The organism is Desulfogranum marinum, assembly GCF_016918565.1.
Classification (GTDB): Bacteria; Desulfobacterota; Desulfobulbia; order Desulfobulbales; family Desulfobulbaceae; genus Desulfogranum; species Desulfogranum marinum.
Map to the genome: position 1 here is coordinate 1 of NZ_JAFFQD010000015.1, position 57,671 is coordinate 57,671.

At 45.8% G+C, this 57,671-nt stretch carries 46 protein-coding genes (1 of these 46 running past the window's edge); 25 read left to right on the forward strand and 21 right to left on the reverse strand.

Going from position 1 to position 57,671, the window contains the following annotated elements; translation table 11 throughout:
* Positions 1–1,382: 1,382 nt before the first annotated feature.
* Positions 1,383–2,645, reverse strand: coding sequence for a mechanosensitive ion channel family protein (locus JWH17_RS09910; protein ID WP_205222455.1), 1,263 nt, complete (start codon positions 2,643–2,645; stop codon positions 1,383–1,385).
* 629 nt (positions 2,646–3,274) lie between these two features.
* On the opposite strand from JWH17_RS09910, the gene JWH17_RS09915 reads away from it, so the two are divergent.
* Positions 3,275–4,204, forward strand: coding sequence for a DMT family transporter (locus tag JWH17_RS09915; RefSeq protein ID WP_205222456.1), 930 nt, complete (start codon positions 3,275–3,277; stop codon positions 4,202–4,204).
* A gap of 56 nt (positions 4,205–4,260) precedes the next feature.
* On the opposite strand, the gene JWH17_RS09920 is transcribed toward JWH17_RS09915, so the two are convergent.
* A complete protein-coding gene (locus tag JWH17_RS09920) occupies positions 4,261–5,487 on the reverse strand; it encodes a lytic murein transglycosylase (protein WP_205222457.1) in 1,227 nt (408 codons plus the stop codon).
* A 251-nt stretch (positions 5,488–5,738) separates the two neighbouring features.
* Between JWH17_RS09920 and JWH17_RS09925 the strand changes: the two genes are divergently transcribed.
* The 3 genes from JWH17_RS09925 (at position 5,739) to JWH17_RS09935 (ending at position 8,296) form a co-directional block, all read left to right on the forward strand.
* On the forward strand, positions 5,739–6,932 hold the full coding sequence (locus JWH17_RS09925; protein WP_205222458.1) for a homocysteine biosynthesis protein: 1,194 nt from the start codon (positions 5,739–5,741) through the stop codon (positions 6,930–6,932).
* On the forward strand, positions 6,929–7,333 hold the full coding sequence (locus JWH17_RS09930) for an NIL domain-containing protein (RefSeq protein ID WP_205222459.1): 405 nt from the start codon (positions 6,929–6,931) through the stop codon (positions 7,331–7,333). The genes JWH17_RS09925 and JWH17_RS09930 overlap by 4 nt, the downstream gene beginning before the upstream one ends.
* Before the next feature lie 222 nt (positions 7,334–7,555).
* Positions 7,556–8,296 carry a UPF0280 family protein gene (locus tag JWH17_RS09935; protein WP_205222460.1) on the forward strand — a complete coding sequence of 247 codons (741 nt, stop codon included), beginning with the start codon at positions 7,556–7,558 and terminating at the stop codon, positions 8,294–8,296.
* A gap of 46 nt (positions 8,297–8,342) precedes the next feature.
* On the opposite strand, the gene ilvA is transcribed toward JWH17_RS09935, so the two are convergent.
* Positions 8,343–9,851: a threonine ammonia-lyase, biosynthetic gene (gene ilvA, locus JWH17_RS09940; protein ID WP_332468400.1), complete on the reverse strand. Its 1,509-nt coding sequence runs from the start codon at positions 9,849–9,851 to the stop codon at positions 8,343–8,345.
* 192 nt (positions 9,852–10,043) lie between these two features.
* Between ilvA and JWH17_RS09945 the strand changes: the two genes are divergently transcribed.
* Positions 10,044–10,865, forward strand: a complete 822-nt coding sequence (locus JWH17_RS09945; RefSeq protein WP_205222462.1) for an SIR2 family NAD-dependent protein deacylase — start codon at positions 10,044–10,046, stop codon at positions 10,863–10,865.
* A 51-nt stretch (positions 10,866–10,916) separates the two neighbouring features.
* On the opposite strand, the gene JWH17_RS09950 is transcribed toward JWH17_RS09945, so the two are convergent.
* Positions 10,917–12,116 (reverse strand): MFS transporter, encoded by a 1,200-nt coding sequence (locus tag JWH17_RS09950; protein WP_205222463.1) that lies wholly within the window; start codon positions 12,114–12,116, stop codon positions 10,917–10,919.
* A 77-nt stretch (positions 12,117–12,193) separates the two neighbouring features.
* On the opposite strand from JWH17_RS09950, the gene JWH17_RS09955 reads away from it, so the two are divergent.
* The 3 genes from JWH17_RS09955 to JWH17_RS09965 all read left to right on the forward strand — a co-directional run bounded on the left by JWH17_RS09955 (position 12,194) and on the right by JWH17_RS09965 (position 14,765).
* Positions 12,194–12,937 carry a sulfite exporter TauE/SafE family protein gene (locus tag JWH17_RS09955; protein WP_205222464.1) on the forward strand — a complete coding sequence of 248 codons (744 nt, stop codon included), beginning with the start codon at positions 12,194–12,196 and terminating at the stop codon, positions 12,935–12,937.
* A gap of 154 nt (positions 12,938–13,091) precedes the next feature.
* A complete protein-coding gene (locus JWH17_RS09960) occupies positions 13,092–13,682 on the forward strand; it encodes a TetR/AcrR family transcriptional regulator (RefSeq protein ID WP_205222465.1) in 591 nt (196 codons plus the stop codon).
* Between the two features lie 78 nt (positions 13,683–13,760).
* Positions 13,761–14,765 (forward strand): YhdH/YhfP family quinone oxidoreductase, encoded by a 1,005-nt coding sequence (locus JWH17_RS09965; protein WP_205222466.1) that lies wholly within the window; start codon positions 13,761–13,763, stop codon positions 14,763–14,765.
* Positions 14,766–14,821: 56 nt separating this feature from the next.
* Here JWH17_RS09965 and JWH17_RS09970 read toward each other — a convergent pair whose 3' ends face one another.
* On the reverse strand, positions 14,822–16,402 hold the full coding sequence (locus JWH17_RS09970) for a phospholipase D family protein (RefSeq protein ID WP_205222467.1): 1,581 nt from the start codon (positions 16,400–16,402) through the stop codon (positions 14,822–14,824).
* 187 nt (positions 16,403–16,589) lie between these two features.
* Here JWH17_RS09970 and JWH17_RS09975 point away from each other — a divergent pair, with 187 nt between their 5' ends.
* Positions 16,590–17,384, forward strand: a complete 795-nt coding sequence (locus tag JWH17_RS09975) for a DUF547 domain-containing protein (RefSeq protein WP_205222468.1) — start codon at positions 16,590–16,592, stop codon at positions 17,382–17,384.
* A 179-nt stretch (positions 17,385–17,563) separates the two neighbouring features.
* Positions 17,564–18,058 carry a hypothetical protein gene (locus JWH17_RS09980; protein WP_205222469.1) on the forward strand — a complete coding sequence of 165 codons (495 nt, stop codon included), beginning with the start codon at positions 17,564–17,566 and terminating at the stop codon, positions 18,056–18,058.
* 7 nt (positions 18,059–18,065) lie between these two features.
* On the opposite strand, the gene JWH17_RS09985 is transcribed toward JWH17_RS09980, so the two are convergent.
* Together JWH17_RS09985 and ppnN are read right to left on the reverse strand one after the other, a co-directional pair.
* A complete protein-coding gene (locus JWH17_RS09985) occupies positions 18,066–18,311 on the reverse strand; it encodes a hypothetical protein (protein WP_205222470.1) in 246 nt (81 codons plus the stop codon).
* Positions 18,312–18,524: 213 nt separating this feature from the next.
* Positions 18,525–19,895 carry a nucleotide 5'-monophosphate nucleosidase PpnN gene (gene ppnN, locus JWH17_RS09990; protein WP_269755841.1) on the reverse strand — a complete coding sequence of 457 codons (1,371 nt, stop codon included), beginning with the start codon at positions 19,893–19,895 and terminating at the stop codon, positions 18,525–18,527.
* Positions 19,896–20,714: 819 nt separating this feature from the next.
* Between ppnN and JWH17_RS09995 the strand changes: the two genes are divergently transcribed.
* From JWH17_RS09995 to JWH17_RS10005, 3 genes are all read left to right on the forward strand, one after another.
* Positions 20,715–22,967, forward strand: a complete 2,253-nt coding sequence (locus JWH17_RS09995) for an RHS repeat protein (RefSeq protein WP_205222471.1) — start codon at positions 20,715–20,717, stop codon at positions 22,965–22,967.
* 65 nt (positions 22,968–23,032) lie between these two features.
* Positions 23,033–23,755 carry a hypothetical protein gene (locus JWH17_RS10000; protein WP_205222472.1) on the forward strand — a complete coding sequence of 241 codons (723 nt, stop codon included), beginning with the start codon at positions 23,033–23,035 and terminating at the stop codon, positions 23,753–23,755.
* Between the two features lie 40 nt (positions 23,756–23,795).
* A complete protein-coding gene (locus JWH17_RS10005; protein ID WP_205222473.1) occupies positions 23,796–27,464 on the forward strand; it encodes an RHS repeat-associated core domain-containing protein in 3,669 nt (1,222 codons plus the stop codon).
* A 197-nt stretch (positions 27,465–27,661) separates the two neighbouring features.
* Here the strand turns inward: JWH17_RS10005 and JWH17_RS24860 are convergent, their stop codons facing one another.
* Positions 27,662–27,901: a hypothetical protein gene (locus tag JWH17_RS24860; RefSeq protein WP_205222474.1), complete on the reverse strand. Its 240-nt coding sequence runs from the start codon at positions 27,899–27,901 to the stop codon at positions 27,662–27,664.
* Between the two features lie 260 nt (positions 27,902–28,161).
* Between JWH17_RS24860 and JWH17_RS24615 the strand changes: the two genes are divergently transcribed.
* Positions 28,162–30,384, forward strand: a complete 2,223-nt coding sequence (locus JWH17_RS24615) for an RHS repeat-associated core domain-containing protein (protein WP_205222475.1) — start codon at positions 28,162–28,164, stop codon at positions 30,382–30,384.
* 500 nt (positions 30,385–30,884) lie between these two features.
* Here JWH17_RS24615 and JWH17_RS10020 read toward each other — a convergent pair whose 3' ends face one another.
* Positions 30,885–31,235, reverse strand: a complete 351-nt coding sequence (locus JWH17_RS10020; protein ID WP_205222476.1) for a hypothetical protein — start codon at positions 31,233–31,235, stop codon at positions 30,885–30,887.
* A gap of 725 nt (positions 31,236–31,960) precedes the next feature.
* Between JWH17_RS10020 and JWH17_RS10025 the strand changes: the two genes are divergently transcribed.
* Both JWH17_RS10025 and brnA read left to right on the forward strand, forming a co-directional pair.
* The gene (locus JWH17_RS10025) at positions 31,961–32,224 is read left to right on the forward strand and encodes a BrnT family toxin (RefSeq protein WP_205222537.1); all 264 of its coding nucleotides are present in this window, start codon (positions 31,961–31,963) and stop codon (positions 32,222–32,224) included.
* Positions 32,214–32,438 (forward strand): type II toxin-antitoxin system BrnA family antitoxin, encoded by a 225-nt coding sequence (gene brnA / locus JWH17_RS10030; RefSeq protein ID WP_205222477.1) that lies wholly within the window; start codon positions 32,214–32,216, stop codon positions 32,436–32,438. Before JWH17_RS10025 ends, brnA begins: the two co-directional genes overlap by 11 nt.
* 47 nt (positions 32,439–32,485) lie before the next feature.
* On the opposite strand, the gene JWH17_RS10035 is transcribed toward brnA, so the two are convergent.
* Positions 32,486–33,175 (reverse strand): transposase, encoded by a 690-nt coding sequence (locus JWH17_RS10035; protein ID WP_205222478.1) that lies wholly within the window; start codon positions 33,173–33,175, stop codon positions 32,486–32,488.
* Between the two features lie 150 nt (positions 33,176–33,325).
* Between JWH17_RS10035 and JWH17_RS10040 the strand changes: the two genes are divergently transcribed.
* Positions 33,326–33,571, forward strand: coding sequence for an AbrB/MazE/SpoVT family DNA-binding domain-containing protein (locus JWH17_RS10040; RefSeq protein ID WP_205222479.1), 246 nt, complete (start codon positions 33,326–33,328; stop codon positions 33,569–33,571).
* Positions 33,565–33,888, forward strand: coding sequence for a type II toxin-antitoxin system PemK/MazF family toxin (locus JWH17_RS10045; RefSeq protein WP_205222480.1), 324 nt, complete (start codon positions 33,565–33,567; stop codon positions 33,886–33,888). The genes JWH17_RS10040 and JWH17_RS10045 overlap by 7 nt, the downstream gene beginning before the upstream one ends.
* 554 nt (positions 33,889–34,442) lie before the next feature.
* Here the strand turns inward: JWH17_RS10045 and JWH17_RS10050 are convergent.
* From JWH17_RS10050 to mutY, 3 genes are all read right to left on the reverse strand, one after another.
* Positions 34,443–35,207 (reverse strand): DUF4114 domain-containing protein, encoded by a 765-nt coding sequence (locus tag JWH17_RS10050; RefSeq protein WP_205222481.1) that lies wholly within the window; start codon positions 35,205–35,207, stop codon positions 34,443–34,445.
* 1,604 nt (positions 35,208–36,811) lie between these two features.
* Positions 36,812–38,317 carry a sigma-54 interaction domain-containing protein gene (locus JWH17_RS10055; RefSeq protein ID WP_205222482.1) on the reverse strand — a complete coding sequence of 502 codons (1,506 nt, stop codon included), beginning with the start codon at positions 38,315–38,317 and terminating at the stop codon, positions 36,812–36,814.
* Between the two features lie 180 nt (positions 38,318–38,497).
* Entirely contained in the window at positions 38,498–39,622 is a 1,125-nt protein-coding gene (gene mutY / locus JWH17_RS10060) for an A/G-specific adenine glycosylase (protein ID WP_332468401.1), read from the reverse strand.
* A gap of 308 nt (positions 39,623–39,930) precedes the next feature.
* On the opposite strand from mutY, the gene JWH17_RS10065 reads away from it, so the two are divergent.
* Positions 39,931–41,235: a TIGR03790 family protein gene (locus JWH17_RS10065; protein WP_205222483.1), complete on the forward strand. Its 1,305-nt coding sequence runs from the start codon at positions 39,931–39,933 to the stop codon at positions 41,233–41,235.
* 113 nt (positions 41,236–41,348) lie between these two features.
* On the opposite strand, the gene JWH17_RS10070 is transcribed toward JWH17_RS10065, so the two are convergent.
* Entirely contained in the window at positions 41,349–41,744 is a 396-nt protein-coding gene (locus JWH17_RS10070) for a PGPGW domain-containing protein (protein ID WP_205222484.1), read from the reverse strand.
* Positions 41,745–41,750: 6 nt separating this feature from the next.
* Positions 41,751–42,350: a nitroreductase family protein gene (locus tag JWH17_RS10075; protein WP_205222485.1), complete on the reverse strand. Its 600-nt coding sequence runs from the start codon at positions 42,348–42,350 to the stop codon at positions 41,751–41,753.
* A gap of 468 nt (positions 42,351–42,818) precedes the next feature.
* Here JWH17_RS10075 and cdaA point away from each other — a divergent pair, with 468 nt between their 5' ends.
* The 3 genes from cdaA (at position 42,819) to glmM (ending at position 46,017) form a co-directional block, all read left to right on the forward strand.
* On the forward strand, positions 42,819–43,631 hold the full coding sequence (gene cdaA / locus JWH17_RS10080; protein ID WP_205222486.1) for a diadenylate cyclase CdaA: 813 nt from the start codon (positions 42,819–42,821) through the stop codon (positions 43,629–43,631).
* Positions 43,628–44,605: a CdaR family protein gene (locus JWH17_RS10085; RefSeq protein WP_205222487.1), complete on the forward strand. Its 978-nt coding sequence runs from the start codon at positions 43,628–43,630 to the stop codon at positions 44,603–44,605. Before cdaA ends, JWH17_RS10085 begins: the two co-directional genes overlap by 4 nt.
* Positions 44,606–44,667: 62 nt before the next feature.
* Positions 44,668–46,017, forward strand: a complete 1,350-nt coding sequence (glmM, locus tag JWH17_RS10090; RefSeq protein ID WP_205222488.1) for a phosphoglucosamine mutase — start codon at positions 44,668–44,670, stop codon at positions 46,015–46,017.
* Between the two features lie 230 nt (positions 46,018–46,247).
* Here glmM and JWH17_RS10095 read toward each other — a convergent pair whose 3' ends face one another.
* From JWH17_RS10095 to JWH17_RS10115, 5 genes are all read right to left on the reverse strand, one after another.
* Positions 46,248–47,429: a pyridoxal phosphate-dependent aminotransferase gene (locus JWH17_RS10095; protein WP_205222489.1), complete on the reverse strand. Its 1,182-nt coding sequence runs from the start codon at positions 47,427–47,429 to the stop codon at positions 46,248–46,250.
* A 73-nt stretch (positions 47,430–47,502) separates the two neighbouring features.
* A complete protein-coding gene (locus JWH17_RS10100; protein ID WP_205222490.1) occupies positions 47,503–48,336 on the reverse strand; it encodes a DnaJ domain-containing protein in 834 nt (277 codons plus the stop codon).
* 54 nt (positions 48,337–48,390) lie between these two features.
* Positions 48,391–50,118: a signal recognition particle-docking protein FtsY gene (gene ftsY / locus JWH17_RS10105; RefSeq protein WP_205222491.1), complete on the reverse strand. Its 1,728-nt coding sequence runs from the start codon at positions 50,116–50,118 to the stop codon at positions 48,391–48,393.
* Entirely contained in the window at positions 50,118–52,493 is a 2,376-nt protein-coding gene (gene lon / locus JWH17_RS10110) for an endopeptidase La (protein WP_205222492.1), read from the reverse strand. Before lon ends, ftsY begins: the two co-directional genes overlap by 1 nt.
* A gap of 1 nt (position 52,494) precedes the next feature.
* The gene (locus tag JWH17_RS10115) at positions 52,495–52,938 is read right to left on the reverse strand and encodes an Hsp20/alpha crystallin family protein (protein WP_205222493.1); all 444 of its coding nucleotides are present in this window, start codon (positions 52,936–52,938) and stop codon (positions 52,495–52,497) included.
* Positions 52,939–53,624: 686 nt separating this feature from the next.
* Here JWH17_RS10115 and JWH17_RS10120 point away from each other — a divergent pair.
* The 3 genes from JWH17_RS10120 to selB all read left to right on the forward strand — a co-directional run bounded on the left by JWH17_RS10120 (position 53,625) and on the right by selB (position 57,460).
* Complete coding sequence (locus JWH17_RS10120; RefSeq protein ID WP_205222494.1) at positions 53,625–54,566, forward strand: Mrp/NBP35 family ATP-binding protein; 942 nt, start codon at positions 53,625–53,627, stop codon at positions 54,564–54,566.
* A gap of 66 nt (positions 54,567–54,632) precedes the next feature.
* A complete protein-coding gene (locus JWH17_RS10125; protein ID WP_205222495.1) occupies positions 54,633–55,259 on the forward strand; it encodes an MBL fold metallo-hydrolase in 627 nt (208 codons plus the stop codon).
* A gap of 275 nt (positions 55,260–55,534) precedes the next feature.
* Positions 55,535–57,460, forward strand: a complete 1,926-nt coding sequence (selB, locus tag JWH17_RS10130) for a selenocysteine-specific translation elongation factor (protein WP_205222496.1) — start codon at positions 55,535–55,537, stop codon at positions 57,458–57,460.
* Between the two features lie 102 nt (positions 57,461–57,562).
* Here selB and JWH17_RS10135 read toward each other — a convergent pair whose 3' ends face one another.
* Positions 57,563–57,671 carry the end of an acetate--CoA ligase family protein gene (locus tag JWH17_RS10135; RefSeq protein ID WP_205222497.1) on the reverse strand. Its footprint extends 2,294 nt past the window's final position, so the window shows 109 of its 2,403 coding nt (coding positions 2,295–2,403); its start codon lies beyond the right edge, outside the window; it ends in the stop codon at positions 57,563–57,565.

The window sequence follows — 57,671 nt, forward strand, 5'->3', positions numbered from 1 at the left end:
CATTACAATGCACCGGGCATATGGCTGTGCCTTTAAATGAGTGCGAATGGAAGCCTGACGTTACGGGATAATTTAAAATTTGGTTCGCCAAGTCGAACAGGTGTTGACAAGCCTTCTCATGGAAGCGTAGACTCCGATAGCAAACTACCGCAAGTGGCTTGTAACGCAGATCCTGCGAAAAAATCTATTGACCCAAAGGGTGAACTTTTTGATTTAAAACGAAAAACACACTGTTAACAGCACAGTTAACCTTTAAGTTACAATATCAATTAGTTGAGTTTAAAATCAAAAAGTTCATGAGAAATTCGGGCTAACCGGACACTACCCCAAAGGCAGGATCGCTGAGTTTTAAGCCCACTGTAGCGCAGGTTTCGCGAGGTACCTTTTGCAGAATTTACGTAAAAAGCACATGGAACTGAGTTAAAACCGCCACCGCGCTTGCCACCAAACCTTCATCGCTTATCGGGGTGCCCCCAATAGATTACTGCCTTAAGCTTAGCCTATTATTCTATATTTCCGGAAAAAAAATCCGTCTTCACGGAATCCAACAACTGCAACTTTATTAATCACATTAGGTAATTACACAAGTTCAGCTACATATACACCTCCCATTTCACCGACCAACTCGGTATGCTTTTTGCGACATAAGCCGACAGGCATTTTCGACAAACTCAAAAAGCAGAGATAATTATGACCGATATTTGGATACCCAGTGCACTTTACAAATTCCTACCTTCATTTTGTTTGCTTATAGCAATTGCTTTTATTGTGCTCAACAGGGATAGCTTTGGCTCTATACTGGCTACATACCTAATTGGGTACTCCACTTGGGTACTATGGCAACGGGTACAATGGAAAAATGCACTCTCAAAGTAATGAAACTAGCCGAAGTGACATTTAAAGGTGACCCTGTAATTGTAGACAAAAGTTTATGTGGATAACTTGGCACCTAGGAGTCTAGCGGTATGAATCTCAAAGTTGTTCTAGGTGACAGCTAGTAGCATGTTTCTCCAATAATTATTACTCTTGGGCCCTCTGGTATTATTTTACAGAGGGCGTTGTTGTTTATAGCTATGGAGCGAGGAGATGATTCCAGTTTAGAAATTCTCGGCTGCTGTGGATTGATCGTGGATTAACAGATTTAACAAAAAAGTGCTTTGTCCGTTTTATTTGAAGAAAAAATTGCTCAATCCGACAGGCTCCTAGAAAGCCGGAAGCCAGGATTTCTCATCAATACAGTTTTTCGCAGGGCAAAGCACAAGTCTATTCCCGATATATTCTCCATTTTGGATTCTGCAATACATTGAGACTTCGGCCATGAAGTTAGATCCACTTATTTCTAAGCGTAAAAGGCACATTTACCAATGTGTGCTTACTCTTTATCAATCAGGGGTCTCCACGCTGCTTAGACAGCGTAAATCATAACCGCTGGGGCTTTGGAAAATTCGCAAATCAAACTCAGAAACTGCAGCCAACAGGTGATCGAAGATATCAGCTTGGATAGCTTCGTAGTTCGCCCAGGCTTGATCTTTTGAAAAAACATAAATTTCAAGAGGTAAGCCACGATCGGTCGGGGCAAGTTGTCGGACCAGAAACGTCATGTCTTGATGGAGTTTGGAATTGTTTCTCAGATAGGCAATAATATAAGCACGGAAAACGCCGATATTGGTCTGACGCCGGCCACTGATGTTGAGATTTTGGTCATAGTTCTGCTTCTGGTTATATTCTTTAATTTCCAGTTCTTTATTCCTTATGTAATCAGCTATCAATGAAATGTTGGAGAATCGGTCCAACATCTGTTCATCACAAAACCGAATAGAGTGAATGTCTATATTCAAGGCTCGTTTTATTCGTCTACCACCTGATTCGGACATTCCTCGCCAATTTTTAAAAGAGTTTGAGACAACAGCATAGGTAGGGATGGTTGAAATGGTTTTGTCCCAGTTCTGTACTCGAATAGAATGGATGGACATATCAATAACATCACCGTCGACACCATATTGGGGTATCTCTACCCAGTCACCAAGACCTACCATTCCGGTGGAATTGATCTGAACGGATGCGACAAAGCCAAGAATCGAGTCTTTGAAAACCAATAGAGTTACGGCGGTTAACCCGCCAAGGATCGATAGAATCCCCCATGGAGATTTTCCAGTGAAAATGGAAATTAGAAAAATTGCCCCAAAAACATAGATGATTATTTTCGCTGCATCTGTGTAACCACGAAGGCTCACCCCCTTATTCTTTCTGACAATTCGGTGAATATCATTGACAGAAGAGAGCAAAGCATTAAGACTGAGGACGGAAACAATGACAAAGCCGGCGGTTATTAGTCGTTTTGCCGGCAGATAGCTTGTTCCCCCTGAATCAAGAAACATATCTATTGCGAGAGATAAGATGGTCACCGGCACGAACCAGCTGATTTTGGTGAGCAATTTGTTTGCTGCCAGAGGATCATCCCACCTGTAGTCATTCGACTGGATCCAGGTGACGAGAAACGTTAAGAGGGCTTTGCGGACAATCAGGGTTGCCACAATTGCTGTCAGGATAACAGCAAAGACTGCCAGTATGTAGGCCAACAGTTCTACCGTTACCGGTGACAGATCGAACTTTTGTAAAACAGAGGTGAACCAATTATTTTTCATGGAGCAATATCCTTCCTCTTTGGGTCAAAGTGTTGTGTTTGCTTATTGAGTTTCCTTGGCCCCCTCCTGACAATATGTTTTTTTGTTCAGGATATTTTGTATTTTCAGCCAATTGTATCAATAACAGTGGTCCTTCGAAAAGGCAAAAAGGTATGCAGGCTTCCACTGACCAAAAACAACCTCTCTCAACGTGTTGGTGCAGCCTACCCGATTATGTGATTTTTCTGACTTTATGCCAGCCATAGAAGAACACACAAAACTGTCATTCTTCAAGCTTCACCACCATCTTAAACCCAGGAAATTTTATACCAAGTACGAAACACGTAAGCTGATCGAGAATAGTTTCGGCGGGCGATATTGCCGATGATCACTCTTGATATCTCCGTACTAGCGACTGTCACCATGACGCCAAAATCCGCCCGCAATTCGGCAGCTAATGGTTCATTTTTTGGGCATGGTGTCGGCCGTCCGACATGTCGACGGGTCTATACTGCTTTGAACAGGCCTCATTCATTCATGAACAACTGGAATTTGGAGAATACCAGTGGAGAACAAATTGCAAATAGGTTAGATGTTGGCGTCGTATTATAACACCCAACAATCATAATGGACAATCAAGCGAATATTGTATGAAAAATTTCTTTTTTTACTTTGCTACCGTTCTCATCTGGGGATCGACCTGGATAGGGATAAAAATGCAGCTTGGTACCGTTGATCCAATAGTCTCGGTTGCGTATCGTTTTGGCTTGGCAACACTCCTGCTTTTAGCCTGGTGTAAGCTTTTTCGCTTGGAAATGTCTTTTTCCAGGCGCCAGCATCTGTTTATGGCTGCTCAGGGAATCCTGCTTTTCGGATTTAACTACCTCCTTTTTTACATAGCCGAACTCTACATAAACAGTGGTCTGGCCGCAGTCCTTTTTTCAACCATTCTGCTGATGAATGTCATGAATGGAGCGATATTTCTCGGACAACCTATTGATAAAAAGGTGATTATTGCAGGGCTGTTCGGATTGACCGGGATCGTTTTGGTGTTTCGGCCGGAAATCACGGCTTTTTCTCTGGAAAATCATGGCCTGCGGGGAGTGCTGCTCTGTGTGGCTGCTACCTTGCTTGCCTCTTTTGGCAATATCACTTCGGCATATAATCAAAAAAGCAACAAACTCCCTATCATACAGACCAATGCTTATGGGATGGGGTACGGTGCTTTGGCAATGTTGGCTGTTGCTGTATTTTCAGGAAAAACGTTCTTATTTGAAGTGACGCCCCTCTATATCGGCTCGCTGGTGTATCTTTCCGTTTTTGGATCGATCATTGCCTTTGGCTGTTACCTGACTCTGGTGGGTAACATCGGAGCAGACAGGGCTGCTTATGCGACCCTGCTCTTTCCCATTGTTGCCCTGATCATTGCCACCATATGGGAAGGATATCACTGGACGCCATCTGCTGCGATGGGCATTGTTTTCATACTCACCGGCAATATCATCATGGTACACAAAGGGTGGAAGATGCCCTGGAGCCTTAAAAGGAAGGTACTGGTGCCAGCGAAAGCCGAGAAATAACGCCTCCGCCGTATGTTTGAATGGGAAGCAAAATCCCTTTCAATTCAAACAAAGCGTTATTTCCCGCGCAGTGCTTGCAGCAACTCTTGGGACGGCTTTCCCGTCTGTGCCATCCCGGAGTATTGTTGAAAGGCCCTGATTGCTCCTCTGGTTCCGGAACCGATACTGCCGTCAATAGTACCGGTATAATACCCTTTCGTTTTCAAACGGGTCTGCAATTCATACTTATCCGCCATGGACAATGAGCCGGCTGGACGCGGCCATTTTTGCACCATACCATTATATCCGGCAATCTGATCCGCCAGCAGGCCAACGGCAAGCGCATAAAAATCTGAGTTATTATAACGCTTTAACACAAAGAAATTCTTTAACACCAGAAAGGCCGGCCCCTTGACACCTGCAGGCATTTTCAACACCGCTCTGTCGTCTGGACGGGGAAAAGGTTTATTCAATGGCCTTGAGAATCCAAGCCGTTGCCACTCCACAAGTGTGCGCGTCTTGCCAATCTCTTGTTCACTGATAGTAGAGGGCGCCAGCACTTCGTAGCCCCAGGTCTTGCCTGTCTGCCAGTTATTCTTGTTCAATAAATTAGCCGCAGTTGCCAACGCATCCGGAATAGAGTTCCAAATATCACGCCGTCCATCGCCGTCCATATCAACCCCATACGCAAGATAACTGGTAGGGATAAACTGGGTATGCCCCATCGCTCCAGCCCAGGAGCCTGTGAGTTCCCGGCCGCTGACATCCCCGGCCTGTAAAATTTTCAGGGCTGCTATCAGTTGGGAACGTGCAAACTTGGCACGTTTCTTATCTCCGTATCCTAATGTGGCGAGGGCTCTGGGCACATAATGCAATCTACTGGTCCGCAACAGAGCAGCGCCATAGCTTGTCTCCATGGACCAGATGGCAAGCAGCACAGAACTTCTCACGCCATATTGTTTTTCGATTGCAGCGAGCATACGGCCACGTTGTTCCTGGTGGGACTGCCCCTTGGCAACAGCACCTGAAGTCACCCGAGCATCAAGATAGTCCCAGATCTCGGTGGTAAATTCCGGCTGGTACTGCGCTTTTTCCAACACCCGTTCATCAGGGTCGGTTATGCCTGAAAAGGCTTGTTCATACACAGCACGCGAAATGCCCTGCTGGGCTGCCTGGGGGTAGAAGTCGGTTATCCATTGCTGAAAACCGGTTACTGCCGGGGCCGGCGAAATACTTACAAAAGACAGAACAACAAAACCGAATGTGCCGATTATCAGGTTATTTACATACGTACGGTCAAACATGCTACAGAGCCTCTTTGTGCAATTGGAGATGAAATCAATACCATGGGAGCAACAGGGTATCCTATAAAGCTTTACCTGACAAGAAACTCTGCCAACATGGCTTGATAATCACAGAAGTTAATCCATATTTGCTTTCAGCATGGCACACCATTTTTCTCCAAATCTCTCTCAGGATTTGTTGCTGTTTTCACAGAGACCTCCTATAGTGAAAAGTTCTATATACCCAGGTACTTTTCCCAGACGAAGAAACTATGACAAAAACATACGCTGAAATTAACGAAAAGATTGCTTCCGGAAAAGCTGTCGTCCTCACCGCAGAGGAAATTATTGATTATGTGGACAAAAACGGACTGGAAAAAGCGGCAAAGGAAGTAGATGTGGTGACCACCGCAACCTTTGGCCCCATGTGCTCCTCCGGATGTTTTATTAACTTTGGCCACAGCAAACCTAAAATGCGAATTTCAGAGGGATGGATTTCCGATGTCCCTGTTTATTGCGGCATTGCTGCTGTTGATGTGTACCTGGGAGCTACCGAACTGCGCCAAAATGATTCGGCCAACATGTACTATCCCGGAGAATTCCGATACGGTGGCGGTCATGTAATTGAAGATCTGGTTGCAGGTAAAAAGCTCCAGTTTTTTGGCCTTTCCTACGGCACAGACGACTATCCCCGTCGGGAAATCAGGACCATGTTTGATATCAATGACCTGAACCAGGCAATCATGACCAATCCGCGTAACTGTTACCAGAACTACAATGTAGCGGTCAACACCTCTAACAAAACCGTCTACACTTACCTGGGAATTCTTAAACCGCGGATGCGAAATATGACCTACAGTTCCGCGGGGCAGCTTTCACCGCTGCTCAATGATCCTCTGTACGAAACCATTGGGGTGGGCACGTCTGTCTGGCTTGCCGGTTCTCGAGGGTTGGTGTATGCCCAGGGGACTCAGCACTGTTCTGATGTGGAACGTGATGAAAATGACGTTCCTGTTGAAGGCGCGGGAACCCTTGCCTTGACCGGTAACATGAAAGAAATGAATCCTGAATTTGTACGGGGCGTCAGCCTTAAAGGGTATGGCGTGTCTCTTGCGCTGGGGGTTGGTATCCCTATCCCGATTCTCAATGAAACCATCTTGAAACGGGTCACGGTCAGGGATCGCGACATACAGGCATGCGTTATTGACTACGCTGAAGATTATCCCCAGAAAACAGGTAAGGTGCTGGCAAAATTTACCTACGAACAACTTCGTTCCGGCCAGGTGGAACTTGACGGCAAAAAAGTAGCGGTTTCTTCCATGTCTTCCTACAACAAAGCCTTAAAAATATGTAATTTGCTCAAGGCTGAAATCGAAGATGGTAAGTTTCTCATTTCCGAGCCCAGCCAAAGGTTGCCGTTGAACCAGGGAATGCATTCGTTAGAGATAAAAGGACCGGCAAAATGATCACCAAAAAAATATACCTCTACTTTCCCAAAAGCGAGACGGAAAAGCCCATTGTCTGCCAGCTTATTCGAAATTTTGATCTGACCATCAATATCTTCCGCGCCAAAGTCACCCCAGAAGAAGAAGGCTATCTCTCTCTTGAAATCACCGGCACTCAAGAGCACATTGACCAAGCCTACGAATTTCTCAGTGAATTTGATGTTATCATTCAAAACAAAGGCATCCACTGGGATAGTGACAGATGCACCCATTGCGGGAACTGCATTGTTCACTGCCCAACCGGCGCTCTGCATTTTAGTGACCGTACAACCAGGACGGTGATGTTTAATGAAGAAAAGTGTATAGAATGCCTTTCCTGTATCACAAACTGTCCGTTCGGTGTCTGTTCCTCTGCGTTCTGATCCACTGCTTTGCCGGTAATTCGAGTTAGGCGGTGAAATCCGGACTCATAACTGAGCCTGTTGATTTACTGTCTTTTCGCCCAATCTCTTTGTTATAATGAAAAAATAATCCTCGGAATATCAGATATATGCCTGTGGTTATTTTTTCATTATGCCTCGACCTTGAACGAAAATCCCAGTAAATCAACAGGCTCATAACTGATCAGAATAAAAAAAAAGCACATGCGAGCGTTTCGAAAATTTTCCTGGAAAGACACCAACCTCCGGGTCGCAGGCGACCACTTTGCGCTGATTACGCAAACCATTATGGCGGAGAGAAAAAAACTGGAGCAGTATATTCGTCGGCATCCCGCTTTCCGTTCGTCCCTGACTCCCGTTGACCTGCAAGAAAATGCGCCCCCCATCGCCCGACGGATGGCAGCAGCAGCACGACTTACCGGACTTGGCCCCATGGCCTCGGTGGCTGGTACTCTGGCGCAGATGGGAGTGGAAGCGGCCATGGCCGAAAGCAGAACCGAGGCTATTGTCGAAAACGGGGGTGATATGTATATTTTCTCCCACAAGCCTGTTACCATAGGTATCTATGCCGGCAAAAACGATATCAGCGGCAACCTGGCTTTTCGACTACCGCCGGACGAATTGCCGCTGGCCATCTGCTCTTCCTCCAGCCACATGGGACACTCCATGAGTTTCGGCCAATGCGATCTGGCCACCGTCATTGCCAAGGATGCTGCCCTGGCAGACTCAGTCGCAACCCTCACCTGCAATCAAATATGCAAAGACAAGGACTTGGAAACCGTTCTTAATGCAGCAGGCGATATTCCGGGCGTCAGTGGAATTCTGGCTGTAAAAGAAGGGAAAATTGGTATATGGGGAAAAATTCCGGAACTGGTGCGCAACCTGGACCATGCAACAGATGATAAAATCACCAAAGATCGCCACTCAAATTTCCAACGCCACTGATTGTCCGTTCCAGTATTCTTTGCTCAACCTGAAGCATTGAAGCGCATCATAAAAACAGGGAATAAGCGGAATTATCTGTTTCTTCACGATATCTATACCCCAAGGCGTCCAACCTGCGCTCAAGTTTGCCGCTCTTTTTCTCAGGGCACTCAAGACCAATAAGAACCCTGCCGAAATCACCTCCCTGGGTGCGATAATGAAACAGGGAGATGTTATGGTTGCCACGGGTGGCGTCAAGAAAACGAACCAAAGCGCCAGGCGTTTCCGGAAACCAAAAGCGAAAAAGACGTTCATTGCGCACAACCGGCGATTTACCGCCGACCATATAGCGAATATGGGTTTTAGCGAGATCGTTTTCGGTCAAGTCAAGGTTGTCGTACCCTGCTGCAGTTAAACGTTCACTAAAGGTATAACGCTCTGCCTCATTGGTGATGGAAATGCCGACAAAGATATGAGCCTTTTGGCGTGAAGCAAGCCGGTAGTTAAATTCCGTTATATTACGATCGCCCACCATATCATGGCAAAACCGCTTTAAACTACCAGGTTTTTCGGTAATAGTGACAGCAAAAAGAGCCTCCTGCTGTTCACCCACCAAGGTCCGCTCGGCCACGTAGCGTAGCCGCTCAAAATTCATATTTGCCCCGGAGTTGATGGCTATCAGGGTTTTCTGTTTGCAGCCGGTTGTTTTTATATATTTTAATAATCCTGTTATTCCAAGAGCGCCGGCCGGCTCTACAATGGAGCGAGTGGCCTGATAAATTGCTTTTATGCCACTGCACAACTCATCGGTATTCACCCGTATAATATTATCCACATATTGCCGGCACAGCTTGAAGGTCTGTCGACCAACGGTTTTCACAGCAACACCATCTGCAAAAACGCCAACAGAAGGCAGTGTAATACGTTTGCCCGCTTCCAGGGAACGAGCCATGGCATCACTGTCAAAAGGCTCTACTCCAATAATTTTCACCTTTGGTCGCAAGTTCTTTATATAGGCTGCTACACCGGCAATCAGCCCTCCTCCCCCGACAGGCACAAACACACAGTCAAGTTGTCCCGGATTCTGCCGCAAGAGTTCGTCACCCACCGTCCCCTGACCGGCAATCACAAGCTCATCATCAAAAGGAGGGATGTAGGTTAACCCGCTGGAACGCTTCAAAACAGCGGCGTGTTCAGCTGCCTCGGAATAATTGTTACCATACAGCACAACCTCGCCCCCATACCCCTTGACCGCATCGACCTTTATCTGCGGTGTTGTAACCGGCATGACGATGACTGAACGAATACCAAGACGACGGGCTGAAAAAACAACGCCCTGGGCATGATTGCCGGCCGAGGCAGTTATGACACCCTTGGCACGCTCCTTATTGCTCAGCTGGGATATACGGTTATAAGCTCCACGTATTTTAAAGGAAAAAACAGGCTGTTGATCTTCGCGCTTGAGCAAAATTGTATTTTCCGTCTGCAGAGAAAGAGCGACCGCCTCGTCAAGCGATGTTTCGATGGCCGCCTCATATACGCGGGAGGTTAATATCTGCCTGATTATTTTTTTCACTACCTTCTCATCTCCAATTGTACATGATCGTAATCCGTGGTTGTATACAGGACACCTTATATAACTTGATGTTGCACTATATCCTGCAAACATAACGCCGGAGTGTCTGCCCAACCCTGCTATACAACCATATCAGACACCCAAAAAACAAACACTACCTGTAACTTATAGCGAAAAACCTGCGGAGGGACCATGGACCAGCAATTGATTGATGCTCTTGCACAATTTAAGCAACAGGGAAAAATTACCGTCATGACCGGTGCCGGTATTTCAGCAGAAAGCGGTATCCCCACCTTTCGTGGTCCCGAAGGATACTGGACCTTTGGCTCTAAAGAATACCATCCACAGGAAATGGCCACCTTTCACATGCTGTCCCAGTACCCTGAAGAGGTCTGGCGATGGTATCTCTACCGAATGGGAGTCTGCCGTAGTGCAGAACCCAATCCCGGTCATTTTGCCCTGGTTGATATGGAAGCGGAATTCGGTGATCGTTTCACCCTGATCACCCAAAATATCGATGGCCTCCATCTGCGTGCAGGAAACAGCCTTGAAAAAACCATGCAGATTCACGGCAACGTATCATACATGCGATGCCTGGAAGAATGTACGCCTGAAGTATATCCAATCCCGGAAGAAGTCCCTGGTAAAGCCAAAGAAGATCCCTTTACAGAATATGACAGGCACTATTTACGCTGCCCTCGATGCGGATCCATGAGCAGACCCCATATCCTCCTCTTTGACGAGAGCTATAATGAGCATCACTATCATTTCCACAGTGCCCTTGAAGCCGCACAAAAGACAGATCTATTGATCATTGTGGGTACTGCCGGGGCTACCAACCTTCCCAATCAGGTGGCAATGGCCGTATACCAGCAGGGCGGCACCATTATCGACATAAACATTGAAGAAAACACCTTTTCCGACATGGCGCTGCGCAGTCGGAGAGGTTTTTTTGTCCAAAAACCGAGCGGCCAGGCCCTCCCGGAAATTTTTGAGATTTTGGCAGGAGATTAGACAGGTGGAAGCTGCACAAGCCGGCAGCAGCTCTACTCTTTAGGGGGTGCGTTATGCCTGACTTTCGCCTGCAACCGGCTGTTTCCATTTCACCAAAGAGAGGATAACCAAAGCTGCCAACAAGATTAAGCCGATGGTACCCAAGCAATAGGCAGGGTATCCGCCGGTTGCAATAAGCCATGAACCGCCAAAAGGACCGGCAAAAGAGCCAAAATGCATGGCCAGCATCATCATATTGGCATTGTATCCACGAAACTGTGGTTCTGAGTTCAGATACATCAACGCATTGAGAGGAGGGATGCAAAGCCCCATCCCCATGCCGAACAGTACAGCAATGGCAAAAAATAGCGGGCCGCTCACACCAACGGCAAGGATGCCATAGCCAACGCCGGTAATAAGTAAGGCAGACAATATAAGATGCTCTTTGCTGTACAAGTCAAAGACTCTGCTGCCAAACAGGCGCATGGTAACCATAATGCCCATTTGGATGGTAAAAAAATAACCAGGATTAGCTATCCCCTGCTCTAAACCGTACCCTTTAAGAAAGTAAAACAAAGATGAAAAAAGAAAAAAATAACTCGCATTAATAAAAAGTATTCCTGCAACCTGCACGCGAAGCAGATTGTGACGATACCCACTTTTCACCAGTGGCTCAGCTGCCGGCTCTTTGTCTGCACTGCTATGGCGGCACATTTTGGCCTTATTGACTGTTGCAAAAACGGCTGTCGGCACCAGAAACAAAGCTGTGAGCATATACATAGTTGCCGGGCTACGGAACCATGATTGAGTTACCTCTGTGATGGCAGGCATGATGGAATACGGGAGCAGCATCGCCACCGAATACAGGCTAAATGCCAGCCCTGTTTTCAGGGGAGGGATAACCGCCACAAAAAGAGTCATGCACGATGCCATCGTAAAAAACAAACCAATACCACTGGCAATCCGAATGCAGATAAGGGGAAGCATGGAGACCGAAAACTGGTAGGCGATGCCGCAGCATGCTGTAATGAGCAAACCGATTACCATGATGACACAGGCATTTTTTGACGTTATAAACCTGCTCACCCCTCCATACATGCACATTGATGTCAAAGGATAGAGACCAATGAGCATGCCTGTTTCCTGAGTTGAAAATCCAAGACTCAGCAAATATGGAAAAAAATTAAAAAAAACGGCAGTATTGCAAAGAGTAAGAAAAGTAATGGCACAAAGTGCTAGAAACTCTCTGCCAAAAAGTGGTTTGCTCGTCATAGGCCCTCTTGCTGACGGAAAAGTGAAAACTATGAGCATACTACATACTCCACCAATTCATCTAAAAAAAGCACATCATGTTTGAATGGTTCGTCTTAATAGTCGCTGGTTTTTTTGCAGGTATTCTTAATGCTATTGCCGGAGGCGGCAGTTTTCTCACCTTCCCTGCACTTGTTTATGCAGGTATCCCGCCGGTGAGTGCCAACGCTACCAGTGCTGTGGCTGTCTTTCCTGGATATCTGGGCGCGGCTGCTGGTTTCAGAAAAGAAATCCTCGCCTTTGACCGAAAAGTACTACGCCATTACCTCTTTCTTTCCATTGTCGGCGGCCTTGTTGGTTCACTTTTGCTTTTAGTGACCTCCAATGCAGTTTTCTCTTCAATTGTTCCCTGGCTACTGCTTTTTGCTACACTGGTTTTTGCTTTTGGCAAGCGCTGTACAGAGTGGCTTGCAACTGCACATAAACCATTGCACCAGGCAGAAACACCATTCCTACTCGCTGTTTCCATATATGGAGGGTATTTTAACGGTGGGCTTGGAATAATCCTTCTCGCCGCATTTATCACTTTCGGCATGCAAGACCTGCATTTAATGAACGGGCTGAAAAATGGCATGTCACTGGTTTTATCTACTGTATCGGTGATCACCTTTGCCGTTGCAGGCATTGTCCAGTGGCCGCAGGCAGTTGTTATGATGGCGGCAACTACCATTGGTGGATATTTGGGAGCACTTCTCGCCAAGGCTATGCCTGCAAGGCTGTTGCGATTGAGCATTGTGAGTATAGGTTTTATTATGACCCTCATTTTCTTTGTGCGCTCTTGAGCCACCTCTTTCACTCGCTTGCGGTCGTCGGACATTTGACTTACCCAAAAAACAACACAAGTAACCCTCCGTAATTAAATAAATTTAGTTACAAACACTTACAACTCCATAAAAATAAGTTGCTTTTTAAGACGACCGGTCATATTGTAACGACATGAAAGAAAAGCAGGAAGAAAAAAAACGTCTCATTATCAGGAAAGGACTCAAGGCACTGTATAGAAAAGGATACAATGCCACGGGAGTTAAGGAAATTACAGATGCTGCCGGTATTCCGAAAGGGAGCTTTTACAATTATTTCCACTCCAAAGAGGACTTTGCGGTTGCAGCAATGCAGTACTTCACTGGTAAAGAACTGTCAGTGATGGAGGAGATCCTTACCGATTCCGAAACACCGCCTCTTCAACGCATTGAAAACCTCTACCGGATGAAGATTGACCACTTTATTAACCGAGGAAGATTTTCATTTGGCTGTTTTCTGTGCAACATCACCTTGGAAATGGCTGATGTGAGCGAACTTATTGCCACCGAGGCTTCAACCGCTTTTACCAAAGAATATCAACCGATTATTGAGTGCCTCAAGGAAGCGCAGGCCAAAGGCGACTTGCCGGCTGATCGGGATATTGAGCAATTGACTGATTTGCTGCGCAACAGTTGGCTGGGGGCACTGGTGATTATGAAGGCTAACAAAAACCAGCAACCACTGGAAAGTTTTCACCAGACCCTGCGGCACATTATTCTTTGTTAACCATAAATACTGAAGTTAAGCAGGATACACACGTTCCATCCACCACAACAAATGGCCACATTAAAAGAGGAGCAGAGCATGGAAAACATCACATTCAAGGCAATGATCGTTACGGAGTCCGACGATAAGAAATTCACCCGCAAAATAGGGGAAAAGCAAATCAGCGACCTCCCCGAAGGAGAGGTTATCATCAACGTCCAATACTCCTCCTTAAATTATAAGGATGCTCTCTCTGCAATCGGCAACAAAGGGGTGAGCCGCTATTATCCGCACACTCCTGGAATCGATGCAGCCGGGGTGGTTGTGGAGAGCACAAACAGTAAGTTTACCCCAGGTGAAGAGGTGCTGATTACCGGCTACGACCTGGGCATGAATACCACTGGTGGATATCAGGAATACATCAGGGTGCCGGCCGACTGGATAGTGAAGCTGCCGGAAAACCTTACCCTGCGCGAGAGCATGATCTACGGCACTGCCGGTTTTACAGCAGCTCTTTCTTGTTACAAGATGATTAATAATGGGGTCGTGCCGGGAAATGGACCAGTCCTGGTAACCGGTGCCACCGGCGGAGTGGGCAGCATAGCGCTTTCCATCCTGGTCAAATCAGGCTACGAGGTGGTGGCTGTCAACGGTATTGTTGATGAGACAGAATATCTTAAAAAACTTGGCGCTAAAGAAGTTATCTCCATCGAAGAGGCAGATGACAAGAGCGGTCGCCCCATGCTAAAGCCCCGTTGGGCAGGAGCCATTGATACGGTAGCCGGCAACATCCTTTCTACCGCTATCAAAACAACCAAATATGGTGGTTCCGTCACCTGTTGCGGCAATGTTGGGTCTGCGGAGCTATCTTCTTCCATTTACCCATTCATCCTTAATGGGGTAAGCCTGCTGGGTATTGATTCGGTAAACTGTCCGGTTGACACCAGGATGGCGGTTTGGAACAAAATCGCTTCTGACTGGAAGCTCGACTACCTGGAAGACATAACCACTGAATTGCCCAACATGGAAGCCCTGGATGAGCGGATCGATCTGATCCTGCAAGGTAAAAACAGAGGTCGGGCCATCGTGAAAATTAGCAAATAAACAAGCTCAACCGTACATTGTATTGCTAAGAGGGCAGGAATCTCCCTGCCCTCTTTCTATAATTGCGACTCTATAGGCAGCAAGGCCATTACACTGACCAGTAATCGTTTGAAAAAAGAGGTGTCCGGTTCCACTCTGCGCACCACCTCTCTGCCCCCCTCCTTTCGGACCCACTCCACATCCTCGCCACCGTAATTATCCGGGACCAGCCGCAGCTGATAGACGTTTGTACTTTTCCGCTCATCAAAACGCTTTCCTATTTTCCGGCCAAGCTCCGGTGAATCGAAAACAATCCCAAGTTCCGTGTTCTGATCTGCTGAACGTGGGTCAAAATTAAAGGAACCTATAAACAAGATCTGCCGGTCAAAAATATAGGATTTTGCATGCAGACTTGCCTTAGATGCCCCACCGAAAACTTGCTGTTTTTTCTTCCCTGCCGGCAAAGCATCAATTGCGACTTCATACAACTCCACCCCAGCCCGTAGTAATTCCTTTCGATATTTTGCATACCCGCAATGGACAACAGCGACATCGGTCGAGGCGAGTGAATTGGTTAAGATACGCACCTGAACACCCTGGCTCTGCAATTTTTTAAAAAAATCGACCCCTTCTTTCCCAGGAACAAAATAGGCACTGAGCATTAAAAATTCAGAGCTTAACTCGTTTACCAATGGATTGAGCTGGGTGGCGAGGTGCAAATCTTTTGCGTCCAAAGCAGCTGAAATTTTCTCCGGATCATCATAAACAGCCACCGCTTTACCCCACGAAAAAGGCAGCACATCGTTTTTCAACTCTCTCGCTAATTGTGAATTCTTGAGGGCTTGAACGTATTGCTGTGCTTCAGGCCTCTTTGTATATGCATCCAGCAATGGCCTGGCTCGTTCAAGGGCTTCTGGATCAGGCTTTTGAGAAGATATTAATTCCACAGGGTAGGAAAGTGGATTATTCCAATAGGAATCAAAAGAGTTTGAAATTTCGTTAACTACCGGCCCTATTGCCAAAACGTCCATATCGCCAAAAGCAAGTTCAGGGTCTGCAGCAAAATACTCGTTACCGATATTACGACCGCCTACGATGGTGGCCTGATTATCGATGGTCAACGATTTATTGTGCATCCGACGAGTTACGCTGCCAAATCGAGTGATGAACTGGGATACCCTGGAACTACCGCGAATAAATGGATTAAAAATTCGAACTGAAATATTCGGATGCTGGGCAATAGTGAATAAATTTATATCACGCCCTTCCAGGCCCATATCATCCAGAAGAAGGCGTACTCTGACTCCTCGATCGGCTGCCTGGAGAAGCAAATCAGCAAGGAGCCCGCCAACCAAATCGGGATGATACAGGTAATATTGCAGATCGATACTTTTCTCAGCCGCCAGGACAAGCACTGCTCTTGCTACAAAGGCGTCAAGTCCGTTATCAAGCAGATAAAAGCCGGACTGACCTGGGTGCTCCTTTTTGTCATCTGCAAATAAGGTGGCAAGGTGGGTTTGCTCTGTTGCAGAAATAACAGTTGTTGGTACTAACGCACTGTTGTCAGGTAACTTCGCACACCCGGAAGCTATGCACAAAAGAATAGTCCCTGCCGTCAGCCAACGTACGGTCCATCCAGCAAAATATCCATGTCTCATGACTCATATCCCTTTGTCACGGGTTACAGGTAAAGGCTGTTGTATTCTTTCCTTATACCTTACTTTCCGTACCTTTTTATAAAAATTCTTCTCAAAAAACACAATCTTTGCAAAGCTGTTTATATTCTGTACGTAAATGATCCCCCTAAATGGAGATAATAGGTAATTACTACACAGCGGACTCATCATGAAAGTAGCGATTTTGTTCTGTATCATATCACTTGTCGGTTGCTGGTCACCAAAAGCACAAGCAGTTGACCATCATCTCTGGGACGGACTTCTCAAAAAACATGTTCGCGTAATAAACAACGGCAACAGTACCCAGGTCGACTATGCAGGTATTGCCAAGGAAAATGATACACTCCAGCAATACCTGCAACACATGTCATTGATCACGGTGAAAGAATTTGATAGCTGGTCAAAAAACGAACAACTCGCCTTTCTCATTAACAGCTACAATGCGTGGACAGTTGCCTTGATTCTAACCAAATATCCAGATTTGTCGTCAATCAAGGATCTTGGCTCATTTTTTCAAACACCATGGAAAAAAAGGTTTATTCCGCTGCTGGGAAAAGAACGTAGCCTGGATGATATTGAGCATAACCTTATCAGAGGGTCTGGACGATACAATGAACCGCGGATTCACTTTGCTGTTAATTGCGCCAGCATTGGTTGTCCGGCATTGAGAGCTGAAGCATATAGAGCAGACAAACTTGAAGAGCAACTGGAAGAAGCAGCCACAACCTTTCTCCAGGACCATCAGCGCAATCGTTACAAAAATGATACGTTATACATTTCGTCTCTTTTCAAGTGGTACAAAAAAGATTTCGCGCAAGGCTGGCGAGGGGCGGAGACACTGCATCAATTCTTGGCCTTGTATCACGATTCCTTGCAGATACCCGCAGATCATCTTTCACGAATGAAAAATGGAGAAATTGACATACGCTACCTTGAGTACGATTGGCAGCTCAACGACACGTAACCGAGGCAAGCAACACCTTTTTACGCCAAATGGTTGTAGGAAACGACAAATTTTGCTATGAGCTTGACCTGGTAGTTACTACCTACTCACCGTCTTAAATGGAGCATAGCTTCTGGCCTTCTCAGACAGCAGTCACACCCTCCATACAAATATAAAAACAGAACACCACGGGAGCATCCATGCAAAATTATATCTATGTCATCGGTGAAGAGCAATCTGCCATTATTCCTGAAAATCCAGAAGTGATGGAATTTACCAGTACCAATATGGGTGAGATAAATACAGAGGAGCTTTTACTGGTGATTGGTAATGTCTTTGGTAAAGGTGAATTTTTTCCCGGCCCTCAAGAAGTGCTGACCTCAGTCATTCATGAGGTGGTGAGAAGGTGGGAAGAGTATCAGCAGCAAAAAGACAAGGATAAGTATTGTGTCGTATTGACAGCTCTACGCCTTCTCGATGGACAGGTAGAAGCCGCCCCCTTAAGTATCATCTCAATCGGGGATCAACATTTATCAGAGACTGATAATGATCAATTTTACACGCTGCTGCTTGACCAGTTGCCCGGCTTTCAGGAAAAATTCAAGCAGAAAGCTTACTCTCCTGATTCAAAGTTGATAACAATCATCCAAGATGCTGCAGAGCACCATGAGCTGAAACAAGCTCCTTCGGCGTAGTTTTTTATCAGGGTTTACGTACAAAGTCAGATAATTTGGGAGGGGTAACACAAAAGCCACTCATGCAGTCACCAATGGAATTGCTCTCAGCGTCTTCCAGATCTATCAACGCTTTTATGACATCTTCAAGGGTAGCCCCTGCAAATTCGCCGTCCAGGGAAAACCATCCTTGATTGTCTGTATACGCAAAGTTCTGCCGGACATGTGCCTGCTGCTCTTCTTGGGTTTTATCTATAAATTTACCGGAATACATGGTACTCCTCTCAAAGTAGGATACATTTGCTGAAAAGTAGTTGTTGCATGCAATGTTGTGTGATTTCCATCACGTTCTTTGCAACGATCCTTTCCAGGAGCAACCACAAACTCCCGGAAATCTCCTGTACAATCATGACCAGCAGTTTTTATGAATTTTTCTACATTTTTATCAAGACAAACCATTCAACGGCATGTCGCCCAAAATAGATCATCAGGAATGCAGTTGATAGCAGGGAGAATAAGAGGTTGTGGCTAACTTCATCCTTCCGGCATCAATAAAACCTGCAAGCAGTTGATCCAGCGGATCCATAATCTCACAATCCCCGCGTAGCTCAAACAATCCTTTTTCCTCTATTGCTCGTATTCCTGCATCTTTCACATTGCCTGCCACAATCCCGGAAAAGGCGCGTCTTAAATGTACGGCTAACTGATATTTTTCCTGATCCATGGAAAGATTCAGCTGGCTCATGCTCTCATGGGTTGGCACAAACGGATGCTGGAAGTTGTGATCAATATGCAGTAACCAGTTGTAATAGTAGGCATCATCATTGAGTTTGCGAAATTGGCGCACCCGCTCAATCCCTTCCTTAACAGTGAGGGCAACCTTTTCCGGCTCATCAATGATAATTGTATACCTTTGCTGGGCTTCCGGGCCTAGAGTAGCACCGATAAACGCATCAATCTGTTCAAAATAAGAAGCCGCACTTTCCGGTCCCGAAAAAACAACCGGAAAAGGCATGTGCATATTCTGCGGCGCCATCAGAATGCCGAGGAGATACAAAATCTCTTCTGCAGTACCGACGCCACCGGGAAAAACAACAACCGCATGCCCGGCGCGGACGAATGCCTCCAACCGTTTTTCGATATCCGGCATAATCACCAATGCATTCACAATGGGGTTGGGTGATTCCGCAGCAATAATTCCGGGTTCGCTGATGCCAAGATACTGGCCACTGTAATTACGTTGCTTTGCATGGCCGACTGCCGCACCCTTCATAGGCCCTTTCATTGCTCCTGGGCCACATCCCGTACAAATATCCATACCACGGAGGCCGAGTTGATACCCTACTTCCTTGGTATAATCATATTCATGTTCCGGGATGGAGTGCCCACCCCAGCAGACAACAAGACGGGGATTGGTGCGCGGCCGCATAATGTTGGCGTTTCTCAATATATGAAAAACGGCATTGGTTATATCACCTGAGTTGTTGAGATCAAATTTGGGATTGGTGTTGATCTCATCATCGACATAGATGATGTCACGAAGCACAGCAAACAGATGTTCCCGTATGCCTCTGATCATCTCGCCATCCACAAAAGCATTTTCGGGTGCGTTTATCAGATCGAGCTTTATACCCCGCTCCTCCTGGATAACACTGATGTCAAAACTACTGAATCGCTCAAGCAACTCTTTCCCATCATCCAGGTATTCACCGTAATTCAAAACAGCAAGAGAACAACTGCGAAAAAGAGGGTACAGATCTCCCCTACTGGTATCCAGCAGTTTGCTGATTTCCAACCGAGATAATACATCCAGATGCCCGTTTGGGGAAATACAGGCATCCAATACAGACTGACTCATAAAACTTCCTACTCAATAATTTTGTTTTATCTAAAAACCATATTGTTCTTCATGGTATCCGATTTCCATCAGTATTCAAAATCTTCAAGTTTATCGTCATAATTCAGCAAAGATCTAAAAACTGTCAATCTCCCTCGAACTGCAACTGTTCAGCAGTGCTTTAAATGTTCACCAACTGAACGACTTAGCGGACAAGCCCCGACTTCGATACACCGGTATACTGGACGGGCAGATCGTAAAGAGTTGGTGCTGCTGATCAGTCACTGTTCATCTTATCACAAAGTTTTGCAGGAAAAAGAGATTTTCAATCAAGCGCCTCATCCTGATCACAAGATTTCCAATCCCAATGTTTTGCCGCATAAGCATCCAACGCCCTGAGTTTTGTCACCGTACACACCCACTATTTTCATATAAAAAAATTCCAGTCAGGCTTTGGTTAGGGTCGGCACCTCCTACAAAAGGATGCACATGCCGCTCTTGATGGGAATAATTGCATCAAATTCCTGAGCATCCGAGCCAAAAGCGACTCCGATGAAAATTTTTAATTATTGAGGCACAACGGCTTTCAGCGAGTTGAAAAAAAGACCTTGATTATGCGAGTTTCAATGTTGTAATTGAATAACAGGACAACAGAAAAATTAATCAACCCATAAACAACAGAAAACAACCATAAAAAACCATAAATTACAACAAACTCGATTGATCAGGCACCATTGCAAACGGTTCTTAAAACGAAAGAAAATGCTGAACCTGCCATTTACATCCATTCGTGAAAGTGCCGTTTGCACAATTTGCATCCAGCACAAGGGGATTCACTGCATGAAAACACTCGTCACCTGTTCCATTACCACACTTTATCAATTGCCCTTCCTTGTCGCTTTCGCACTGGGCCTAAACACTCTCCCCGGACACGCAGCAACAGTGCAATATGAGTACGATGCTCAACATCAGTTAATCCGCGTTATCTATGCGGATGGTGCGACCATCAATTATGCGTATGATCCGAATGGCAACCGTGTACAAATGATCACCAGTGGTGCTGTTCAGATGACCTATGAAGATGGCGAGGATATGACCACCGCAGGTTGGGAAATTTATGACAACGATCCTGCCGGTGCTACCATAACCAATGTATTTGATGAGCAGCGAGACGACAGAGCAATCGAGTTTATCGGCACTACCACCAAAAATGGCTATAGGCTGAAAAATGCAGATGGTACCACCTGGAATAATCTAGACTTTAAGGTGCTTGAGTGGAGCACACGATATTCTGAAAATTTCATTGTATACGTTGCAGTACAGACTACTAAAGGCTTTCGTTATCTTTACTACACCCCTGCAAATGAGGACAAACTTGGAGATAACACCTATATCCATCATGGGCTTGGTCAATCCTTAAAAGACGGCAACTGGCACCTGGTTATCCGTGACCTGGAGTATGACCTGCAAGAAGCCCAACCAGATAATACCCTGCTTTCCGTTGATGCTTTTCTTATCCGTGGTAGCGGACGAATCGATGATATCAGGGCCCACGATGCTATTCCTGAATCCCACGACTCTGACCTGGATGGTATCTCAGACCAGGAAGAAATCAACGTCTACGCTACTCATCCCTACCACGAAGACTCAGATAATGACGGCCTCACAGACTTTGAAGAGCTCACCTACTGGGGCACCGATTGGAACAGCGATCCGGATGGTGACTCCCTCATCAATATTCTCGATGCTGATGCTGATAATGATGGTGTCCGAGATGGTTTTGAAGTGCTGGCTGCAACTGACCCGGCTGACGGGGAATCAACTCCCGAGTCTATTACGCTTGAGGATGGAGAAGACAGCGATACCCTGGGTTGGCAAATTTATGATAACGATCCTGAAGGTGCTGTCATCACCAATGTATTTGATGAACAAAAAGCAAGCCGTGTCATAGAATTTATCGGCAGCCAAACCAAAAATGGCTACCGGCTGAGAAATCAAGACGGTAGCAACTGGAATATTACACACTTCAAGGTGCTTGAGTGGAATATGCAATACCAGGAAAACTGTATTGTCTACATTGCAGCACAAACCGCCGATGGCTTTCGCTACCTCTACTACACTACTGCAGATTACGACAAACTTGGAGATGGCACGTATATCCATCATGGTCTTGGCGCCTCTCTCAAGGACGGTTCGTGGCAGACCGTTATCCGTGATCTGGAATATGACCTGAAAGAGGCGCAACCAGATAATACACTTCTCTCCATTGATGCCTTCCTCATTCGTGGAAGCGGCAGGGTCGATGATATCAAAGTATACCATTCTATTCCTGCGCAACAAGATTCCGACCATGACGGGATTTCCGACATCGATGAAATCAACACATACACAACTCACCCCTACTATGATGATTCAGACAATGACGGTCTTACAGATTTTGCAGAACTCACCTACTGGGGAAGTAACTGGAACGGTGATCCTGACGGAGACGCACGTATCAATATTCTCGATGAAGATGCAGATAACGATGGAGTGAGCGATGGTTTTGAAGTGCAAGCCGGAACCGACCCGGCTGACCCGGAAATAATCCCAGAGGTTATCACCTTTGAAGATGCGCAAGACACGGATCTAAAAGGTTGGCAGGTCTATGACAATGATCCGGCGGGTGCAGCCATCGCCAATGTCTTTGACGATCAACTAAATAGTCAGGTCATTGAGTTTAACGGGGTCGGCACCAAAAACGGTTTTCGTCTTAAAAATGAGGATGGCAGCTACTGGAACAACCGCAACTTCCCCATACTCCAATGGAAGATGCGCTATACTGAGAATTTCGTGATCTACTTTGCCACCCAAACCACGGATGGATTCAGGTATCTTTACTACACCCCAGCTACGGAAAATAAACTGGGAGACAGCACCTATATCCATCACGGCCTTGGTACTTCCATACTCGATGGTAACTGGAATACGGTGAGTCGCGATCTGAAAGATGACCTGAAAGAGGCCCAACCAGACAATGAAATCCTCTCCATTGACGCCTTTCTTATACGCGGTAACGGAAGGATCGATGACGTCAAGGCTTATCGCAAATGAAGACTCCAGATGCCCCATCTTTGCTTCAATTGCCTCATAAACGTCCCTATCATTCAGGAAAAGCCATGGTATCAATACGCAAATCAACCCACTCAAAAAGTATGAATAAACATCTTATGACGTCCATCAAACCTCTGATCCTCACTGGCGTGCTGTTCCTGAGCGCCCTCACCCTGAACGTTTACGCCGATTGCAGTTGCAAAATTGGCAGCAACTACATTTCCACCATCGGCATGGAATTCACCGCAGTATCATGCCCGCCGGAGGGATTATCCTATACCAATACAACTACAAGGGTTCTGTATCTGACTGATCCCATCAAATGTGGAGGTTCTTCTATCAGCAAAATAACATCATATGGTGACGCAGACCTGCCCCCTGCCCTAACAATCAGCTTTTACCAGGACCAAGGATACAAAATACTCACCAATCCAAGCGGGACACATATCATTGCTGTGCATAAAAATTTCAACGGACAGGTGGCAGGAAAGGCTGTATCGACAATTTCTCTCCCTACACCGTATGTCAGTGAGGATCTCAATCAATATTGTACCCATCCCACTCAGTTAGCAGATGCAGACAGCGATGGATTTCCAGACTGCCTTGACTGTTCCACTGATGACCCTGAGCTGTCTACTGACTGTCCGACCTGTGCCACAGAACACGCTGCATTGATAAATAGCTGCGCAGGCGAAAAAAATATAGCTGCCTTTGATAGCGAAGCCTGCAACGGCTATTGTAAAAGCAATGGCCCGCCTGTTTGCCAACCTGACGTTATTTCACGCTAACAATATATTGAAACAACCATAATCTCAGCCCTCTTTGACTATGAATACACTGGCTACTGCAAAAAACTATTGTTCGCTCCTTCTCCTGGCTGGTTTGCAATTTTTCGTTGCTCCTCCTGCAACCGGTTCTCCCCAACCCTATCTTTTCGCTCATCAGGTCAACTTTGGGACCGGGAACAAATATCACCAGGAGCGAGACATCGCTCTTAACGGACCAGGACTTTCCCTCTCATTTAAACGCACTTACAACAGCCAGAGTACAGACTCAGCACTTGTTGGGTACGGCTGGTCTGCAAATATCACCGAACAGCTCGTTATCACCCAGGAAACGCTGCACCTCCGTCAGGCTAACGGGCGGATGGTCTATTTTGCCGACCAGGGAGTCGATACATGGTCAACGGAAAACGGCCAAAAACGAATAGTCACCAGATCGACCGATGGATATGAGCTGCAAGAACCAAATGGTTATCTAAAAAAATATGACAACAGTGGCAAACTGACCAGCGTCACAGATACCAATAAGAACAGCTTAAGCTACTCCTATGCAGACGGAAGAATAGACTCAATCGCCACCAATTTCGGGCAAACGCTCTCCTTTACCTATACCGAAGAAAAACTTAGCGCTGTCCAGACCCCTGCAGGTAAGTTTTCTTATACTTACGATGCCAACGACAACCTTATAATAGTTTCCAAACCTGATGGTTCGTCCATCCAATATCTCTATGATGATCCCAATGATGCACATAATCTGACAGGCCGATTGGATGAAGAAGGCAGAAAAAATTTGACTGTTGCCTATGATGCAGAGGACAGAGTGGTAACCGCTGCCCTTGAGGGTGGACTTAAGGCTGTAAGTATTCACTACAGCACGCCTTGGGAAAGGACAGTAACCGACAGCCTTGGCAATATCACTACCTACGCCTTAAAAGCCCTCAACGGCGAGGTCGTGATTGATCATTTTGAGGGTCCGGGGTGTTCGTCATGCGGGTCAACGGCCGACACGGCGTATACCTTTAATGATCGGTTGCAGATCAGCACGGCAACTGACGCCAATGGCGTCAGTACAGGATACACATATGATGAACAAGGAAATCTGCTTACTAAAACAGTTGCCCAGGGCACCCTGGTAGAACACACAGCAACCCAAACCTATACAGCTGCTAACAAGATCAGCAGTATTTCCGAGCCTTCAGTTGCCAAGCCGGGCGAGCAAAAAACGACATCCTTTGTTTATGACGATCAGCATAACCTGACAAGCAAAACAGAAACCGGCTACTCCGGCTTAACCCTGATTTCAACAACCACTGCCTTTTCTTATAATAATAACGGGCAGCTTATCGCTGTTGATGGGCCAAGAAACGATGTCAATGATACCATCTCCTTGAGTTACCACCCTAATGAGCAAACACAGGGTAACAATCGAGGCCGGTTACACACTGTTACCAATAGCCTGGGGCATACCATAACCTATGACGACTACACCGTATTCGGTAGCCCCACAACGATTACCGATCCTAACGGGATCGTTACCACTCGCACGTATGACATAAACAATCGCCTTCTTGCAGTTAGCGCAAACGGCCTCACTACCAGCTATACCTATGACTCAGCAGGCAATATTACCGCCATCCAACTCCCAGGGAATAGATCCATTGCCTATTCCTACACCTCGTCAGGATTGTTGGAAAACATTATCGATCAATCCGGCAACAGCATCAGTTACGCCTATGATAGCGAAGGGCAAAGGATTGGAGAAGAGATACATGACCCAGATGGGGTGCTCACTAAATATTCGGAATTCGAATACAACGATGCCGGAAAACTCAGCAAAACACTTCTTCCCGGGCCTGCTGAACGATCAGCCGACTATGACATAGCTGGAAATCTCGTAGAAACCATAAACGCCACCGGGCTCCATACGACCATGGAATACGACCCGCTTGGCAGGTTAACAAGACTAGCGGAAGCCGGAAAAAGCACTGGCTATATATATGACCAGGATGACAATCTTACTCAATTCACCGACCCAAAAGGTCACATCACGACCTTTACCTATGATGATTTAGGCAGAAAAACTAGCCGCATAGCCCCCGACACCGGCATTATATATTATAGCTACGACGAAGCAGGCAATTTCATTAGCTCGATTGACGCTTTAGGAAGGAGCATCGAATACACCTATGATAGCTCCAGCAGGTTAACTCAAAGAACGTATGAAGGTATCTTTGAAACATTTATCTACGATACAGCAACTAACGGGATTGGCCGGCTGACAACGGTAACCGATGAACACGGTACCAGAACCCTGCAGTACAACAGCTCTGGCCGACTCACCACGGATTCGCGCTCAATCAACGGTACAGAATCAGCCATCTCTTACCAATGGAGCAATGAAACAGGTGAACTCAACGCCCTCATCTATCCCAGTGGTATGCAGGTTGAATACAATAGAAACAATAACGGCCAAATAGAATCTATTTCAATCGACGGCCAAACTATTATAGATGCCGTAACACACCTCCCATTCGGGCCACTGAAAAGCGCTACCCTGGGATCGACAAATCTTAACCGGAACTTTGACCAGCGCTACAACCTGACATCCATCGCAGCCGGGACCATGCAATACACTTATAGCCGCGATGCAGAAGGACACGTCACAGGCATAGACAATATATCGCCGCCAACAGTTGTTCCAGAGTCAGCAACCTACAACTATGGAGAAGGAACAAACCAAATTAACAGCAAAACAGGAAACGCACCCAAAGCGTACACCCACGATGCGGTCGGCAATATTATTGCAGACGGTACCCTCGACTTTACCTTTGACGCCCTCAACAGACTGACAGAGGTAAAACAAGGCGAAAACATCATCGCCGAGTATGGGTACGACACAGAAAACAGAAGAATTTATAAAATAGCGGATGGCGTAACCACCCATTTCCATTACGATATAAATGGTATGCTCATTGCCGAAACAGATGCTGCCGGCACTCCGTTGCGAGAATACATTTATCTGGACAACGAGCCCATTGCCCTCAATGAGTATGAAAATAATCCAGGTCTATACTATTATCTCAACGACCACCTTGGCACACCACAGCAATTGATTGCTGAGACGGGCTCTATTGTTTGGCGAGCAAAATACCTGCCTTTCGGTAAGGCTCAAGTCTATATCGAGCTAATTACCAACAATATTCATTTCCCCGGCCAGTATTTTGATCGTGAAACAGGGTTGCATTATAATTGGCACAGATTTTATGATCCGAAGACAAGTCGTTACCTTACGGCTGATCCAATTGGGCTTCTTGGTGGGATAGACCTCTATTCTTATGTCCAAAACAATCCAATTAATTACTTTGATCCTGAAGGGTTAGAAATAGGTTATCCAGATACCATTGCGGATATTGATCTTCGGGCTGGAGTGGATGGGTTAGGCGGAGAGTCAATGCTGGACAACTTATCAAAAGGTTCCTCACTTGCGGGATATGCTGCATTACGTTCTGGTTTTAAAAGAGAAGCTGGTTACTTTTTTATGGCAGCAACTGGAGCTGGCCTATTAAAATATGTACTATATAGTAATCGTAAATATAGGGATGCCGCTCAAGAAATTGCAAAGCAAGCTGCAAGTACAAATAACCCTATAGCGGATATGTTTTTTGATGAAATCGTCAAAAAGGCAAATCAATTTGAAGAGGAATGTAAAAAATGAAAACTACAAAAATGCATCTACTTGGCTTTATAATCTTACTGATCTCTTTTGCGATAATGGATTACGGCTACACTCTTCTTAGTATGTTTGCAATGATCATTGGCTTCGCTATTATGCTCAAAGGTTCTTAAACTCTAAAATGTAGAGTAGCAGAGTAAAAACGGGGTCAGACCACTTTAAAAATACAACATGAATAACTACCCTGAAATATACCCGCCGATCCATAAACAGAGTCGATCACTGTAAGGTTTGATATAAGCATGCTGCCTATCGGTTGCTATTTTGCCAAGTTCAATATACTGGGGATGAGGAGTTAACAATTCCATGGTTTCCCCATCAGCATTAGCACGATAACTCGACCATCGATACTCCCCAGGATGTTCTACCATGTCGGCACGAACAAGATTGAGCTCAATGTATCTTTGGCAGGTAAGCAAGTAGTTATCTTCTTGAGCAATACATTACCGAAACCGCCCTTCCCACAGGATCCCTGTTCTTTTATATGTCCGATTGAAATACTGGACATACCGCTGCCCTAGTTTTTTCATCAGCAGAGCAAGAATTAGGGGACACAAGAATTAGGGGACACAAGAATTAGGGGACAAGAATTAGGGGACAGACCACGTTTAACGGTTGTTTTTAAAACCGTTAAACGTGGTCTGTCCCCTAATTCTACCTAAACAATCGCCTTCTTGCAGTGAGCGCAAACGGCCTCACTACCAGCTATACCTATGACTCAGCAGGCAATATTACCGCCATCCAGCTCCCAGGAAATAGATCCATTGCTTATTCCTGTACCTCGTCAGGATTGTTGGAAAACATTATCGATCAATCCGGCAACAGCATCAGTTACACTTATGATAGCGAAGGGCAAAGGATTGGAGAAGATATACATGACCCAGAGGGGGTGCTCACTAAATATTCGGAATTCGAATACAACGATGCAGGAAAACTCAGCAAAACACTTCTTCCCGGGCCTGCTGAACGATCAGCCGACTATGACATAGCTGGAAATCTCGTAGAAACCATAAACGCCACCGGGCTCCATACGAGCATGGAATACGATCCGCTTGGCAGGTTAACAAGACTAGCGGAAGCCGGAAAAAGCAGTGACTATGTATATGACCAGGATGACAATCTTACTCAATTCACCGACCCAAAAGGTCACGTCACGACCTTTACCTATGATGATTTAGGCAGAAAAACTGGCCGCATAGCCCCCGACACCGGAATTATATATTATAGCTACGACGAAGCAGGCAACCTCATTAGCTCGATTGACGCTCTAGGAAGGAGCATCGAATACACCTATGATAGCTCCAGCAGGTTAACTCAAAGAACGTATGAAGGTATCTTTGAAACATTTATCTACGATACAGCAACTAACGGGATTGGCCGGCTGACAACGGTAACCGATGAACACGGTACCAGAACCCTGCAGTACAACAGCTCTGGCCGACTCACCACGGATTCGCGCTCAATCAACGGTACAGAATCAGCCATCTCTTACCAATGGAGCAATGAAACAGGTGAACTCAACGCCCTCATCTATCCCAGTGGTATGCAGGTTGAATACAATAGAAACAATAACGGCCAAACTATTATAGATGCCGTAACACACCTCCCATTCGGGCCACTGAAAAGCGCTACCCTGGGATCGACAAATCTTAACCGGAACTTTGACCAGCGCTACAACCTGACATCCATCGCAGCCGGGACCATGCAATACACTTATAGCCGCGATGCAGAAGGACACGTCACAGGCATAGACAATATATCGCCGCCAACAGTTGTTCCAGAGTCAGCAACCTACAACTATGGAGAAGGAACAAACCAAATTAACAGCAAAACAGGAAACGCACCCAAAGCGTACACCCACGATGCGGTCGGCAATATTATTGCAGACGGTACCCTCGACTTTACCTTTGACGCCCTCAACAGACTGACAGAGGTAAAACAAGGCGAAAACATCATCGCCGAGTATGGGTACGACACAGAAAACAGAAGAATTTATAAAATAGCGGATGGCGTAACCACCCATTTCCATTACGATATAAATGGTATGCTCATTGCCGAAACAGATGCTGCCGGCACTCCGTTGCGAGAATACATTTATCTGGACAACGAGCCCATTGCCCTCAATGAGTATGAAAATAATCCAGGTCTATACTATTATCTCAACGACCACCTTGGCACACCACAGCAATTGATTGCTGAGACGGGCTCTATTGTTTGGCGAGCAGCTTACCTACCTTTTGGACAAGCTCAAGTCAATATAGAGCTTATTACCAACAATATACGTTTTCCTGGCCAATATTTTGATATTGAAACCGGTTTGCATTATAATTGGAATCGGTATTATAGACCGCAAACAGGTTTTTACAATTCCGCTGACCCTATTGGGCTTATGGGTGGAATTAATCTATATACTTATGTACGGAATACCCCAATCAATTTTATAGATCCAGATGGACGTAATCCTGCTGGATTTGCAATAGGTCTTGCGATGGGAGGTATTAGCGGGTTTACATCTGGCATTCAATCTGGAAATATCGGCTCAGGAATAATAGGTGGGGTTGTGGGTGCGACGGTAGGAGGTATTACAGGCTTGGCAATGCCTCAACTTTCCGGAGTCGCAGGTAGTTATGCTGGAGGCGCGTTGGCTGGTGCTGTTTCGGGAATGTATGGAGGTGGCGCGGGTTCTTTTGTAACTTCATTAGCGAATCCCAATAATTCTGCAAATGATATTTTGTATAATACTGGAAAAGGCATGCTTGCTGGAGCAACCTCTGGAGCAGCAGGAGGTCTTTACAAAACAGGAGCACTGTCACTGAGGGTTAACGCTGCTGTAACAGACCTAGGCAGTGGAGCGCTATCTTTTTCTATAGAAAATTGCTTTATACCTGGTAGCCATGAATAAAAAAAACAAATCAAATTGTATTTTTCAACAACCTCATTTTATAGTTTGTATTGTGAACAATTCAATTAAAATCACACTAGCTTTAATATTTATGCTGGTGATAGTTTATTTATTTAACCAAGAAAATATTAGATTTATTGCGATCCCCATATCCTGTACCTTGCTTTGCATATCATGCATAGCACTTGTTTTTATAATGAGAAAATTTGCTCACAAAATTGAAATAAATTTTTCTAGCAAAACTATAAATATATCTATGTTTAGAGCAGACCATGAAGAGATCATCTCGTTTTCTGATTTAAAGGATATAAGAATAGAGAAATTCGGATACATAATTCTTGGGATAAACGGCAACACAGTCTACTACAATGACGCAGGAAATAAAGAGTTAATTTCATGTCTTAATCAAGCTATCATCACCAATACATAGGGCGCATCCCACTTGCGCTTTTGGAATGGAATGAAGAAAACGGGGTCAGACCACTATAGAAACAGGTATTTCAATCCCCTTTTTTGGGCCTACCTGGTAGGCTTCGAGTTACCCGCCTTCCAAGCTTGGATGCGATCTCATCTGCAAATCGATCGTTACCGAGTACAAAATTACCGTTTGTGGCTTTACGTATTTCATCAATTACCACTGGCTCCAACTGATACCGGAACAGTTCTTTATAAGCATGCTGCCTATGGGTTGCTATTTTGCCAAGTGCCATATAATGCGGATGAGGTGTTAACAATTCCATGGTTTTCCCATCAGCATTAGCACGATAACTCGACCATCGATACTCCCCAGGATGCTCTACCGTGTCGGCACGAACAGGATTGGGCTCAATGTATCTTTGGCAGGTAAGCAAGTAGGTATCTTCTTGAGCAATACATGACCGAAACCGCCCTTCCCACAGTATAATTAGGGGACAGACCACGTTTAACGGTTGTTTTTAAAACCGTTAAACGTGGTCTGTCCCCTAATTCTCTACATACAAGTGGGCTCCCGATCATATCACTCCACATACTTCAAGGTAATGTCTTTTCAAAAAAATAATGTAACCACTCACAGGGGTGGTAACGCTTTGCTTTAGTATGCCTAAAACCCGTAACTGCTTACAGGTGCATCATATTTGAACAGGCGCGTTTTTTCACTATGGCCTATCTATGCGGGAAGTCGTGGCCGTCCGAAAATGGAGTACCTGTGAGTAGTTACAAAATAATATCATTTAATAATGAACGAGATAATATTATTGTTATTTTGCAGTGTTGTGTCACAGTTTATAGGAATATTTTCTGTGATAAATAGAATAAAAAAAGGCAAAGGTATCCAGGATATCAAAGCAGAGAATTAGGGGACAAGAATTAGGGGACAGACCACGTTTAACGGTTTTAAAAACAACCGTTAAACGTGGTCTGTCCCCTAATTCTTGGGGCGTCTGGGCATGATAGTCGATCTGCCTCTCGATTAATAAAATTTTTTTTCTTACCCATATTGCTTTAGCGTGATCTCCCCATGAACAAAAATCGATACAGGTATAAAAATGGTATATTTAATATTCACAAAAATTCTTGTTTGATATATATTATCCTTATGAAATTTGAATTTGACACCTATAAAAGTGAGTCCAACAAGGAAAAACACGGGATCGACTTCTTAGAGGCTCAAGCCCTTTGGAATGATCCTGATTTACTTGAGATTCCAGCTAAAAATGTGGATGACGAAAATAGATATCTTTTCATAGGTAAGATTGGGAGAAAACACTGGTCGGCAGTAATAACCTATCGAAATGAGACTGTTAGAATAATTTCTGTAAGACGTTCAAGAAGCAAGGAGGTCTATTATTATGAAAGCTAAAAAATTTGACGAAAAATTTGAATCTGGCGAAGATTTGACCAACGACCTAGATTTTTCAAAAGCTAGAAGAGTGAACCAAGAGCCTAAAAGAGTAAACATCGATTTTCCTACCTGGGTAGTAGAAGACCTTGATAAACACTCAAAACGGCTTGGTATAAGTCGTCAAGCTCTAGTAAAAGTTTGGATAGCTGAGAAACTTAAAGAAGCTGTATAAGTTTAGTAATTGTTAAATGAGGTCAGACCACTTTAGAAACAGGTATTTTAATCTCCTTTTTTTGGCCTACCTGGTAGGCTTCGAGTTACCCGCCTTCCAAGCTTGGATGCGATCTCACCTGCAAATCGATCGTTACCGAGTACAAAATTACCGTTTGTGGCTTTACGTATTTCATCAATTACCCCTGGCTCCAACTGATACCGGAACAGTTCCCTATAAGCATGCTGCCTATCGGTTGCTGTTCTGCCAAGTGCAATATAATGCGGATGAGGTGTTAACAATTCCATGGTTTCCCCATCAGCATTAGCACGATAACTCGACCATCGATACTCCCCAGGATGTTCTACCATGTCGGCACGAACAGGATTGAGCTCAATGTATCTTTGGCAGGTAAGCAAGTAGGTATCTTCTTGAGCAATACATGACCGAAACCGCCCTTCCCACAGTGTCCCTGTTCTTTTATATGTCCGATTGACATACTGAACATACCGCTGCCCTAGTTTTTTCATCAGCAGAGCAGCGCTCTCTTTTTTCTTCGGGGTCAATAAAAGGTGAACATGGTTTGTCATTAAAACAAAGGCATGTATTTCGCATCCAGCCAAAATAGCATACTCCTGCAGCCATTCCAGATAAAATGAATAATCTTCATCTGCATAAAAGATGGCCTGTCGATTGTTACCTCGCTGGATGATATGGAGCGGCACTCCAGCCATTACTATTCGGGGGCGTCTGGGCATGATAGTCGCTCAATTTCTTGGTTAAAGGATTAAATTGTCTTGACCATACCACATTAAACGTGGTCTGTCCCTTATTACGCTCTTAATAATTAATTTGACAAGCCACCCACGTGTACATACAATGTAACCACATTCAAAAGGGAGATAATTATGAAAGCTGCGATTATTAAAATTGGTAATTCTCGGGGAGTTAGAATACCAAAACCTATTCTTGACCAATGTGGTTTTGGCGCGGAAGTTGAGATGGAAATACACAATCAAGAATTGATAATCAGAAGTCCTAAACATCCAAGAAAAAACTGGGCAAAATCATTTCAGGAAATGGCACAAAATGGAGAAGATACCCTTATAGATCCAATTGAAACTGAGTGGGACAATAAGGAGTGGGAATGGTAGTAAACAGATTTGATGTTTATCTCATTAACCTTGACCCTACACTTGGGCATGAAATAAAAAAAACTCGTCCCTGTCTCGTTATTTCCCCTGATGAAATGAATCATCATATTTCCACAGTTATAGTTGCTCCCATGACAACAAAGGGCAGAAAATATCCAAGTAGGATTACTTGTTCATTTCAAGGAAAAAAAGGTCAAATAATACTGGATCAAATACGAACAGTAGATAAAAAAAGGCTTGTTAAGAAACTTGGTACGATAAACAAAAATGCTCAAGAAAAAACACTTCAAACACTGAAAGAAATGTTTGCCGTTTGAAACTAAAATTGAAAATTAGGGGACAGACCACGTTTAACGGTTTTAAAAACAACCGTTAAACGTGGTCTGTCCCCTAATTTTTTACTAGCGTCCCCTTTGGTGATAAAATTCCGGATAAAAAACCAGTTTTTCGGAATTATGGAAAAATCAAAGTCGAGTGTCGCAAATAATCGGTTTGTAAAAATGAATATTAGCTATCTTATGAGCCTCGCAACTGACCTGAATGGTCTCAGAAAGGAGCCTATACTAACTATCTTGGAGCACTTAAAACGTGGTCTGTCCCCTAATTTCCGCTCGGTATAGAACCTGAATTTTGGTTAAACCTCCAAATGAGATTTAACATGAAAATTGTGCAAGAGAAAGCTGGTAAGAAAATTGAAAAAGAAGTGAAGAAATTCCTCCCTCCCAACAATCACGTGAACCCTACATCAGTATAAATAACGAATAAGCAGTAAATAAACCTAAAACGTGGTCTGTCCCCTAATACTAAAAAAAACCGCTAGAAATTCCAGCGGTTTTTTATCTCTATCGAGAAGTATCGAAAAGAAATGCAATTACTTTCTTCTACGACGTGCTACACCAGCAAGCCCAGCAAGACCCGTTCCGAAAAGCAACATGGTGGTTGGTTCTGGGATAGGGGTTATTTGTGTAACCATTAATACCATGTCAGTGTGATCTTTATCCCCACCACCATATAAATCTTCCCATGCCAATACATATTCATCTGTTACCCATTCTCCTGCAGATAAAGGAGGTATTGACACTGTATCACCATTGCCTCCCTCATATGCATACATATGGTCATATCCATCAGTATTTAGAGAAGTATCACTATAATATATAGTATTAGGAGTACTAGGTTCAGCATCTAAATAAAACCCAAACGAATTTCCAGCAAAGTCTATTCCGGTATCAAGAGTACTTCCATTTAACCAAACACTCCCATCAGCGTATATATCGACAACAATTCTATCCTCGGCTCCGTCTAGTCCCGCGAAAAGCTCTACAAAATTAGTTTTATCAGCTGAATCGTAAATACCAAAGGTGTTGCCATCATCATAACCAGCAAGCTCAATAATAATTGTTGCAGCAGAAGAACCACCAGCAGCTATTTGCCAATATGAGTCGTACAAATCATCAACTTCGTCTGTGTATACATTTACACTACTATCACTACCTACTGTTATACCGTCTAAAACATCTTGCAAAGCATCACCGCCTGTTGCAGTACCATCAAACATTGCAGCGAACGCACCAGTCGAAGCCAAGCCAAGGCTCAATGTAGCAGCTATTACGTTTTTTAAAATTTGCTTTTTCATTTTTACTCCTTTATGAAAAATGAATTATTAATTGGAAAGACATTTAGTATGTTAATGCACATAAAGTGCCAATAAAAAATTTTCTATTCTAGCATCATCAGAAGACAGACCACGTTTTCATTATACAACAAAGTCATTAAGAATGACCCTCTCAGCCACCCAACATATACCTCTTAAAAGCCTAATAATTTTTACAAAATCCGCACAAGCTCATTCAGCACGACACTATTAACGCATCAAGAACCACGCAATCGTTGGGCAGCATCTTCCGAGCACAAACAAACAGAATTTAATATAAAAAGACAGGGATATAGAGCACTCCAGTTCAAAGCACTCTATTTTCCTTTCCGGATCCTTCCAGCTCAATTGCAAGTCACATTAGATATCTATTATTTATTTCTGGAAACAGATTACAGCGACACTATTCTCGCCCAGGACTCCTGAATTCCGTAAAACAGTTTTTTTTCCCGGAATTTTATAAAAAATTGCCTTTTTTATCCTTCTATCTTCTATCAATAATCAGTTTTTCTTTTATTCTGCTGACGAATAAAGGAGCGATATTAGGTATAAGGATCAGAAAATTGGCGGTCTATCAAGAGAAAGAGGTGAGCGTATGCCAACTGGCAGAGATAAAAAAATATCATTATGCCAATAGCTACAACTCGGTTGTTTTGGGGGCATCACATTGCGTCTATAATAAACATGAGAGACAATTGAAAATAATATTTTTTCTCAACATATCACCCTCACCAGTGTCGTCGTAATAATACATCCCATTAATCGTTAAAAAAATAAGGGACATCTATATATCTAAAATTGAGGTGAAAAGAGAAAAAATGCGGACAGAATTATTTAGGTATGACTAGTTGCATCATTTCCAAGACAAAGCACCCAAAACCCCACCAAATCAATCCCCCCAAGCAACACCAACCCCACCGACCTCCGGAATTCCGTAAACCCGATTTATTTCCCTGAATTCTCACAAAAAAAGCCCACCTACCTTTCAATCACCTCCCAAAAACCAACTTTACCTCTTCCCGGCAGACCAAGACACTCCTGACAGCGATAGCGGCAATGACATAAACCAAAAAAATGTACGGGATGATAAAAAGTATAAAATCACAGGCAGGAAAAAATCAAAACAGCGCACGTCAGGATAAGGTATGCTAATTTATTTTTCGGGATCCTCCAGAGCAACTCAAAAACACCATCCAAAATCTTCCGAATTTCCGAAAATACGAATTTTAATCCGGAATTTCCCTTGAAAAATACCTAACCTTTTCAAAGACTTTGAAAAGTAGCGTTTCCTTTCCCCTGCTGCTCAAGAAACTCCTGATACAAACTACATGAGGTAAAAAAACGGGAGGTACAATAGGTAGCTAAGTGCTCGGAGGAGGGAAGATACAGACCATCCTGGAAGACAGAGCAACTCTTAGTTGCAACGCTCCAGTACTGACAGCAGGTCGATTCACCAGGGCAAGACTCACCATCAGGTGAAATAACAGGTTGTTTGGCCTTTACTTTTTGCATAGCTTAAGACTAGCAAAAAACATTCCAATCAATCGAACAAAGAGCTTTTTTCGGTGATCTGAAAACCGGAAAACCTACAACCCCTTCTTGATCGACTTAGCAGAGATATTATACCGCTTCATCTTATCATACAGCGCTGTCTTGCCGACCTGGAGCTTATCGGCAGCGATGGCGACATTGCCATTGAACTTACGCAATGCCTGGGTGATGATCTCGCCTTCGAATTCGGAGAGGATGATCTTGAGAGACTCTTCTCCCAATTTATTCTGGATATTGATGTTGCCGTTTTCTTTTTGCTGCTCGCCGAGGTTTTGATCAAAAAAGAGGTCTTTTTCAGTGATCATTTTGCCTTTAGTCATCAGCACCGCGCGCTGAATCAAGTTTTCCAATTCGCGAACATTGCCCGGCCAGTCATGGAGCAGCAAACGATTAATAATCGATTTGGGCACAAAATCGATATCCTTTTTAAACGCTACCCGGTAGTGGTTGACAAAGTGGGAGACGAGTTCAACAATATCTTCTTTACGGTCCCGCAAGGGGGGCATATCTATATTGATAATGTTAAGCCGGTAGTAGAGGTCAAGTCGAAACTGCTTTTCTTTGACCGCTGTTGCTAGATCCACATTGGTGGCGGCAATAACCCGCACATCCACTTTGACCGGTTCTGTTCCGCCAACCCGGACAATTTCTCCATTCTGGAGTACCCGCAGCAAGGAGGCCTGCATCCGGGGACTGATATCCCCTATCTCATCGAGAAAAATGGAACCACCATTAACGACTTCGAACTTTCCCACCTTTCTCGCATTTGCGCCTGTAAAAGCACCTTTTTCATAACCAAACAGGTCTGATTCGAGAATGGAATCATTGATCGCATTACAGTTAATTTTGAGAAAAGGTTTGTCGTCTCGTCCGCTGGTCGCTTTAATCAGGTTGGCGACCAGCTCCTTGCCTGTCCCGGATTCACCCGTGATGAGAATGGTAGCATCCGAACCGGCGACCTGGTGGATCATCTCTCGTAGTTCACGCATCTTACGGCTGGAGCCAATCATCTTATCAGCCTTATGCCGATGTCCCAGCTGGCTCTTCAGGCTGTTTACCTGACGAGACAGCCGCTGCCGCATCTCCTCGCTTTCCTGCAGTTCGGTAATTTTCTGCTGGAGGATATCTTCAATATTGGTATTAAAAAGACGTAACTCCTCTTCCCTCGCCTTTCGCCTGGAGATATCCCGCATCACATACATGGTCAGTCGTTCGCCGGTATAACCGGCAAACGGGACGGAAGAATACTCTACAGGGATATCACCGATCACGGCTTCCTGGGCAACAGTCTGGGGTCGGCCGGCCTCAATGGCCTGTTTTCTTTGAAACCCCACGCCAATCCGGCATAAATCGTCAACAACCTTGGGTGAACACTTCTTGCCGAAATGTTTTTGCGCACTCGGGTTCATGTATTCAACAGAGTGGTGTTCGCTTAGCAGCAAAACCATTTCCGGCATGGCGTCAAGCAGGGAACGCCAGTTTGTGGAGAGGCGATTTACCTCATCTTGGATACTTGTGGATTTCAGGATTGAATTGGTCAAGGCAAACCAGGCTCGTTGCAAGGGGTGAATAATAGATACACATTCACCCTCACGTTAGCACTATTTACAGTAACGCACAATTTTTTTTCCGGTAAATCGAAAAAAAATCAAAAAGCAGATCATATCAACCTAAAAAAACAATAAAAACAATCACTAGGTACTTTTACCTATTTTCCGGAATTATTGTCGCTGCAAGAGCTGCACTAAATTCCGGTGACCAGCCGGATAGGGATACTCTCCAAGCTCTTCAAGCGTTACCCAGTTTGCATCTTTTGCTGCATGCAGCACGGGTTGCACAGGGGTTGGAGGCAACTGGCACCAAAAACTATGCAGAGTAACCCGGTAACGGGTGTAATAGTGAACCACTGATCGAAATGGGACAGGATTTGTTACCTGCCACTCGGTTTCCTCTGCCACTTCCCGAATCACAGCCTGCTCGGGCAATTCGTTTTCCAGAAGACGGCCACCTGGAAATTCCCACAGACCGCCCCAGATGTCATCATCCAGTCGTTGCTGAATAAAAAACAGATTACCTCTGCGCAGTATCCCGCAAGCCATGGTGATATCAATTACTTTTTTCTTTTCCCTGGGGACCGGTCGCCAGTCAACGGTATCGCGTTTATTGGCCAGGCAAAAAGGCTGCACCGGACACTGATCGCAGTTTGGATTTTTGGGTGTGCACACAAGGGCGCCAAACTCCATCAATGCCTGGTTCCAATTTCTGGGATCTTTTCGATAAAGGAGTTCCGCTGCCATGTTTTCCAATGCTTTGCGTGTATCTTTTTGTTTGAGTGGTTGATCTATATCGGCCAGCCGGGAAAACACCCTTTCCACATTTGCATCGAGCAACGGCCATGGTTGGTTAAACCCGATGGACAGAATAGCGGCCGCCGTATACGGTCCAATGCCGGGAAGACTAAGCAACTCTTTATGGGATGCGGGCACATCACCATTATAAACTTCCATTAAAAGCTGTGCGGTTTTTTGAATATTACGCGCTCTTGAATAATAGCCAAGTCCCTCCCAGGCTTTAAGAATATCCAGCTCAGGTGCTGCAGCTACCGCAGCGACAGATGGAAATCGAGCAATCCACCGTAAAAAATAGTCTGCCACTCTCTCCATCTGGGTTTGCTGCCCCATGATTTCTGATATCCACACATGATAGGGGATATACTCTTCTCTCCATGGCAGGCTCCGCTTATGGGTGTGGAACCACTTTAACAATAGATCTTGAAAATTCGACTGCTGTGTTGTGCAAATAAAATTCAATATACCCTCTTCGTCTCGTCTGCCTATACGTATCACCTACCTACACAGGTAGACTTTTTCAACTTCAAGGTCTACAATGAGACCATTCATTAACCGACAGTGCAGCGTTCTCTGTTCCCTTATAGATGAAAGATAAGCGTTTTTTACTTTTTTTCTAACCTTGATGGACTCGTAAAAAGTCCATCACACACTAAAGATGGCTAAGGACAAAAGTTCGATATACAAGGCGCAGTGTTTTTCCCGAGGATTTGACTATACATATGGTATGTCAAGGCCTCGGGAAAAACCTGCAACACCGTAGATCGCACTTTTTACGACGCCATCAACCTTAAAATACGCTATTCATGAACACAGCATATACCAAGAGCAGCCTTCTCTCACTCTTCCTTGTGATGAGTGTGTTTTTTTCGCTTCCCAATCTCGTGTTAGCGCTCACCCCCGACCAGGTGGTTGTGATTGCCAACACCAGAGCCAATGATAGCCTCTCGCTGGCAAAATACTATATGCAGCAACGCGCTATTCCCGCCGAAAACCTCATCAAAATCCGGACAACCTGGAAAGAGAGCTGCAACAGGCAACAATACCAGGAAGACATAGCCGAGCCGGCAAAAAAAGCCGTCCAAAAACTGCAGCAAAACAAACGCATTCGATGCCTGGTAACCATGTACGGCGTACCACTCAAAATACGGGCCCCTGTGCTCGATCTTGATGATGAAGAACAGGTCAAACAACTGAAGAAACAAATACGCCAGGAACAAGAAAAACTCAAGGCAGCGCAAAAAATTGAGCACTCACAACTGAAGAACCTGATCGATTCACTGAAACTGCAAATAAAGCTGCTCCAGCAAACTGACACCAGAGCTGCCGTTGATTCTGAGTTAGCCCTGGTTCTCACAGACACCTACCCGCTCGAAAATTGGCTGCCTAACCCATATTTTTTAGGATTCCAACGACAAAAGACCTTTCTTCAGCGCGATACTGTGCTGATGGTCAGTCGCCTGGACGGCCCAACCCCTGACATTGTTCGCAGAATCATTGATGATTCCATCGCGGTTGAACAAAAAGGCTTGCAGGGCAAAGCCTACTTTGATGCCCGTTGGGCCAGGCCTGATCCCCAAAAAAAGCTCAGCGGCTACGCCCTGTATGATGCTGCCATTCATAAAGCGGCGGAACTGGTCAAGCAAGAGAGAGCGATGGAGGTCCTGCTCAACGACAAAAGCGCTCTTTTCACAGCCGGTGATTGTCCGGAAGCTGCGCTGTACTGCGGCTGGTATAGTTTGTCAAAATATATCGATGCCTTTACCTGGGTGCAGGGCGCTGTGGGATTTCACATTGCCAGTGGCGAATGCGCCACTTTAAAGCAGGAAAAATCACAGGGCTGGTGCAAAAGGATGCTGGAACAAGGCGTGGCAGCGACTATCGGCCCCGTCTACGAGCCCTATGTGCAGGCATTCCCCCTGCCGGATCTTTTTTTTAGCAAACTCACAGAGGGTTATCTCACCCTGGGAGAGACATACCTGATCAGCCTGCCCTTTCTTAGCTGGCAGATGGTCCTGATCGGCGATCCGCTGTATCAGCCATTTTCCCCTGAGATGATTGGCAATTCTCAACCAACTCCCAGTAAAACGGAGAGAAACAGCACACTGTAAGGATAACTATTTACAAGATAAGCGACAAAGGTCGTCAAACGAATGCATTTGTACCTGCTTGCAGAGTGCCTGGAATTTTCGCCAGCAGCCTGATGCCCTGTGAGCAGTTACCTTCAGGAAAAGGAAAAAGGTTGTTTACGACCCTTTAGTCGAATCCAGTTTAGCCCCTTTTGGATGCTGTGCTTGCTGATCAGGTATTGCAGCATTCGTTGTTTACCAGGAAAATCCATAGTACAGAAACCGATCAGAATGGTGAGCAATCCCTGCCCCGGCAAAAAAAGCATCGCTATCCCAGCAGCAACCAACAGCATCCCCAGCGTATTACGCCCGATAAATATAAGGATTGTTAAAGCCGGGTGCGTCTGCCTTTTTACAGCCAACTGCTGCCAGTGGCGCACAAAAAAATCAGCCGGCATACGGTTAATCAGCCAAGGGACGGCAATCAGGCTGCCGATAAATGTAAGCAGTGACACAACCCCCAGCACCTCAAGTAAAAAAACAGTCGTCATATATGGTTACAACGCTGAAAAGGTACTCTTTACCAACACATCTTCAAGACTTCGCTTGGGCACATGATGCACCCCCTGCTCATCTCTCCAGTACTGTATTTCGCCATCGTTACCAACCTCTTCCAGCACCACGGCCTCTGCCGGATACCCCAAGGCAAGCACGAGCATCACCGATAACGGCTCTGCGACATTGAGCACCGTATCTATATTTTTAGCAAAGGCACCGATGCGGCAGCCATACACGCCCTGCTCTGCAGCTGCAAGCAGCATGCTCTGGGTGGCTATCCCGCAATCAAAATGCGCCTCATTTTCAGTGCCTTTCAAAAGCGATTTGTCGAGTAAGCACAGGATGTAGGCAGCAGGCCGCTCTCCAGGTTCCGGTCCTTTCCAATCGCTGAGATAACCTGCCCAGCCAAGCAGCGGAAACACAAGGTCCCGCTGCTCCTGCTCGGTCACCAGCATATACTTGAGCACTTGCCCATTACGTGCAGACCCACTCAATCTAGCCGTATCAACAAGCCCTTTGAGTAATTCCACCGGCACTGGCTTTTCTTCTGTGAATCTTCTAACTGTCCTGGTTTGCCCAACCAATTCTTGTATTGCCATCACTTGCCTCCCCTGTAAAAAATGAAACCTAAATCCTGCACGTCGAATGTTAGAAAAAATAAATTCTACTTTAAAAAACAACATATTGAGCAGACAATTGATTTGAAGTTCTATTCGCGGATTGAGTGAACCTATTTTTTCTCACCTTCAACGCCCTTCGGGATCGGCAATTTTACCAAATCTGCTACGTTACCGAAGGCTTGAAGTATTTTTATACGTCTGCGCCTCCGGTGCCTCACATCTTCGGCAAAATTTCCAATTGCAGGATTTAGGTGAAATTAAATCCAATGCTCTTTCTCAGGCACTGCTTTTTCTACCGGATCTTTCTTACCACACACACCACCCATCTGTCACAAACTGTGCATGGTTTCCTTTTTTCAACACAGTTTCTGTTTCTTCTGTTCATTTACACGCTAACATGCTAAATTTTTAGTATTAAATAATCATATTCACTCTACCGCCTAAATTATGCTCGATACTCTTGGATTACTACGATGGCAGGATATTGCCGATATCCTGATAGTCTCTTTTTTCATTTATCGTATAATGCTGCTGATCCGTGGTACCCGAGCTGTGCAGATGCTGGCAGGTATAGCTGTTATTATTATTGTTTATTTCATTTCCGGCAAACTCGAACTTCAGACCCTGCACTGGTTGTTCAAGACCTTTCTCAGCTCTATCCTGCTGCTCGTTATTATTGTCTTTCAGGCAGATATCAGACGTGCGCTTACCCAGGTGGGCAAAGCTCCTTTCCAAAAATCAGACGATGTAGCTCTGCAGGACATCGAGGAAATTGTACGGGCCGCAACCTACATGGCCAAACGCAAAATCGGCGCGCTGCTTGTCATTGAGCGAGAAACAGGCTTGCGGGACTATATTGAAACAGGGTTCCGCCTCGACGCCAGGCTTTGCTATGAGCTGCTCGTTTCCATTTTTATGCCCTCCTCCCCCATGCATGATGGCGGTGTGATCATTCACAAAGGGAAAATACACTCAGCCGGTTGCCTGCTGCCTCTTTCCAAAAATACGCGGATAGACAAACGTTACGGCACCAGACACCGCGCAGCCTTAGGACTTTCTGAGGAAACCGATGCCGTTATAGTGGTTGTTTCCGAAGAAACCCAGGAGATTTCCCTGGTAAAACAGGGGCGAATCGCCACTCTTTTTGATGAAAAAGCACTCCACTCCGCCCTGCAATCCATACTCAAGCAACGAAAAGCTAAAAGTACCAACAGCTGGAAAAACTGGTTTGCACCGCATAAAACCATACAAAAAAAATGACCCGAGCTAAACTTTCCGCATTGATGCCCAAGAACTGGGTGCTCAAACTATTCGCCCTTATTATCGGTGCCGGCCTCTGGTATTTTGTGGTAGGCGAAGACCAGATAGATATCACGATCAATGTACCCATTGAAGTACACAACCTACCTGCCAACCTGGTGATTGCCAATAAGTTTAAAAAAGATATCGAGGTTTCCATCAGAGGATCCAGACGTGTCATCCAAGAGATAAGGCAGCAAAATATTTCACGACCGGTTGACCTTTCCAAGGTGGAAGCAGGGGCCATCGTTATCGCCAATGACCGCAACTCAATACCTTTTCCCCAGGGAATTACCGTCCAACGATTGCAACCTAGCAGTTTCACACTCCTGGTCGACCAGCTTGAACAAAAAGATTTTGCCATCAATCCCGTCCTCGAAGGGGAACCTGCTGCAGGGTATGTACTCAAGTCAATAACCATAGACCCTGACAGGCTCCCTGTGACCGGTCCCAAAACCCTACTGGAGAAACAAACTGCCCTCAAAACAGTGGTTATCGTCCTTGACGGCCTGGAGCAGTCAACCAAACTGCAGGTCGCACTCGATTTAAGCGATGAAATGTTCAAGCTCATCGGTGAAACAGTGGTCACGGCGACGCTGGAGGTCGATGAAACCATGCTCATCAAGACGGTTCGCGGCATTCCTGTCAATGTGCGGGATGCGGAACTTCCTTTCCGGACGATCCCATCCATGGTAACCGTGGAAGCAAATATTCCTGAAAACCTGATCCGCGATACACCGGAACTAGCTATGCTGTTCAGGGCGTCTGTAAGTTCGAAAACAGAACCGGATATCGATGGTTTTATCCCGTTAACGGTCAACGGTATCAACGTTCCCGGTCACAAACCTATTGCAATTATGCAGGTAAAACCAAAAAAAGTTCGCCTGATACCTGTTGAAAATAGCTCGGTGCCGGAATCACAGCCTCAACTCTGATTTTTCTCTAATGCACACTCTCCATAACCTGTTTCATTTATTTCAAAGTAAGAGGAACAACCATGCGTAAACTTTTTGGCACCGACGGAGTACGCGGTGTCGCCAACACCTATCCGATGACCTCCGAAATTGCCATGCAAATAGGCAGGGCGATAGCCTTTATTGTTAAAAACAGTGCCAAGGGCAATACTATTGTCATCGGCAAAGACACCCGGTTGTCCGGTTACATGATTGAAAATGCTCTTTCTGCCGGCATCTGCTCCATGGGAGTCAATGTACAGGTAGTGGGGCCATTGCCGACCCCCGGCATTGCCTTTATAACCACCTCCATGCGTGCAGAGGCCGGCGTGGTTATTTCTGCTTCGCACAATCCGTTTCAGGACAATGGCATTAAAATATTTTCCCATAATGGCTTCAAGTTACCCGATGAGGTTGAAGCCGACATAGAAGACCTCATTTTTTCACAAAAAATGGCTGCACTCCGACCGGTTGCAGACGAAGTCGGCAAGGCCTCGCGAATAGAAGATGCACAGGGGCGTTATATTGTGTACCTCAAAAACACCTTTCCCAAGCAATATACCCTTGATGACTTTCACATTGTGCTGGATTGTGCCCACGGTGCAACCTATAAAGTAGCGCCCCACGTGTTCACGGAACTGGGGGCTAAGGTTACGACCCTTGGCGTTTCTCCAAACGGCAAAAATATTAACCATGAATGCGGTGCCCTGCACCCCGAACTGATGGCGGAGAAGGTAAAACAGCTCGGGGCCGATATCGGCCTTGCCCTTGATGGGGACGGGGATCGCCTGATAGTGTGTGATGAACAGGGCAAAATCGTCGATGGCGACCACATCATGGCCATATGTGCCAAGGATTTGCTCAGTCGCAGAAAACTCAAAAAGAAAACCCTTGTTGCCACCGTCATGTCCAATATGGGCTTGGAAAAAGCAATGCACGACATGGGCGGCCAAATGGTACGGAGCAACGTCGGCGACCGATATGTGGTGGAAACCATGCGTGCCAAAGGGTATAACTTTGGCGGCGAACAATCCGGCCACCTGGTCTTTTTAGACCACAACACCACAGGTGACGGCATCCTCGCCGGCTTACAACTTTTGGCGATAATGATTAAAAAGAAACAACCGCTCTCTGAATTAGCGAAAATAATGTCGACCTATCCACAGGTGCTTGAAAATGTGCGTATGGCGAGCAAAATAACGCCAACTCAGATCCCTGGCTTTCCGGAAGCACTGACTGCTGCTGAACAAAAATTGGGGAAACGGGGAAGGATTCTCGTCCGCCCATCGGGGACGGAGCCGGTTATCAGAGTGATGACAGAGGGAGAGGATCATCAGGAAATAGAAACCATCGCTCTGGAACTATGCGATGTCATCCGTCGAGCCGACAGGTAGAACCTAGATTTTAGCCTGAGCATAGGGCAAAAAAAGCATGCTCAAATTTTACTTTCAGACCATTAGACTTCGATCTGTCTCCCGGGTTTAAAAGAGAAATAAAATCAGTCCCCTGTCTGCTTCGATAGATAAATGGCTGAGTTTTATACGTAATCAAATTACAATAAAAAAGGAGTTTGGTTCCGCAACCAGGTGCGAAGCCGAACTCCTTTTCTTTTCGTACTTTACTCTTATTTTTTCGCTGCTGCCATTGCTCGCTTAAAGCCTTCCGCAGCTTTTTTGATAATCTCTTCGTCCACGCAAAAGGCTAATCGGATGTAGCCCGGCATGCCGAAACCACGCCCTGGAACGGCAAGAATTTTCTCATCTTGCAACAAACTGCAAAACTCAACATCATCAATGGGTACTTTAGGGAACAAATAAAATGCACCTTTGGGCCGCTCATATTCAAATCCTGCATCATCAAGGACCTTACAGAAAACTTCCAACCTGGCGGCATAGATGCTGCTGTCTACGGAAACATCCTGCAGTTGAGCCACTGCCCGTTGCATCAAGGCAGGCGCATTGATAAAACCTAGAATTCTGTTTGCCAAGGTCATGGCATTGAGCACATCCTGCTTTTCAGCCATATCAGGATGCACGGCGATGTAGCCGATACGTTCTCCGGGTAACGACAACTCCTTGGAATAGGAAGAAACAACAATCGAATTGGTCGTTGCCGTCATCAAGGCCGGTACTTCGTAGTTGTCGTACACGATATTCCGGTACGGCTCATCCGATATCAGATAAATAGAGGTGCAAAACTTATCACTTGCCGCATCAAGCATTTTGCCCAAACTTGCCAGCGCCTCAGCAGAATATATCTGTCCGGTAGGATTATTCGGACTGTTGATGAGCACCGCCTTGGTCTTGTCGGTAATTGCTTCTTCCAGCGCCTGTAGATCCAGGTTAAAATGCGCATCGGTCGGCACAACCTTGACAACTCCGCCGTGGTTATCCACATAGAAATGATAATCCACAAAAAAAGGACACAGGACAATGACCTCGTCCCCAGGGTCAAGCAAGGCCTTGAAGGTAACATTGAGTGCACCGGCGGCGCCGCAGGTCATCAGGACATCCCCCTGATCAAGGCTCACCTCTTGATCACGGGAAAGCCTATCAGCCAGGGCTTCACGTACATACGGGTAGCCGCCATTGGGCATGTAGCCATGACTGCCCGGTTTATCATTACTCACCAGCTCCTGCAGTACGGTTGAAAACTTTTCCGGCGGTGGCACGTCCGGATTACCGATACTAAAATCAAAAACATTCTCATCACCAAACTCCGCCTTCATTTTTGCCCCTTCTTCAAACATCTTCCTGATCCAGGACGATTTTTCAGCAAAGGACCTCATTTTTTTAGCTATCGCCATATTGCTTCCCCCTTATCTGGTGAATAATTTCATGCTTGTATACTGTCGTCTCAAAACTGCTCACGGGTCACTCTCATTCAAATTTACGCCGAAAATAATCGTAAGCAGCGTTAATTTCTTTCATTTTTTCTTCAGCAACGCCTTTAAACTCATCACCTAGATGGGCAACTTTGTCCGGGTGATACTGCATGGAAAGTTTCCGGTATGCTTTTTTGATGGCAGCAAAATCTGCTCCAGGCTCAAGCCCCAACACACCGTAGTATCGCTCATCGGCAGCTACACCACTGGTTGCCTCCCGATATTGATGGTATTTGTATTTTGCCTCAAACGTTCGCTGGTCATACGCTGAAATTTGCAGAAAAGCAGCAATCCTTCTCGCGGTTTCCAGCTCACTTTCAACGGGTGGTTGTTTGGTATAAATAATCTGGTAAACAAGCTCAAGCAGGATCAATCGAGGTTCGTAGGCAAAGGAACTGCGAAATTCCTCAAGCAATTGGTCCATGCTCATGTCGGCGTCACGGGCATCCTTAATGAGTTGCTTCACCCAGTACATCTGATCTTGATTATACCGCAGGCTCTGCTGAAAAAACCTGATTATGGTATTGAGTTCCGCCCGCGTAAAATGACCGTCTGCCTGGGCAATCTTGACTAATATATGTACCAGCAGATACACAAAACGCTTATGGGATTCTGTCTGGGCTGACTCATAGGTGGACACTCGCTGCCGCACATAGTAGGAGAATCCCCAGAAAGCGGCTACAAGAAGCAAAATCCCGAAAAGACCGGAAAAGAAAATAAAACCAAGAAAATTAAAAAGAGCCGGAGCCCCTCCTGTTACCAGCAGCAACAGGCCGATAATCAGCAGGCAGCCGCCACATCCCGGCTGGTTGTGTTGTCTATATTCCATAATAGTGTGAGAAAATAATAAAGAAAAATAACCTGAGAAATGGAGGCAGTGAACTTACTCTTCTTCCCGGTCGGCAAACAAAGCATCGACGAATTCCCGGGAGTCAAAATCCCGCAAGTCATCCATTTGTTCACCAATACCGATGAAGCGTACCGGGATTTTCATCTCTCGACAAATATTGGCGACAATACCACCCTTGGCAGTACCATCGAGTTTGGACATGGTCAATCCGGTCACATCCACAGCTGCGTCAAACAGCTTAGCCTGGGAGATACCATTCTGGCCAGTGGTTGCATCAAGCACCAGCATGACCTCGTGGGGAGCTTTAGGCAACTTTTTGCCGATAACCCGCTTGATCTTCTTGAGTTCTTCCATGAGGTTTACACTGGTGTGGAGACGACCGGCAGTATCGATGATGATAACATCAAATTTATGGGCTATCCCGTATTCCATCCCATCAAAAACAACAGAAGAAGGGTCTGCACCAGGCTGTTGGGCCACGACCTCCACCCCGACTCGCTCACCCCAAATTTTTAACTGGTCAATGGCTGCGGCCCGGAAGGTATCACCAGCCACAAGCAGTACCGATTGACCTGCGTTAACAAATTTATTTGCAACCTTGCCGATGGTGGTTGTTTTACCAACCCCGTTCACCCCGATAACCATAATCACAAAAGGCCCCTTATCCGGCATGACCAATTCTGCAGGTTGATCAGAAGACTCTATATAGCTATAGATGCGATCACGTAGCACCTTTTTCAATGATTTGGGATCACTGAGCTGGTCGCGCTTGGCGGTTTTCCTGGCGTGCTCAAGTAAATCCATGGTCGTCTCAACACCCAGATCTGCGGTGATCAGGATCTCCTCCAGATCATCGAACAGTTCCTGGTCAATCTCTTTACGCCCCAGAAAAAGAGTGTCCATTCGATAAACAAATGAATCCCTGGTCTTTCCCAAGCGTTGGTGCAACCGTTTAAAAAGCGAAGGAGAGGATGTTTTTTTCTGCACAGGAGCAACGGCTTCGGCCTCTTGCTCTTCTTGCTCTTGAAGGACGTCCTCCTCTGCAAGCTCTTCTTCTTCATCAATAAGAAGCTTTTCCTCTGCAGCCGTTCCTTCTGCTGGTGCAGAAGTACTTTGGTCGACATCTTGCGGGGCCTCTTCCACATCAATGGCGTGGACAACGTCAGCAACGTCGTCTGCAGCCTTAACCACATCGACTTCTTGTTCAACCGCGGTTTCAACTTCACCGGCAGTATCTGCTTCTGTTCGGCCAAGGTCAAGAGGTTCTTTGTCTACCTCCACCGCCTCTTGTTCACTCTCGTCAACAAGGGCTTCTTCCGGCTCAATGGCCTCTGTCTGCTCCAACTTCTCTGCAGTCGGTACTTCAGTAGGCTTTTCACTTACCTGCTCATCGACTTCAACCTCACCGGCAGGCAATATTTCTTCCACCTTGTCCGGTTGAGCATCAACCGGCTGTGATTCCTCCACCGACGCAGGTTCTGCAACGCCCTCATCGTCTGCGTGTATTTGTTCTGCAGGCGTTTTTTGTGCTTCCTCTTCCGCAGGCAAAACCGCAGCCTGCACTTCATCGGGTTGAACATCCTCTATCGGAATCTCTTTTTCAACAGCAGGGAACTCATCCCGCTCCACCTGTGGCGTTTCCGCCACAGGTGAAGATTCAGGAGCGATGCTTTCTTCAACTTCAACTTCCTGAGCGACTTCTACTCCTTCCGATTCAGCCTTCTTTTTACGGCCAAACTTTTTCTTAAACCAGCCAAGCATCAGCTATCCGCCTTTTTTTGTAATGCTATTGCAAGAACTTCACTAATAGTATGGGGATAATGAAAAATTACCCCTTCTCGAATATCTTCCGGAATTTCCAGTACATCTTTTTCATTTAAGACCGGCAGGATCAGTTCTTTAATGCCTGCCCGTAGTGCTGCCAACACCTTTTCACCAATACCACCCACCGGCAACACATCTCCACGGAGGGTGATTTCACCGGTCATGGCCACATCTTGACGCACTGGATTGCCGGTAATAACCGAAACCAAAGAAGAAACCATGGAAACACCTGCTGAGGGCCCATCTTTCGGAATCGCTCCCTCCGGCACATGAACATGCAGGTCAATCTTAGCAAAACGTTCTTCAGCAATATCCAGTTCTTCAGCATGAGATCGTATATAGGTCAAGGCGGCGGTCGCGGACTCCTTCATCACATCGCCAAGTTTTCCGGTCAGAGTCAACCCGCCTCTTCCTTTCATGATCGAAGTCTCGATAAAGAGAATCTGTCCGCCAACAGGCGTCCATGCGAGCCCGGTGGCAAGCCCCGGTCCCCAGGTACGAGCCTTCATCTCAGGAAAAAAGCGTAGCGGACCAAGATAAGTGTACAAACTGTCGGGAGTGACAACCGTTTTTTCTGTTTTTCCTTTTGCTATTTCCGCAGCAATGCCCCTGCAAATGGTTGCTATCTCCCTTTCCAGGTTACGAACGCCGGCTTCCCTAGTGTAGGAGGAAATCACATTTTCAACCGTCTCCTCGGGAATCTCAATATCATCCTTGGTCAAGGCGTGGGCCTCAAGCTGTTTGGGTACCAAGTGTCGGGTGGCAATGGCTACTTTTTCCTGCTGGGTGTAGCCGGAAAGCTCTACCACTTCCATCCGGTCACGCAATGGCCCAGGGATGGTATCCAAAACATTTGCAGTGGCAATAAACATGACCTTTGACAGGTCAAACTCAATGTCTAGATAATGGTCGGTAAATGTTGAATTCTGTTCGGGATCCAAAACTTCCAACAAGGCCGACGATGGATCGCCTCGAAAATCGTTACCGAGTTTATCAACCTCATCCAGCAAAAAAACCGGATTATTTGCCTCAGCCCTTTTTAAACTCTGGATAATTCGACCCGGCAAAGCACCGATATAGGTCCGGCGATGTCCGCGAATCTCGGCTTCATCACGCACGCCACCAAGAGCAATACGGACAAACTTTCTATTCATGGTGCGGGCGATGGACTGCCCAAGAGATGTTTTACCCACGCCCGGAGGGCCGCTCAAGCAAAGAATAGGGCCATGGATATCTTCTTTGAGTTTACGTACCGCCAGAAATTCTATAATGCGTTTTTTAATCTTTTTCAGCCCGTAATGATCTTTGTCCAGGTCTTTTTCGGCCTGTTCAAGGTCAAGTGTATCAGTGGTAGATTCCATCCACGGTAAATCAAGAATCCAATCAAGATAGTTTCTCGATACCGTATACTCCGGGGATGAAGGCGAAATACGATCAAGCCTGGCAATCTCTTTGTCAACCACCTTTTTCGCTTCTTCACTGAGTGCCTTTTCCGCAACCCGGTCACGCAGCTCCTGAATCTCGACTTTATCGTCCTCCCCTTCGCCCAATTCCTTACGAATGGCCTGCAGCTGCTGGCGGAGAAAAAACTCACGCTGCCGTCCATCCATGTCCTTTTTCATGCTTTTCTGCAGCTCATTGCTCATCTCCACCGTTTCTATCCGATCATTCAACTCACGGGTCACACGATGGAGCAAGTCGTGAAGATCAACCAATTCCAGAGTTTCCTGCTCTATCTCTATTTTCAGGTGCAACTGGGAGCTGACCAGATACGCCACATAAAATGGGTTTTCCAGGGTATTTACCGTTGCCAGCATTTCCTGTGGAAGTTCAGTGGCGTTAACCAGTTTCTGGAACTGATTTCGAATATTGAAAACAAGTGCCTCTATCTTCTTATCCTCAACGATATCCATGGGTACTTCAGATATTTTAGCACGAAGATACGGTTCTGTTTCCGTATACTCATCAATCTTAATTTTTTTGGTACCGCTGACCAACACCTGATAATATCCTTGCTGGGACTTGGTCAATTTATGGAGGTAGCCGACCACCCCGATATCATACAACTCTTCTTTACCTAATACCTCGCCCTCTTCGACCTTCTCTTTTCGACTGGTTACCATGCCCAGCATGCGGTCGCCGAGCAAGACATCGTCAATAAGCTGCTTGGAAGATTCACTGGCCACTTGCAAAGGGAAACCCATCCCTGGATAAAATACAAATCCCTGCAAAGGCAGTATAGGAAGTGACTCAGGTACTTCAAGAGAGGTTGGATCAACCTTTTTCTGCTCTGTATGCTGTTCTTCTGTCATATTATTCACCAGGTTGTATCTCTATATTGACTTTTCCTTTTTTGACCCGCTTGGGAAGCCTCACCACTAAAATACCATCTGCATAAGAAGAACTGGTATTCTCGACGTCCACCATAGAGGGAAGAACAACTGTCCGTTGAAAATTACCCAACTCTATTTCCAACTGATGAATACATGCAATGGATGCCTGTGCCGGAAGTTGTCTTTTTCCTTTTATCAACAGCCGTTGTTCATCAACAGTAACCTGTAGATTCTGTCGGTCAACACCTGCAATATCCACATAGACATATATCTCATCCTCAGCCTCATAAATATCAACCGGAGGTTCCCATCCACCTGTGTCCATGGGCACCATCCGCGCTATAGTCATATTCCTTAACATGCGGCCGGTCTGCTGCTGCATCTGCTCCAGTTCTTTAAAAAGCTTCTTACTGAACGGATCCATTGTATTCCTCCTCTCGTATACTTGATGCAAAGACCCTCTTTTGAGAGAATCAATTGCTCTCACACAAGAGCTAAAAGATTATAACCATTCCCTTGTGGGATTAACCCTGATTTCTCATCAGTTCAGGCTGCGCGATGCAAAATAAATAAGCACTATAACTATTCTAACAATTATAAATCAAGAAAAAGACAGAACATAATCGACGGAACCATGGATTATTTGTCGCTGTCAACGGTGAGATAGAAGCAACTTGTTTCTCGTTTACGCCTCTACTTATACTCATGCTGAGCAAACGGATTAAACGAGAAAAGCAGTCGTTCTCGTTTTTCCTCCTTTTTTCATTGCATTTCATTAAACAGGAATTAGATTACTTTCCGGTAATTTTCAAGTGATCATCAAGATGCTTGCTGTAAGCCTTTTTTCTCTTCAAAACAGAAAAAACATTTACCAATAACATTGGTTATTCAAAGTGATAGCCAATGTTTGATTACAGATAGCAACAGGAATGACTTGGGCGTGATCCCGTTTTAGGCCTTACATGTTTCAAGGGTGTTTTTTTACACAAAAGACAAAATCGCCCTTCTCTATATTCAACCCGGTCAAAAAAGGTACCGGGCCATGTGGAGCAGTGACCTTCTGACGGCCTCATTTGATCACATTTTTTATTCTTTTTTACGGAGGCAATTATGAGCAGTTCATGCGACGGATCTTGTGGGTCAGAACAGGGAGGCAGCTGCAACTCTGCAGATGCTCACCTGGCGCAGCAGGATATCGCCATCAACAAATCCCTTGGAAAAATTAAAAACAAAATTCTGGTCATGAGCGGAAAAGGTGGGGTAGGAAAATCCACAGTTGCCGTCAACCTGGCACTCAGCCTGGCAAACAAAGGGCATAAAGTCGGCTTAATGGACGTCGACCTCCACGGCCCTGACATCTGCCGAATGCTGGATCTCAAAGGCTCACTCGAGGCACCTGAGAATCCCAACGATTTGGTTCCACCCCTTACCTATAATGACAACCTTAAGGTTGTCTCCCTCGAGTACATGATGAAGGATCGCGACGATGCTGTTATCTGGCGCGGCCCGTTAAAAATTCAGGCCATTCGTCAGTTTGTTTCCGACATGGATTGGGGAGAGTTGGATTATCTTGTGGTTGACGCTCCTCCAGGTACTGGTGACGAGCCCCTGTCGGTTGCGCAAACCATGCCTGGTGTACAGGCTGTCGTGGTAACAACACCGCAGGAAGTTGCGCTCGCTGATGTACGTAAATCCATTAACTTCTGCAAGACCGTTGAAATGCCGATTGTCGGCGTAGTTGAAAACATGTCCGGTTTCATCTGCCCACATTGCGAACAAACAATTGATATCTTCAGCAGCGGCGGCGGCGAGCAAACAGCCCGTGATTATGACCTTGCTTTTCTTGGCCGAGTCCCAATGGACCCACGAGTTGTTATTGCCGGCGACAAAGGCACGCCTTACCTGTCTTCCGAAGAGGATACCCCGGCAACCAAAGCCTTTGAAAAAATTGTAGGAGCCGTTGAAAAAAGACTGCCTCCTACCGGTTCCGTGACACTTAATACGGTTGACGCCGGCAGTGGTTGTGCCTGCGGCGGTGGTGGCTGCAGTTAATCTTCTTTTTCCCCGCAGCCTGCTTGCTCCAGGCTGCGGGATTTACTTTTTAGGGAGCCTTAATTTATGCTTGTTCAACAACTTACAGTTGGCATGATGGGTGTTTGCGCTTATGTCGTTTCCTGTGAAAATACAAAAATAGCAGCCGTAATTGACCCTGGTGGAGATGAGGACACTATCCTCTCTTACTGTCGGCAAAACGACCTGCAGGTAAAATACATCATAAATACCCACGGTCACCCTGACCATGTATGTGGTAACGGGCCTATCAAGGAAGCCACCGGTGCCCAAATTCTTATGCACGCTGCAGATGTTGAATACTTTGCCGAACCAGACCTGAAACGGTATTTTTCTTCGCTTGGACTGCCGGAATCACCTCCGGTGGATGTGCTTATCGCAGATGGCGATAAAATAGCCATCGGCGAGGAAGAGTTTGAAGTTATCCATACTCCTGGTCACTCTCCCGGCGGTGTTTGTCTCTATTGCGCACCCCATCTCTTTACCGGCGACACCCTTTTTGTCGGCGGGGTCGGGCGTACAGACTTTCCGCGCTGTTCCATGGCCGAGCTCAGTAAATCCATCAAGACCAGACTGCTGACCCTACCGCCCGAAACCATTGTCTGGCCCGGACACGGGTATGGCGGTTCCAAGTCAACCATTGAAAAAGAAGCACGTTCCAACCCGTACTTTTAGTTGCAACGGAGGGTATGTTCAACCTGACACACTTCTGTTATATTACCCTGCAGTTGTAGAAAACGTCCCTTGTATGGGACGTTTTTTTATTATACAAATGTAACTATTGGCCAGCATTGCAAATGCTCACGAACTTCCCGCCAAACATACCGATGTAGAGCTAACAGGTCGGTTTGTGAACAGTTACAATTCGAGGAAGGTTGACGATCTTTTAGACCTGCGCGAAACAGTTTCGATAAAACAAACCAACAACCTCACACCTCTATTCAACAATTATGCGTGAAATCGTACTTGGAACAGCCGGACATGTCGACCATGGAAAAACAAGCTTTATCAAGGCGCTCACCGGAACAGATACAGATCGACTCAAAGAAGAAAAACAACGCGGCATAACCATAGAACTGGGGTTTGCCCACCTTGATTTACCCTGCGGTCATCGACTGGGTATTGTTGATGTTCCCGGCCACGAAAAATTTATCCGCAACATGGTAGCCGGTGCAGCCGGCATGGACATGGTAGCCTTTATCATTGCTGCTGATGAAGGGATCATGCCCCAAACCAAAGAACATTTCGATATCTGCAGACTTCTTGGAGTGCGCAACGGTATCATCATTCTCACCAAAAAAGATATGGTTGAGCCGGACTGGCTGGAAATGGTTGAGGAAGAAGTACGCGATTTTTTCGTCGACAGCTTTCTCGAGGATGCACCGATCATACCGGTTTCCTCTCTTACCGGAGAGGGCATAAACGATGTCATCGCATTACTGGATGAAAACGTTCGTGCCCTGGACTTCCAAGAAGAATTCGGACCATTCAGGATGGCAGTTGATCGCGTTTTCAGTATGAAAGGCTTTGGCACGGTCATCACCGGCACCTCTCTTTCCGGAAGAGTGAGTCTCGGGGAAGAGATCATGTTTTATCCAGGCGGGCTCAATGCGAAAATACGCGGCATCCAGGTCCATGGGCAGGAAGTCCAACTGGTAGAGGCCGGCCATCGTACCGCGATTAATCTCCAGGGGATAGAGAAGGAACAAATAAATCGTGGAGATGTCGCAGCTACACCAGGCTCCCTTGCAGATTCGACCCTGCTCGACGTAAAACTCCACTATCTAGCCTCCCTTAAAAGAGAATTAAAAAACCGTGCCCAGGTTCGGGTACATGTGGGAACAAGGGAAATCATAGGCAGGGTTTTGCTGCTCGACGAAGATCGCCTCTCTCCAGGTTCCGATGCGAATGTGCAACTCATCCTGCAAGAGCCGGTTGCCGTCTGGCCCGGCGATACCTTTGTGATAAGGAGTTATTCTCCCATAACCACCATCGGCGGTGGATCTATCCTCAATTCCGCCCCACGTAAACGCAAGCGAAGTGGAGAAAAGCACAGAGAGTATAACCAGCGCGCCTTTGCGATTATGAGTGGCACTGATGATGTGGAGAGAATGCTGCTTTTTCTTGATGAAAGTGGTCGTGCAGGGATTACCGCTGATGCCTTGGCTGTTCGGCTGGGGATTTTCGGCAAAAAATTTAAAAAATTGCTCCAGCAGCCCACAAGCAGTGGTCAGATCATGGTAGTTGAGTCAGAAACCCAGCGCTTGGTCTCCGCCCCTGTCTTTACGCAGCTCAAGCAGCAGATAATTGATTTCCTCAAACACTACCATCAGGAAAACCCGCTCAAATCAGGACTTGACAAGGAAGAACTTCGTTCCCAGCTTCAACCGCCTGTTGACGCCAAATTCCTCCAATATACGCTGACCAGCATGACTCGCAAAGGAGACATTGAACAGACCGGGGCTGAAATCAGACTGGCCGGGCACACCGTAACCCTGCAGGTCGACGAACAGGAAATGCAGCAAAAAATTGGGTCACTCTATCAAAAATCGGGTCTGACCCCGCCCATCCTCAAAGATGTGCTGGCAACATTTGACGAGTTCCCCCCTCAACAGATCATGCAGGTTTTTGCCCTGCTGCTTGAGCAAAAAAAACTTATCAAAGTAAACGAGGCATTGTTTTTCAGTGCTGACGAGGTGGACAAGCTTGGCCGAGAAATAGCTGATTTTATACGAAAAGAAGGCGAGATAGATGCACCCCGCTTTAAACAGCTCACCGGCTTAACAAGAAAATTTTCCATCCCCCTGCTTGAATACTTTGACAAAATCAAGCTCACCATCCGGGTAGGCGACAAAAGGGTGCTCCGTAAATCATAGAGACAAGAGGATCTGTTAATTTGGTTATGATTGAGCCGTCAAGGCTCCAGGCCTCCTATGAACCGAGCAGCTGATCGAATGGGCTATAGTAGAGAGAAACAACTACTTGTTGCTCTTTTTTTGCTGATCAAGCCTAGCTTCCACATACAGGGCCAGTGCCATCACCGCCCGATCGATACTGCGAAACACAGGATACCCTAAGGCCTCCAGG

What these genes read in the sequence shown, in the direction of transcription:
- JWH17_RS09910 (WP_205222455.1), bottom strand. Translation starts at nt 2,645, where the DNA reads ATGAAAAATAATTGGTTCACCTCTGTTTTACAAAAGTTCGATCTGTCA.
- JWH17_RS09915 (WP_205222456.1), top strand. Translation starts at nt 3,275, where the DNA reads ATGAAAAATTTCTTTTTTTACTTTGCTACCGTTCTCATCTGGGGATCG.
- JWH17_RS09920 (WP_205222457.1), bottom strand. Translation starts at nt 5,487, where the DNA reads ATGTTTGACCGTACGTATGTAAATAACCTGATAATCGGCACATTCGGT.
- JWH17_RS09925 (WP_205222458.1), top strand. Translation starts at nt 5,739, where the DNA reads ATGACAAAAACATACGCTGAAATTAACGAAAAGATTGCTTCCGGAAAA.
- JWH17_RS09930 (WP_205222459.1), top strand. Translation starts at nt 6,929, where the DNA reads ATGATCACCAAAAAAATATACCTCTACTTTCCCAAAAGCGAGACGGAA.
- JWH17_RS09935 (WP_205222460.1), top strand. Translation starts at nt 7,556, where the DNA reads ATGCGAGCGTTTCGAAAATTTTCCTGGAAAGACACCAACCTCCGGGTC.
- JWH17_RS09945 (WP_205222462.1), top strand. Translation starts at nt 10,044, where the DNA reads ATGGACCAGCAATTGATTGATGCTCTTGCACAATTTAAGCAACAGGGA.
- JWH17_RS09950 (WP_205222463.1), bottom strand. Translation starts at nt 12,116, where the DNA reads ATGACGAGCAAACCACTTTTTGGCAGAGAGTTTCTAGCACTTTGTGCC.
- JWH17_RS09955 (WP_205222464.1), top strand. Translation starts at nt 12,194, where the DNA reads ATGTTTGAATGGTTCGTCTTAATAGTCGCTGGTTTTTTTGCAGGTATT.
- JWH17_RS09960 (WP_205222465.1), top strand. Translation starts at nt 13,092, where the DNA reads ATGAAAGAAAAGCAGGAAGAAAAAAAACGTCTCATTATCAGGAAAGGA.
- JWH17_RS09965 (WP_205222466.1), top strand. Translation starts at nt 13,761, where the DNA reads ATGGAAAACATCACATTCAAGGCAATGATCGTTACGGAGTCCGACGAT.
- JWH17_RS09970 (WP_205222467.1), bottom strand. Translation starts at nt 16,402, where the DNA reads ATGAGACATGGATATTTTGCTGGATGGACCGTACGTTGGCTGACGGCA.
- JWH17_RS09975 (WP_205222468.1), top strand. Translation starts at nt 16,590, where the DNA reads ATGAAAGTAGCGATTTTGTTCTGTATCATATCACTTGTCGGTTGCTGG.
- JWH17_RS09980 (WP_205222469.1), top strand. Translation starts at nt 17,564, where the DNA reads ATGCAAAATTATATCTATGTCATCGGTGAAGAGCAATCTGCCATTATT.
- JWH17_RS09985 (WP_205222470.1), bottom strand. Translation starts at nt 18,311, where the DNA reads ATGTATTCCGGTAAATTTATAGATAAAACCCAAGAAGAGCAGCAGGCA.
- ppnN (WP_269755841.1), bottom strand. Translation starts at nt 19,895, where the DNA reads ATGAGTCAGTCTGTATTGGATGCCTGTATTTCCCCAAACGGGCATCTG.
- JWH17_RS09995 (WP_205222471.1), top strand. Translation starts at nt 20,715, where the DNA reads ATGAAAACACTCGTCACCTGTTCCATTACCACACTTTATCAATTGCCC.
- JWH17_RS10000 (WP_205222472.1), top strand. Translation starts at nt 23,033, where the DNA reads ATGGTATCAATACGCAAATCAACCCACTCAAAAAGTATGAATAAACAT.
- JWH17_RS10005 (WP_205222473.1), top strand. Translation starts at nt 23,796, where the DNA reads ATGAATACACTGGCTACTGCAAAAAACTATTGTTCGCTCCTTCTCCTG.
- JWH17_RS10025 (WP_205222537.1), top strand. Translation starts at nt 31,961, where the DNA reads ATGAAATTTGAATTTGACACCTATAAAAGTGAGTCCAACAAGGAAAAA.
- brnA (WP_205222477.1), top strand. Translation starts at nt 32,214, where the DNA reads ATGAAAGCTAAAAAATTTGACGAAAAATTTGAATCTGGCGAAGATTTG.
- JWH17_RS10035 (WP_205222478.1), bottom strand. Translation starts at nt 33,175, where the DNA reads ATGCCCAGACGCCCCCGAATAGTAATGGCTGGAGTGCCGCTCCATATC.
- JWH17_RS10040 (WP_205222479.1), top strand. Translation starts at nt 33,326, where the DNA reads ATGAAAGCTGCGATTATTAAAATTGGTAATTCTCGGGGAGTTAGAATA.
- JWH17_RS10045 (WP_205222480.1), top strand. Translation starts at nt 33,565, where the DNA reads ATGGTAGTAAACAGATTTGATGTTTATCTCATTAACCTTGACCCTACA.
- JWH17_RS10050 (WP_205222481.1), bottom strand. Translation starts at nt 35,207, where the DNA reads ATGAAAAAGCAAATTTTAAAAAACGTAATAGCTGCTACATTGAGCCTT.
- JWH17_RS10065 (WP_205222483.1), top strand. Translation starts at nt 39,931, where the DNA reads ATGAACACAGCATATACCAAGAGCAGCCTTCTCTCACTCTTCCTTGTG.
- JWH17_RS10070 (WP_205222484.1), bottom strand. Translation starts at nt 41,744, where the DNA reads ATGACGACTGTTTTTTTACTTGAGGTGCTGGGGGTTGTGTCACTGCTT.
- JWH17_RS10075 (WP_205222485.1), bottom strand. Translation starts at nt 42,350, where the DNA reads ATGGCAATACAAGAATTGGTTGGGCAAACCAGGACAGTTAGAAGATTC.
- cdaA (WP_205222486.1), top strand. Translation starts at nt 42,819, where the DNA reads ATGCTCGATACTCTTGGATTACTACGATGGCAGGATATTGCCGATATC.
- JWH17_RS10085 (WP_205222487.1), top strand. Translation starts at nt 43,628, where the DNA reads ATGACCCGAGCTAAACTTTCCGCATTGATGCCCAAGAACTGGGTGCTC.
- glmM (WP_205222488.1), top strand. Translation starts at nt 44,668, where the DNA reads ATGCGTAAACTTTTTGGCACCGACGGAGTACGCGGTGTCGCCAACACC.
- JWH17_RS10095 (WP_205222489.1), bottom strand. Translation starts at nt 47,429, where the DNA reads ATGGCGATAGCTAAAAAAATGAGGTCCTTTGCTGAAAAATCGTCCTGG.
- JWH17_RS10100 (WP_205222490.1), bottom strand. Translation starts at nt 48,336, where the DNA reads ATGGAATATAGACAACACAACCAGCCGGGATGTGGCGGCTGCCTGCTG.
- ftsY (WP_205222491.1), bottom strand. Translation starts at nt 50,118, where the DNA reads ATGCTTGGCTGGTTTAAGAAAAAGTTTGGCCGTAAAAAGAAGGCTGAA.
- lon (WP_205222492.1), bottom strand. Translation starts at nt 52,493, where the DNA reads ATGACAGAAGAACAGCATACAGAGCAGAAAAAGGTTGATCCAACCTCT.
- JWH17_RS10115 (WP_205222493.1), bottom strand. Translation starts at nt 52,938, where the DNA reads ATGGATCCGTTCAGTAAGAAGCTTTTTAAAGAACTGGAGCAGATGCAG.
- JWH17_RS10120 (WP_205222494.1), top strand. Translation starts at nt 53,625, where the DNA reads ATGAGCAGTTCATGCGACGGATCTTGTGGGTCAGAACAGGGAGGCAGC.
- JWH17_RS10125 (WP_205222495.1), top strand. Translation starts at nt 54,633, where the DNA reads ATGCTTGTTCAACAACTTACAGTTGGCATGATGGGTGTTTGCGCTTAT.
- selB (WP_205222496.1), top strand. Translation starts at nt 55,535, where the DNA reads ATGCGTGAAATCGTACTTGGAACAGCCGGACATGTCGACCATGGAAAA.